The following is a 57,671-nucleotide window of genomic DNA, read 5'->3' on the forward strand; positions in this document are numbered from 1 at the left end:
CCACGACCTGGGTGTCGTGGCCGGCAGCGTCGACGACGTACTCGTCATGCGGAACGGCACCGCCGTCGAACGCGGCGCGGTGAGCGCCGTCCTGGACGACCCGCGCGAGCCCTACACGCGGGCACTGCTCGCGGCGGTGCCGCAGGTGGACGCGGCGCGGCCGGTCGTCCTCGTGAAGCAGCGGACGGGCGACGAACGGAAGGCTGCCGTGGAAGCGCCGCTTCTCGAAGCGGTCGGTCTGCGGCGGGAGTTCGGCAAGCGCCAGGACACCGTGACCGCCGTGGACGGCGTGTCGCTGACCGTCCGGCGCGGCGAGACGCTCGGCATCGTCGGGGAGAGCGGCAGCGGGAAGACCACCCTCGGCCGGATGCTGGTGCGGCTGCTCGACCCCACGGCCGGTGAACTCCGTTACGACGGCCGGGACATCGGCAAGCTCGGCGACAAGGCGCTGCGACCGCTGCGCCGCGAGCTGCAGATGGTCTTCCAGGACCCGGTCTCGTCGCTGAACCCGCGGCGCAGCATCGGCGAGTCGATCGCCGACCCGCTGCGGGCGGCGGGAGAGCTTTCGGACAAGGCGGTCGTCGAGCGGGTGCGGGAACTGCTGGAGCGGGTCGGTCTGGAACCGGACTGGTACCACCGGTACCCGCACGAGTTCAGCGGCGGCCAGCGGCAGCGGGTCGGGATCGCGCGGGCGCTGGCACCGGCCCCGAAGCTGATCGTCTGCGACGAGCCGGTCTCGGCGCTCGACGTGACGACCCAGGCCCAGGTCGTCGCGCTGCTCGGTGAACTGCAGCGTGACCTGGGGCTCTCGCTGGTCTTCATCGCGCACGACCTGGCGGTGGTGCGGCAGGTCAGCGACCGGGTCGCGGTCATGCGCGCCGGGAAGATCGTCGAGGAGGGGCCGGCGGACGCGGTGTACGACTCGCCCCAGCACGCGTACACCAAGGGCCTGCTGGCGGCCGTGCCGGTGCTCGACCCGGTCGAGTCCGCGGTGCGGCGCGCGAGCCGGAAGGGGCTCGCCGAAGTCTGAGAAACGCTTCCCGGGAGTCCGGGGAACGCTTCCTGCCGGAGCGCGGCACGGTCGCGGACAGGGTGAGTGGAGTGTGTTGTTCCGCGCACCCTAAGCGACGACAACGCGTTGTGGTGCGAGAAGTTACGACCGTTCACCCCTTCTGGTGGCGCGGCGGACAACCGTCCGTCGCGCCACTGTCGTACCGGCATACCGTCGTCGCGCCGGGCAGACGTATCCGCCCTCCCGGCCATGCATCCGGCGGACCGGCGAAGGAAGGGGGGCGTACACATGCGCATCGCGTTGCTCACCGAGGGTGGCTACCCGTACGCACGAGGTGAAGGTGGCGCCTGGTGCGACCGGCTCGTGCGCGGGCTTCCGGGCCACGAATTCGAGGTGTACGCGCTCAGCAGGTCCGAGCGGACGGAGGCCGGGGGACGGGTCGAACTGCCGTCGCAGGTACGGCGGGTGCGCAGCGAGCGCCTGTGGGGCGCGCCGCCGGAGGACGACGGCAGCCGCGGCCGGGCGGCCAGCCGGGCGCGCCGCCACCGGTTCCTGCACCACTACCGGGAGCTGGCCGCCGCGCTGGCGGGCGGCGACGAGGGATCCGCCGCGGGCCGCACCGATGACGTCATCGGCGTGTCCGGTGCGGGAGCCGACGGCTACGGAGGTGCCCGGGCGGACCGTTTCGCCTCCGGTCTGTACGGGCTGGCCGAACTCGCCCACGAGGACGGCGGACTGCCCGGGTTGCTCCGGTCCGAGCACGCGCTGCGCGCCCTGGAGGACGCCTGCCGCGCTCCCGGCGTACGACCCCTGCTGGCCACCGTCGGCGTGGCGGACCTGCTCACCGCCGCCGAACTTCTGGAACGCGCCCTGAGACCGCTGTCCGCGCCCTGGTACGAACCGGACGAGCTCGGCGCCGCCGATCTGTGCCACGCCGTCTCCGGCGGTCCCGCGACCCTTCCCGGCCTGCTGGCCAAACGGTTCTTCGGAACGCCGCTCCTGGTCACCGAGTACGGCGTCCGGCTGCGCGAGGCGCTCCTCGCGCACCGCGCCTCCGGCCTCTCCGCCGAAGTCCGCGCGCTCCTCACCGCGTTCCACCGGCTGCTCGCCGGTGAGTCCTACCGCGAGGCGGCCCTGATCACCCCGGGCAGCACCCATGCCCGCCGCTGGCAGGAACGCTGCGGCGCCGACCGCTCCCGGCTGCGGACCGTCTACCCGGGCATGGAGGCCGCCCGCTTCGCCCGCGCCGGCGAAGCCGCGGAAGCGGCCGGCGCGGACGTCCAGGGCGGGCACACCGACCCCACGCTCACCTGGGTCGGCCGCCCGGACCCGGCCAAGGACCTCATCGCGCTCCTGCACGCCTTCGACGCGATACGCACGGCGGAACCGGGCGCACGGCTCCGGATCCTGCACGTCCGCGGCGGCGTCGACTCCTACCTGGCGGGCTGCCGCACGCTGGCCGCCCAGCTCTTCCCCGACGAGGCCCAGGACGCGGTGACGGTCGGCGAGAGCCCCGTCACCTTCGAGGAGATCGGCTCACCCGGCGCACCACAGCTCGCCGACGCGTACGCCTCCGGTGACGTCGTCGTGCTGTCCAGCATCGTCGAGGGCTTCCCGCTGAGCCTCGTCGAGGCGATGTTCTGCGGCCGCGCGACGGTCTCCACCGACGTGGGCGCCGTCCGCGAGGTCATCGGCGGCACGGGGCTCGTCGTACCGCCCCGCAACCCCAAGGCGCTCGCCGACGCCTGCCTCGCGCTGCTGCGCGAGCCCGAGCGCGCCGCCCGGCTCGGCGCCGCCGCGCGCGAGCGGGCGCTCGAACTCTTCACCGTCGAGCGGTGCGTGGGCGCGTTCCGCGAGATCTATCTGGAGCTCGTCGCGCACTGTCCGGTGCGCCGCGAGCCGCTGCTCGACACCGACGGCGTGCCGCGCCCGTTCTCCGAGCCCGCCGAGGCCCATGTCCCCGGCCGCCTCACGCCCGTGCTGCCCGCCCCCACCTGGGCCCGCCGCCCGCAACCCGCGGGCTTCCCGTTCCCGGGAGGTGACCTCGCATGACCGCGACCCGAGGCTCCGCGCAGGCCGCCCTCCTCGCCCGCATCCTCTCCGACGTCCCCACCGACCCGACCCCGCCCAACGAGACCGTCCCAGGCGCCGACCTCCTCCCCCCGGCCTTCCGCCGGGCGGCCTCCGGCCCGGTGGATGATTCCGCGACCGCCGCGGAAGAGGTCCTGACCGACGGCACCGACGGCACCGACGGCACCGACGGCACCGACGGCGTCGACCGCCCGGCCGGCGGTCGGGCCGGTGACCCGGCTCCGGCCCCGGAGTCCGAGCCGGAGCGCGAACCGGAGCCGGAGCAGGAGGACGGCATCGCGACGGCCGAAGCCGCAGCCGAGGGCCTGAGCGGCTGCGTGGGTCCTTCCGACGAGGCGGATCCCGCCGCGGCCCCGGACCGCGTGAACGCGGACGACACCATCGCGTGGCCGGAACACGAAGCCGCCGCCGAAGCCGCCTCCGGGGCGGAGCCGCTCATGGAGGCGCCCAGCCGCGGACTCGACGCGGCGGGCGACATCCGTGCGCGGGTCGTGGCGGCCCTGGGCTACGGCCCGGGAACGGACGGCCGCACGCCTCTGGCGGAGCCGGCTGTGGAGGGCGGGGTGTTGTTCTCGGGGGCGCGGCCCAGCCTGGCGGAGGCGGCTGCGGACGACCGGGTGTTGCTCTCGGGGGCGCGGCCGGGGCCGGTTCTGCCGGTCGGTGGCGGTGGGGTTCCCGCCTCGGCGGCGGGTCCGAGTGGCCGGGATACCGGTGGGTCGCACGCGCCGGAGTTGCCCGTCGTTGGCGGGGGTTCGTACCGCCCGGTGGAGGCGGCTGCGGACGACCGGGTCCTGCTGTCGGAGTTGCAGCCCGAGCTGATCCTGCCGGTCGGTGAGGGCGGGGGTCTCGCCTCGGCGGCGGGTCCGGGCGCCCGGGATGGTGTCCTGCCGGATCGCGACTCCGAACCCGCCGGGAGGGCCTCGGTGGCGCGGCGGCGGGGGCCTGCTGATCCGGTGCGTGGGGTGATGCACCGGCATGAGGAGTTGTGCGCCGGGGCGGTGGATGTGCTGGAGATCGCCGCAGGGCTGGAGGCGCACGGTGTCACCGACCGGGTGGCGGGACGGTTCCGGCACCGGGACGTGTTCTCGCTCGCGGACGAGTTGTACGCCCGCGTCCCGCACGGCGCCGCGGGGGAGCGGGCCGGCGGGCAGCGGGTGGCGGCGCGGGTCGGACCGGTACGGGTCGGGCTGCTGCATGTGGTGCCCGGCGCGGGCTGCGCCGCGGCGGCCGCGTTCGTGGTGCGGTCGCCCGCCGTCGGCGCGGTGATCGCCCTGCTCGTCGCGCTGGCCACCTGGGCGGCGCTGCGACGCGGCCCGCTGCGTACCGCGAGCGCCGGCGGGGCGCTCTCGGGCGGGTGGCTGCTGGCGTTCGCGCTGTGCGGCGGTCCGCTGCTGACGAGCCTGCTCGGCGCGCCGTTCGACCCGCCCGCCGGCGGCCCGTTCGTGGCGCTGGCCCTCACCCTGGCGCCCGCCGCGTGGTGCGCCCACCGGTTCGCGCTGCGGGCGCGGGCCGAACTCACGCCGAGCCGCGGGCTCGGGGAGTTCGCCGCCCGGGTGCGCCCGCTGCTCGCCGGCACCCTCGTGCTGTATCTCGCGGTGTTGCTCGCCCTCCTGTGGGCCGCCGCCGCGCTGGCCGGTCCCGCCGGTGTCGCCGGGGCGGGCGCCCTCGGGATGCTGCTGTTCACCGCCCGGCTGCTCGCGGTGCACGGCTTCACGAGGGCGGCCGCGTGGGGGACCGGCGCGCCGGCCGCGGCCGAGGGAGCCGCGCTCGGCGCAGCCGTACTGCACCACGTGCCGGGCCTGGCCGCCGTCTCGGCCCCGGTCGAGTGGCTCGGCCCGGCGGCGATACCCGTCCTGGCCTGCGGCTGCGCCGCCACAGTCCTCGTAGTGCATGCCTTCCGCGCCCTCACCCGGGCCTCGGCGCACGGCACCGGTGCCCGCACGGGCACCCCCGCCGCCACCCACCCCCGTACGACAGACCTCCGCAACACCAACCAGGAGAAACGTTGATCACGCACCGAACGACCTCGCTCCGCCCACCGCGCGGGACAGCGCACCGGCAAGGACACCGGGTGGGGGGTGTCGGCCGATGAGAGTGCTGCTGCTTGGAGCCGATGGATTCCTGGGCCGGCACGTGGCCGAACGGCTGCTCGCCGACCCCGCCGTACAGCTGACCGCGCTGGGGCGCAGCGACGACGCCGATGTGCGGTTCGACCTGGCGAGCGGGGCGCCGGGAGCGCTGGCGCGGTTCCTGGACGCCGTGCACCCGGGCGTCGTCGTCAACTGCGCGGGCGCGACCCGCGGCGGGGCCCGGGACCTGACCCGGCACAACACGGTGGCGGTGGCGACCGTGTGCGAGGCGATGCGGCGCAGCAGCACCGGCGCGCGCCTGGTCCAGGTGGGCTGCGCCGCCGAATACGGTCCTTCGCCGGTCGGCGCGTCCACCGCCGAGGACGCGGTGCCGCGGCCGGGCGGCCCGTACGGGGTGAGCAAGCTCGCCGCGTCCGAGCTGGTGCTGGGCTCGGGTCTCGACGCGGTGGTGCTGCGGGTGTTCAGCCCGGTCGGCCCCGGCACGCCGACGAGTTCACCGCTGGGGCGGGTGGCCGAGGCGCTGCGCCGGGCGATGCAGAGCGGGGACGGCGAGCTGAAGCTCGGCGGGCTCGCCGTGCAGCGCGACTTCATCGACGTCCGTGACGTCTCGCGGGCGGTGCACGCGGCGTCGCTGTCGGCCGCGCAGGGCCTGGTGAACATCGGCTCCGGCCGGGCCGTACGGATGCGCGACATGGCGGCCGGGCTCGCGCATGTCGCGGGCTACGACGGCACCCTCCACGAGCTGGACGAGCCGCAGGTCGCGCCCGGCCCGCCCCCGTACCCCGACGGCTGCGGCATCTGGCAGCAGGCGGATGTGCGGACGGCCCGTGACCGGCTGGGCTGGCGGCCCCGCATCGGCCTCGAGGAATCGCTGGCCGACGTCTGGATGGAGGCGGCATGTCGCGTCTGACGCCGCCGCACTTCTGGGGTGCGGGGCTGCGCGACCGCTCCGGCGGGGCCGGCCCGGGAGCGGGCGGCCAGGCCCGTTCCGACCGGCTCGGCTTCGGCGTCCCGGTGAACGCGCACCCGCTGGTCGCACCGGCCGAGTGGGGTGAACTCGCCCGCCCGGGAACCCCGTTGCACTGGGTGGTGCTGAACGTGGCGCGCGGCCCCGGCACCCGGCCCGACCCGCTGTACACGGAGGCGGTGGCGCGGCTCCGGGAGAGCGGGGTGCCGGTCCTCGGTCATCTGGACGCCGGGCTCGGCGCCCGGCCGTTCGGCGCGCTCGTCTCGGACGCCTCCCACTACCTGGACTGGTACCGGGTGGACGGCTTCTACCTGGACCGCGCGCCGACGGAGCGTTCCGCGCTGAACGAGTGCCGCCGGGTGACGACGACGCTGCGGGCACTGCTGGCGGGGGACGACGGGGACAGCGCTGACAGTGATAGTGGCGACGGTGGTGACGGGCACATCGTGCTGGGGCACGGCATGCATCCGTATCCCGGGTACGCCGAGATCGCCGACCAGCTGGTGACGTTCTCCGGCCCCTGGACCCGGTACCGCTGGTCCGAGGCCCCGCAGTGGACGGCCGCGTACCCGCCGGAGCGCTTCGCGCACCTCGTCCACGGAGTGCCGCGGTCGCATCTGGTGACGGCGATGCGGATCGCCCGCTGGCAGGGCGCCGCCACCGTCTGCTTCACGGACCGCACCGACCGGGACGGCACCGACCCGTGGGAGGGGCTGGCCGGCTACTGGGACGAATCGGTGCGAACGTTACGAAAGCAGCCGCCGCCCAGTATCTGATCCCCTTCGGTCTCGCTCCTCGGACCGGGTGTCTCGGAATGAAGACCGGCGTGGCAGTGTTACGGAGAGAACCACCCGTACACCCGTATGCCTACCGATCCGGAGTCCCCGTGTCGCTGCCACCCCTGGTCGAGCCGGCTGCCGAGCTCACCGTCGACGAGGTCCGCAGGTACTCGCGCCACCTGATCATCCCCGATGTGGGGATGGACGGACAGAAGCGGCTGAAGAACGCCAAGGTGCTGTGTGTCGGCGCCGGCGGCCTCGGCTCGCCGGCCCTGATGTACCTGGCCGCCGCCGGTGTCGGCACGCTCGGCATCGTGGAGTTCGACGAGGTCGACGAGTCGAACCTGCAGCGCCAGATCATCCACAGCCAGGCGGACATCGGCCGTTCCAAGGCCCAGTCCGCGCGCGATTCCGTCCTCGGCATCAACCCGTACGTGAATGTCGTTCTCCACGAGGAGCGCCTCGAGGCCGAGAACGTCATGGAGATCTTCTCCCAGTACGACCTGATCGTCGACGGCACGGACAACTTCGCGACCCGCTACCTGGTCAACGACGCGTGCGTGCTTCTGGACAAGCCCTACGTCTGGGGCTCGATCTACCGCTTCGACGGGCAGGCGTCCGTCTTCTGGAGCGAGCACGGCCCGTGCTACCGCTGCCTCTACCCGGAGCCCCCGCCCCCCGGCATGGTCCCCTCCTGCGCCGAGGGCGGCGTGCTGGGCGTGCTCTGCGCGTCCATCGGGTCGATCCAGGTCACCGAGGCGATCAAGCTGCTCGCCGGTATCGGCGACCCGCTGGTCGGCCGTCTGATGATCTACGACGCGCTGGAGATGACCTACCGCCAGGTCAAGGTCCGCAAGGACCCGGAGTGCGCGGTCTGCGGTGAGAACCCGACCGTCACCGAGCTGATCGACTACGAGGCCTTCTGCGGCGTCGTCTCCGAGGAGGCCCAGGAGGCCGCCGCGGGTTCGACGATCACGCCGAAGCAGCTCAAGGAGTGGATCGACGACGGCGAGAACATCGAGATCATCGATGTCCGCGAGCCGAACGAGTACGAGATCGTCTCCATCCCGGGCGCCAAGCTCATCCCCAAGGGCGAGTTCCTGATGGGCACCGCCCTGCAGAACCTGCCCCAGGACAAGCGCATCGTCCTGCACTGCAAGACGGGCGTCCGCTCCGCGGAAGTCCTCGCCGTCCTGAAGTCCGCGGGCTTCTCGGACGCGGTGCACGTCGGTGGCGGCGTCATCGGCTGGGTACACACGGTCGAGCCGCACAAGCCGGTCTACTAGCGGTATCGCTGGTCGCGCATATGTTGAGGGCCCGCACACCGGAAACGGTGTGCGGGCCCTCACATGCGTGATCAGGAGCAGGTCGTGCCCTTCGCGGGGACCGTTCCCTCCAGCAGGTAGGCGTTGACGGTCTCCGTCATGCAGGTGTTGCCGCTGTTGTACGCGCCGTGGCCCTCGCCCTTGTAGGTGATCTCGATCCCGACGTCCGGGCCGAGCCCGGCTGCCATCTTCCCGGCGCCCTCGTACGGCGTGGCCGGGTCGCCGGTGTTGCCGATGACGAGCATCGGCGCCGCGCCCGGGGCGCTGACGTCAGGCGTCTGCCAGTTGCCCGGTACCGGCCAGCCGGTGCAGGCCGGGAGGCTCCAGGCCAGGAACTCGCCGAAGATGGCGGAGGCCTGACGGAACGCGGGCAGCTTCTCGCGCACCTGCTCCTGGGTGTAACGCTGCTTGGCGTCGGCGCAGTTGACCGCCGTGTTGGCCGGCATCAGGTTGTTGTACCGGCCGTTCTGGTCCCGGCCGGCGAACGAGTCGGCGAAGGCGAGCAGCAGATTGCCGCTGCCCGTCGCCTTGGCCTCCTTGAGCGCCATGGTCAGGTACTTCCAGTCGTCCTTGGAGTACAGCGTGGCGGCGATCCCGTTCGTCGCGATGGTCTGGGTGACCTTGCGGCCGTCGTCGGTCGGCAGCGGCTTCCCGTCGAGCTTCGCCAGGAACGCGGAGATCCACTGGTCGCCGGCCTGCCGGCTGCGGCCGGCCGGGCAGTTGGCGGTGTTCTTCGCGCAGTCCGTCAGGTAGTTGTCCAGCGCGAGCTGGAAGCCCTTCGCCTGGCCGATGCCGGCCTGCTCCGGGTCGAGCGTCGGGTCGACCACCCCGTCGAGGACCGCGCGGCCCACCGTGCCCGGGAACAGATGGGCGTAGACGCCGCCGAGCTCCGTGCCGTATGAGATGCCGAAGTAGTGCAACTGTTTGTCACCCAGCACCTGGCGCATCAGATCCATGTCGCGGGCGGCACTGATCGTGTCGACGTGCGGCAGCACGTCGCCCGAGTTCTGCACGCAGGCCGCGACCAGCTTCCGCAGATCTGCCTGCTGCGCCTGTACCTCGTCGGGTGTGTCCGGGGTCCCGTCGATCTGCCGCGAGACGTCCGTGGCCCGGTCGTCCAGGCACTTCACGCCCTGGCTCTCGCCGACGCCGCGCGGATCGAAGCTCACCAGGTCGTAGCGCGACCGCAGCTTCTCGTAGTCCTTCCCGAACGACGGCAGCGCGGCCACGCCCGACCCGCCGGGGCCGCCGAAGTTGAACACCAGCGACCCGATCCGGCCGCTGCCGGTGGCCTTGGCGCGGATCATCGCGAGACCGATGGTCGGCCCGTCCGGCTTCGCGTAGTCCAGCGGCGCCTTGAGCGTCGAGCACTGCCATTCGCTCCCGGGCGCCTTGCCGTCCGTGCCCTGCGCCACACTCGGCGCCGGGCACCGCCGCCAGCTCAGCTTCTGCCCGGTCAGCGACCCGGGCAGCGCGCCCGGCGCGCCGGCCGGCGGCGTGCTGCCTGTCACGGAGGCCGTAGCCGCGGGCTTGTCGTCCGCGGCCTTCGAGTCCCCGCCCCCGCACCCCGCCGCCCCCAGCGCGATGACCAACGCGACACCCACCACCGCGTCCCGCCGCACCCGTACGTTGCTCATGGATCTCCCACCCGTCGTTCCCAATGCGCGGATGATCCCATACAGGCGGATAGGTCTGCTTGCGGTTGCGGCACGGCGGTGGGTGGCGGCGGGGCGGACGATCAGCGGACGACGCTCTGGATCTCGCGGACGGTGACGGCCTTCGGCTCGTTGATGACGCCGTTGGGCAGCCCGGTCGGCACACCGCCGTCGGAGCCGACCCAACTGACCTTCCACGTCGCGGTGACATTGAGCTGGTACGCCCCGGAGTGCTCCGTCGAACGGAGATACGTGACGCCGCAGGGCGGATTGCCGGTCGCTCCCCTGGCGTACGCGGCGCCCACCTTGCCGTCCGGGGCGATCGGGCACTCACCCGAAGCGGGGAACACGGTGGCATCGGACGTACCGGGCTCGATCCGCACACTGCTCGCCTGCGCGGTGGTCTCCGCCCAGATCTCCTGGCCGCCGCCGAGGTTCACGGACGCGCGGACCTTCACCGGCGTGTACTTCTCCCGCAGCCACACCCACGTCGGCAGGTTGACCGTCTGCGTTGTCGTCGGGCTCATGGTGATGGTCACGCCCGGGAGACGCGTGCTCGCGAAGGCGAGTTTGGAGAGCATCTCCGGGGTGATGACGTGCCTCGTCGCGCCCGGCGGCCGCTCGCCGTTCGGCACCCACAGCGGATTCTGGTCGTTGCACGACATCTGGTCGAACGCGCTGGCGGCGGGGTTGGTGGACACGGCCCACCACTGGCCCTTGCCCTCCTGCTCGATGTTGAAGTCCTTGTAGCCCTTGACGCCGGGGTAGTCGTAGCCGTCCTGGTAGTGCGCGAGGTCCATGCCCATGGCGGTGGAGAAGCTGCCGTGGACGTTGGGGGACTGCTCCTTGTAGCTCTTGGTGTACTCGTCCTTGAACTGCTGGGCGCTGTACTTGGGCCCGAACCAGCAAGGCGGCGGCGTCCAGGACGTATCGACCGAGGCGATCCGCTTGCGGCCGGGGTCGGTGGCGCCGGGTGTCACGGGAACCACCGAGTATCCGGCGGCGGCGTTGAGGTTGCGGGTGTCGTTGCCACCCGACACATGTGTCTTCGGCGGAATGGGAATCGTGTCGTTGGCGTAGCTCGTTCCCGCCGCGGAAACGACGGTGACGGCAGCGAGGGCCAGCGCCCGGCGCAGCGGTATCGAGCCACCTATTGCTTGCACTGCAGGGCACTCTCCTTCACTTCGATGGATGCCGCCTGCCACAGATCGACGTTGGGCCTGAACTTGATCAGGACGATGTCGTAGAACCTGTAGCTCTCATTGTTCTCCGGGGTGACGGCGACCTTTCCGGTCGGGATCGCCTTGCTGTACAGCTTGGCCTGGTTGTTGCAGAAGGTGACCTCGGCGGAAGTCTTGTTGGCCGCGACCTTGATGACGGGACGGTAGTAGTGGTCGGTGCCGGTGAGCGTGCTCTTGGCGTCCACATGGCGCTGGACATAGCTCTTGCCGTACACGAGCGCGCTGTCCGTCGCGTAATTGGCCAGGCCGCTCTTCGTCACGCTCTGCTTCACGACTCCGTGCACCAGTGACTGCATGAAGTTCGCCGTGGCGGCCAATGCGACCGCCTGCGTGTGGTCCGACGGCCTCGGCCAGTCGAAATTCAGCTTCAGGTCGGCGGGTAGTGCCAGGCTCGGGTCGATCGTCAACGGGGCGGCGGTCGGCGCGGCAGTGGTCGCGGCGGTGGACGGTGCGGTCGTCGGGACGCCGTCGATCGTGTCGGACGTGCCGTCGGATCCGCCCCCGCCGCAGGCGGTGAGCAGCAGGGCGGTCGCCGTCGCGAGGGCGGCGGCGGTGAGCGCTGTGGGGGCTCGCATAAAAGTGAAGGGCTCCCGGTCGGTGGGTGGGCACCGTCGGGTCAGCTCGCTGTACGTCCCCGTGGTCCCCGTACGTAGGACGTACGACGTTACCCAAGTCACGCGGGGGGATCGAGGGAGGGTCTGTGCCTAATACGTCACGTTCATGTCACTGCCGGCGAGCGGGTCGCGGGGGCCCGGCCGGACGGGCCCCCGTGACCGTCACCAGTAGCGGTTCTCGATCATCGCCTCCAGGGAGGTGCGGTGCATGATCAGGTCGTCCGGGTCGCTGGGGAGGGGGCGTTCGCCGAAGTGGATCTGGCGGTAGCCGATGCGGAGCATGACGTTGGCGTGCCGGAGGGCCGCGTACAGGGTGTGGAAGTCCAGGTCGCGGGGGGTGTGGCCGGTGGCGTCGCGGTAGCGGTCGGCGATGGCGTCGCGGGTCATGAAGCCGGGGAGGCCCGGGTAGCCGGTCTGTTCCGTCAGGTCCTGGAAGAAGCGGTGGAGGTAGATCATCCAGCCGAGGTCGAGCTCACGGGGGCCGAGGGCGGCCATCTCCCAGTCGAGGACGGCGACAGGGTCGAAGCCCGCGTAGAGGATGTTGCCGATGCGGGCGTCGCCCCAGCTCAGGACGGTGGGGCCGGGGTCGTCCGGCCACAGTTCGTCGAGCCGGTCGAAGGCGCGCTCGATGAGCGGGGAGCGGGGGCGGCCGTCGACGACCCAGTGGTAGTACTCGCGTTGGGCCGTCACATGGTCGCGCAGGGCGTCGCCGGAGGGCCCGGCCAGGAACGCGACCGGTTCCACCGGGACGGTGTGCAGCTCGGCCAGGACGTCGACGGTGGAGCGCTGGAGGTGCTCGCGGTCGGCGGGTTCGGCTTCGTAGAGCCAATTGTCGCCGTAGGTGTACGGCATGACGTCGGGCGGTACGCGGCCCTCGACGCGTTCCATGACGAAGAACGGCGCGCCGAGCGGGTCCGGGTCGGTCTCCAGCCACAGCAGGGCCGGGAGCGGGGTCTTGCTGTGCTGGGCGACGGCCTGGATGGTGCGGTACTGGCGCTCCATGTCGTACACGGGGAAGGCCGCGTACGCGTCGGGGTCCGCGGCCAGCCGCAGGACGCAGGGGCGCAGCTGCTGGCGGGCGGTGCCGGCCCGGTGCGGCACCGCGAGGTCGAACAGAACGGTCTCGCTGGACATGCCGTTGGAGGACGGGACGTGGAAGGTGCGGGTGTGCGCGCCGGGTTCGCGGGCGTGCAGCCAGGCGTCGAGCCGCTGCCGGAGGAGCTGGGGATCGCGGGTGCTGGTGGTCATGTGCGGTGCGGGGGGTGGGGTCGGGCTCGACACGGGTCCTCCTTGCGGGCCTTGCCGGACAGGGCTTCGGCTACTCCCCATTCCTTGCCGGAATCGGCGGGGAGTACGCGGGGCTGCTCCAAAGGGCTACGAGCCGTGGGCTGACAGGGTTACGGCGCCACCGAGTCGAAGCCGGTGAACCCGCTCGGGTCGTGCCGCCCGAAGCTGCCGTGCTCGAAGATGCCGTAGCCGGTGGCGCCGTCCCAGGTGAAGCGGGCCGCGTGGTCGATGACGCCGTACGCCGCCAGGCCCAGGCCCGCCGGGTCCGCCAGGTCGTACGTGCGGCGGTCCAGCCAGCCGCGGCCCTTCCACTCGCCGTGCTGCCAGTCGTCGGCCGGCGGGTAGCCGGCGCCGACCGCGAGCGGGCTGCCGCCCAGCAGTTCGACGTGGATCTCGATCGGCTTGCGGTCGGCTCCGGTGAGGTGGATGACGGCCGACTCGGGGTGCCGGCTGCCGGAGCGGTACGTGATGTCGACGTGGGCGCGCCCGAGTTGCTCGTCGGGGCGGCCGGCGTCCGCGGGGTGTACGAGGACGGCGCTGTCGAGGGTGCGGTAGCCGTCGGCGTCCTCCTGGAGGATCACCATGACGAAGCGGTCCTCGAAGCGGATCGGGATCCACAGCCAGTGGAAGCCCTCGGCACGGAACTCCTCGGCGGCCCGGCCGGGCGCCTCGCCGGGGATGGGGCGGACGCCCCAGCTGCGGTCGCGGGTGGCGGTGAAGCGGCCGCGTTCCACGGTGATCTCCTGGCCGCCGGCGCGGATCACGCCGTGGCAGCTGCCGGCCTGGCAGAACCGGTTGGCTTCGAGGAAGAGCCGGTCGCCGGTGTACTGGATGTGGTGCGGCTCCTCGACGGCCGGGAAGTCCGCCTCCCAGACCAGGTCGAAGGAGAGGCTCGAAGCCTCGTCGCCGTCCGGGTCCGCGCCGTCCGGGTCCGGTTCCTGCGGTTCGCACACCAGCCGCAGCCGTTTGAGCGGTTCCTGGACCTCGATCCGCAGCGGTCCGACCTGCTGCCGCATCCGGTCCTCGCCGAGCGCGTCCGAGGCTCTGACGGCGATGAGCCGGTCGCCCTGGAGCAGCGTCGCGTAGGCGTCGGTGACGCCGAGGTTCGGGTAGACGCCGAGGCCGGTGATGAGCAGCGCCCGGCCCTCGTGGTCGAAGACCTGGAAGATCGACCGGTCGTAGGCGTTGCGGTCACCGCTGGCGACATGGCGCATGGATCGGGCGATCTGGTGCACGGGGTACTCGTCCAGCGGAACGGGGCGTTGGGGCACGGCCGTCTCCTCCTCCTCGGTCTCCTCGGTGTCGAGAATTCCCTGACGGTACGTCAGTTATGGAGGCCGGGCCTAGATCCGTGCACGTATCACTCGGATTTCGGGCCGTACGCGGCGGCGAGCGCGGCGAACGACTCCTTCGGCTCCCACGCCAGGTCCGGATGGGCCGTTCCACGGCCCGACGGCAGCATCCTGACCACGCCGTACGCGGCCGGATCGAGGTCATGGCGCGGGCCGGGGGAGGCGGCGGGGGAGAAGCCCGTGTCGTAGTTGATGCCCTTGGCGCGCAGGGGAGTTCCTTCCGGAGGCGAGAGGGGGAGCGACGTGTGTCAGGCCGCGACGGTCTCCGTCGCCATGGCACTCGCCTCCGACGCGGCGCCTTCGTCGGCCGCCTTCACCTCGCCCGCGATCATCCGCTCGATCGGGTTGGTGGCGATGCCGCCGACCACCGCGGCGAGGAGGACGGACGCGATCAGCAGGACGGTCGACAGCCAGACCATGGTGGAGACCGGGAGGATGAAGGCCAGCACGATCCGCGCGACGCACTCGCTCAGCATGGAGACGCCCCAGATCGTGCTGAACAGCAGCTCCGCCCGCCGGAAGCGGGCGCTTCCGGCCGACAGCCGGTCCCAGGCGAGGATGTTGGCGGCCTTGCCCTTCGTCATGAACGGCTTCAGGCCGACCGACATCAGCCGCTTCCCGGTGGCGGCCGCGATCAGTACGGAGATCCCCACCACGCTGCTGAGCGCCGAGTCCTTGACGATCATCAGCCGTGCGTCGCCGGTGACGAAGCTGAGGACGATTCCCACCAGGTTGACCACCAGCATGATGCCGGCGAGCCCGTTGAACGACCGGTCCCGGGCCGCCGCGACGACGGTGCGGACAGCGGGGACGATGCTGCTCAGCATGAGCGACGCGACCAGGCCGACGCCGAAGCCGTTGTGCAGCAGGTAGTACGAACCGAGCGGCACGGCGATGTCGAGGACGAGCGGCTTCAGCATCGTGACCAGCGGGTTGGACTCCTGCTCGGTCTCAGCGGCCTTGCTCTGCGTCTGCGTCCGCGTCTCCTGCTGCACCTGCTGGACCTGCGTCATGTCCGGGCTCCTCCGTGAGAACTTCTGGTAGGAAGAGCTTCGCGCGGAGGGTGGTGCGCTCGGCAGAGCTGGATCTCCAGGCTTCGGCAGTACAAATGTCCTGGCCGGATCGCGGCGATCCGGCCAGGACATCCGTTACTTCCGTGGAGACGGCCGCGCCGTCGGATGCGCGGGCCGCACCGTCACCTCAGATCGATCGAGAAGATGCCGCGGCCGTGCGTCGCCGCGTACAGGCGCCCGTCGGGGCCCGTCCTGATCTGCAGGACGGCCACGGCGGGAAGGTGCCCCACGCGCTTCCAGCCGGTGCCGCCGGGTGCCCGGTAGATGACGCCCAGGTCGGTCGCGAGTACCAGGCCGCCGCCCGGGAGGGCGACGATGGAGTCGGACGGCACGTCGGGCATGTTCGACGAGATGTCCTTCCACGTGGTGCCGCCGTCCGTGGACTCGAAGACATGGCCGACACCGGCACCGGGACCTTCGGTCCAGTGCCGGGAGAAGCCATTGACCGCGAGGTACACGTGGTCGGCGTTCCTCGGGTCGATGGCGAAGCCGGAAAGGTATCGGTTGGGTACGGTGCCGTCCGCCCCGGTCGCGGGGAGGTCGATCTGGTGCCAGCCGGTGCCGTCCGCGTTGCCGACGGCGATGCCGCGCGTGAAACCCTGGTTGTTGCAGGGGCCGCACCACGCCGCGTAGACCTTGCCGCCGGAAGCGGCCACCGCGGTGGCGGTGTGGCCCTCTCCGAGGTCGAAGGCGTTGGTCCACTCGCCGGAGCTGCGGATCGCGTAGCCGTGGCTCTGCGTCCAGACGTGCCGGCCGCCGGCCACCCAGGCGTTGCTGTTCCTGATGTCCGCCGCGAGCGGGGCGATGAAGCGGGCCTCCCCGGTGGCGTTGTCGGCCGGGGCGACGGAGTACGAGGTGGCCTTCGTCGGGTCGGTGGTCCATGAGCCGTCGTTCACGGCACAGTTCTGGGTGACCTGAACCGCCAGATAGACGTATTCCTGGGCGATGTTGCAGCCGTTGGCCGGGTCGGTGATCGTGTCGGCGCCGTCGCCGCCGAAGTTGGAGCCCATGACGGTGTCGTGCGGACGCAGAACGGACTGCCCGTTGTCCTGCAGGCCGCCGTTGACCGCCACCCCGCGGAAGGCCGGGTCCTTGCCGATGCCCACCGAGTAGTACTGCAGGGTGTCGATGGTGCCGTCATTGAGCGAGGCCCAGTCCGTGGCATGACCGGACGAGTCCTGCGCGCCGTTCACCGGGCGGCGGTAGACGCCACCGTCGTTGCCCGCGTAGAAGTACGTTCTGCCGTGGTAGCTGCCGATGGCGGCCGCGTGCTGGTCCGGGTGGACGGTCTGGCTGCAGGCGCCGGTCTGCCGGGACGGATCAATGCTCCAGCAGGGGAAGTTGAAGTTCCAGTACGGTCCGACGGCCGACCAGGTCGCACCGGCGTTCGTCGTCTCGAAGACCTCTTCCAGACCGGCGTAGAGGTGGTCCGCGTTGTGGGGGTCCACCTGCAGAAACTGGTTGTACCAGGCCTGCACGCCCGGCATGAAGCCACTGCTGTTCAGCGCCGATCCGGCGGCGCTGAGGGTCGGATAGTCCGCGATCCGGGTCCACGGACCCAGCGGAGAGCCGGACTTGGAGGTGTAGATCCCCGCCAGCGAGCTGTCCGGATTGGCGGCCTGCTGAGCGGGGGACTGGTCGATGGCGTAGTAGCGCGAACCGTCGGCCGAGCGGGCGAAGGTGACGTTGCCGACGTCGGTCGCGGCGGTCGGCAGATCGCCGAGTGACGTGACGCGTTGCCAGCTCCCGCCGGTCTTCGCGTAGAAGCCGTTGTACGTGTCGCCGCTGCGCCAGCCGACGGCGAGGACCACCCGCGAGGGATGCTTCGGGTCGATCGCGACGTCGTTGGCGATGTTCTTGTACGGCGCGGACGGGTCGTTCGCCTGCGAACCTCCGGGCAGGAAGTCCGGATTGGGGGCGAACTCCAGTTTCCAGGGGCCGCCGGTGTGGCTGACGGAGTGGCTCCACACGCCGCGGCTCGTCGACGCCCACACCGTGTCGCCGCCGAAGCGCAGGGTGTGGACGGTGGTGTTGTCCAGTTCCTTGCCGCCGACCCGGCTGTACGCCGAGAACGTGCCGTGCCGCGGATCGGACAGCAGGTACACACCGCTGCCGAGGTAGGCGTCCGCGTTGGTCGTCGCCTCGCCGGTGCCCAGCCAGAGCCTGCCCGCGCTGTCCAGCGCGAGTGCCCCGGTGGCCTGGGCGGGCAGGGCGTCGCTGATGGCCTGCCAGTTGCCGCCGCCGGTACGGGATCTCCACACCCCGCCGCCCGCACTGCCCTCGTAGACATAGCCGGCGTTGTCGGCGACCAGGGCCGCGGTGCGGCCGGTGACGTTGCCGGCGCCGCCACTGGAGTTGGAGTCGATGTCGCGGTAGCGCGGATCGTCGGCGTTGTAGACGAGACCGGTGTCGTGCCGCCAGGTCCCGCCCGTGTTCGGGAGGGCGTTGAGGGCCGCCCAGGCGGCACCGTACGCGCCGGGCTGGATGACGCCGGGGGAGGTGCGGGCCTCGGCGAACTGATCCGCACCCTCGGCTATCTCGTCGGCCTCACCGCCCTCGTCGCCGTCGGTGGCGGCCGTGGCGGCACGTGCGAGGGTGCTGGTGACGGAGTGCGGTCTGGGGCTGCCGTGGCCGGGTGCGGCTCCGGCGGGTACCGCGATGAGCGCGGCTGTCGCGGTGATGGCGCAGATCGTGAGCCATCGCCTCTTGCGGGTTGGTGCCGACATCAGTTCCTCCCCGGTGGAGCCCGGATGGGCCGGTGCGAAGGTGTGCACGCCAGACCCGACCACGGGAGGGGGAGGAAGAGATGCTGAAAGGAGGGAACTTGGGCAAATTTTGACGAGAACCTGTCAGTCGATCAAAGCTGCCCCGACCTGGAGGCGACGGGCATCGTCCGCCGGCGGCGGTCGCTCAGAGATCGCCCTTGCGGCTGAGGTAGTTGAAGGAGAGCCAGCCCGGCAGGACGGGGAGCCAGAAGGTCAGGAGCCGGAAGAGCAGCACCGCCGGCGTGGCGATCGTGCCCGGCAGGCCGGCCGCGATCAGACCACCGGTGAGGGCGAACTCGACCGCGCCGACACCGCCGGGGGTCGGCGCCGCGGAGCCGAGGGCGTTGCCCGCGAGGAAGACGACCGCGATCGTCGAGTAGCTGAGGCTGCCGCCGAAGGAGCGTACGCAGGCGTCGAGACAGATCACGAAGGTGACGGTGACCATCAGCGTGCCGCCGATGCCCGTCACCAGCTTCGCCGGGCGCTGCAGCACGTCGAGCATGCGTGGGATGACGCCCGCGAACAGCGCCCGTACCCGGGTGGAGACGAACTTGCGCAGGGTCGGGATCGCCGTCCCGACCAGCACCAGCACACCCGCGGTGAGGAGCCCGGCCATGACCGTGCGGGACGGTGACAGCGACGGCGTCTTCTCGGTGCCGGTGATGTAGCCGAAGGTCAGCAGCAGCAGGATGTGCGAGCCGAGACCGACCAGCTGGGACGCGCCGACACTCGCCACCGCGAGGCCCGGCCGTACGCCCGTCTTCTGCAGATACCGGGTGTTGAGGGCGACGCCGCCGACCGCCGCCGGGGCGACGAGCTTCACGAACGATCCGGCGATCTGCGCCATGACCGTCCTGAACAGCGACAGCCGCTCCGGGACGAAGCCGGCCAGCGCGCAGGCCGCCGCCACATAACTGAGCGCGGAGCCGACCACGGCGACGGCCGCCCAGCCGTAGTTCGCTCGGGAGATCGTGTCGGCGATCGGCACCGAGCTGATCTGCGACAGCAGGAAGTACGCGGCGAAGGCGCCCGCGATGACCGTGACGAGGGTGCGCGGCTTGATCCGCTCCAGACGGACCGGCTCCACCGGGGCCTGCGGCCGGATGAGCAGCACCTGCTGGCGGATCCTGGAGAGCAGATCCTCCTCGCGGGCCTCGTCCTGGGCCACTTCGATGGCGCGGTTCTCGGCCCGTTTCTCGGCCTTGGCCGAGCCGCGCGAGGGGGCGGCCGCGGCCGCCGCGGCCCGCGCCTCCTTGTCGGCCGCGGACGCGGCGAGCACGGCGTCCCGCTCGCGCTGCGCCCGCGCGCGGTTCAGCTGCTTGAGCTCCGCGCGGGTGGAGCGGCTCAGCGCGATCGGCTGGAGCAGCGGCAGGGAGTTCGCGACCGCGTCGGGGCCGAGGACGGCGACGGCCGACTTGACCGCCGGTTCCGGGCCGACGCGCAGCGCGACGGTGGTCAGCAGCTGGGCGATGTCCATCCGCAGCACGATGTCGCCGGCCGCGATCTCGCCGCCGCGCAGATCCGTCAGAAAGACCTTGCCGGAACGATCCACCAGAAGGGATTCGCCGACCAGCCGCCGATGGGCGATCCGCCGCGACTGGAGCGCCTTGACCTGCTGCCAGGCGTTGTACAGCAGCGCGTCGGTGAGCTCCTCGTCCGGCAGCGAGTTCAGCCGGCGGCCGCCGATGTGCTCGTAGACGAGCATGACGGCGTCCGGGCCCAGCTCGGAGGTGGCGATCAGCTTCGGCGCGTTGGCCCCGGCGGCGATGGCCGCGTACGCGAGCAGCGCCTCCTGCTCCAGGGTCTGGCGCAGCGACTGCAGGCTGCGGCGCTGGTTGATGCCGCGCAGCGAGATGCGGCGCCACACCCGGTAGAAGAAGCCGTGCGCCTGCTGCTCGCGGTCCACGACGGTGACGTCGAGCGGCGGTCCGTCCTCCAGGGTGACGAGATAGCCGCGGCCGCGTTCGGAGTCGGGGGTCTCGGGGACCTCGTCGTCCGCGCGGCGGGTGGTCAGCGGCGCGAAGCCGACGCGCCGCAGGCCGGCGAGCAGGTTCTGGCCGGTCGGCCGGACGTTCGGCGAGCCGACCGAGTACAGGGTGCCGTAGGCGACGGTCCAGCCGATGAGCACCGTCACGATGATCGAGAACGGCGTCGTGTAGCCGCCGACCAGCACCGCGAACGCGTCCAGCAGCAGCACGAACCACAGCAGCACCCGCCAGCGCGGGCGCCGGGCCATGCCGACGGCCGTCATATAGGCGATGACCGGTGCCAGATAGCCGTGCACGGGGTCGGTGATCCCGCCGCCACCCGGCGCGATCTGGGTCATCGCGGCCCTGATCGGGTCCGGTGCGGCGTTCGTCACCCACAGGTCGGTGGCCAGCGCCACGCCGTGGGCGAGGACGGCGGCGAGCACGCCGTCGGCGATCCGCAGCCCGTCCCGTTTGATCAGCCGCTCGATCGCGAAGGCGACCGGGACGATCAGTACGGCGATGCTCGCGGTGAGGCCGGCGAAGGTGCTCAGCGCGTCGGGCGAGTTGCGCGCGCCCTTGGCGATGTCCGCCTCGACACCGCTGGTGGTGGCATGGGCGAAACCGGCGATGGCCATGACCACGGCGATGCCGAGCAGACCGAGCAGGAACCGCATGAGGTCGGCGGGGCGGTGCACGCGGGCGGCGAGCAGCGGCTCGTCGCTGGAGACGTCGTCGCTGTGGACGACATCGGTCTCTTCGGCGGACTGGGCGGGCTGGTCGGACCGGGCGGGCTCGTCGGCTGCTACCGGTTCGGTCGCTTCGAGCGGTTCGGCGTTTTCAGCCGCTTTGACTGGTTCGGTCGCTTCGGTCGGTTCCGTTGCTCCGGTCGCTTCGGGTTTGTCCGAGGGGGTTTCGTTCGAGGCGGTCGAGGCCTCAGGACCGGTGCTGCCGTTGGCGCCGCTGTCGGCTCCGGGTGTCACGCTGTCGGGCGACGGCACGTCAACGGGGCGGCCGGCCGAAGTGGCCGCCGCGTCCTGGTCCTGCTGTCCCGCTGTCTCGTTTTGTTCTCGTATCACCAGTCACCCCGCGGACGATGGTGGCATGAGCAGCGCGGGGATGCGCGCTGAACCCCCCGTTGTCGGTGGCCTGAGGCAGGATGGGCCGGATGAGTGAGCGGACGAACGAGGAGACCGCGCCCTCCGAATACGCAGAGCGGGTGCTGGAAACCGCCGAGGCCATCCCGCCCGGCCGGGTGATGACGTACGGGGATGTCGCCGAGTGGCTCGACGAGGGAGGGCCGCGGCAGGTCGGCCGCGTCATGGCGCTGTACGGCGGCGCCGTGCCGTGGTGGCGCGTGGTGCGTTCCGACGGCCACCTGCTGCCCGGCCATGAGCTGCGCGCGCTGGCGCACTACCGGGAGGAGGGCACGCCGCTGCGGGAGGCGGCGCGCTCCGCCGAGGGTCATGTGCCGCGTATCGATATGCGGCGGGCCCGGTGGGACGGCGCGCCCACCGGGGAATGACGACCGGATGCTCACAGTTTCCAGCTTCGGCCATGGCGGGCCGGAATATGCGGTGGGCCGTCCGTACGGAGTACGTGAACGCGTGGGCGAACGAGGTCGTGAATGAGGTGAGGGAGTATGCGGTCGAGCACCTGACCGAGAACCCGACCGGGAACCCGACCGGGAACCCGACCGAGTACGTGACGAAGAAGTACGCGACGAAGCACGTGACCGAGTCCACGCCCGAACACCGGTGGGACCGGCTGCGGCCCGTGCGCCGGGAGGCGTAGCGTCGACAGCTGACCGCACCGGCCCCACGGTCCGGGTCACCGTCCGGACCACCGGGCGGTACGAGAAGCCCCCGCAGGACCTGCAGCACCCGAGCCACCCACAGCACCCACGGAACCGGCGAACCACGTGACCTCCTCCTCCCTCCGACCGGCGCAGCGCGCGCCGCACCGGGGGATCGACACGGGCACCGCCGCCTACCGTCTGCTGCGGACCCCGCCCGCGCGGACCGCGCCTCCTGTTCTGGACGCGTCACAGCGCGCGGTGGTTGAGCACCGGTCGGGACCGTTGCTGGTCCTCGCGGGACCGGGCACCGGCAAGACCACGACGCTCGTCGAGGCGGTCGCCGAACGGGTGCGGCTCGGCACCGCCCCCGAGCGGATCCTCGTCCTGACGTTCAGCCGCAAGGCGGCGGTCGAGCTCCGGGACCGGATGGCCGCCCGTATGGGGGGCACGGCCACCGCACAGGCGACCACGTTCCACTCCTTCTGTTATGCCCTGCTCCGCGCGCACCAGGACCCGGAGCTCTTCGCCGATCCGCTGCGGCTGCTGTCCGGGCCCGAGCAGGACGTCGTCGTCCGTGAGCTGCTGGCGGGACAGAGCGCGCTGGAGAAGGACGGGCGCGGCCGGATCCGCTGGCCCGACGACCTGCGGGCCGCACGCACCACCCGCGGCTTCGCGGACGAGGTGCGCGCCGTGCTCGCCCGCAGCCGTGAGCTGGGCCTGGGCCCGGCGGCACTGCAGGACTTCGCCCGGCGGATCGGCCGCCCGGACTGGTCGGCGGCGGCGTCCTTCCTCGCCGAGTACCTGGACGTGCTCGACCTCCAGGGCGTCCTGGACTACGCCGAGCTGCTGCACCGGGCGGTGCTGCTCGCGGAGCGCCCGGAGGTCTTCGAGGCCCTGGCCGGGCAGTACGACGCCGTCTTCGTCGACGAGTACCAGGACACCGATCCGGCGCAGGTCCGGCTGCTGCGCGCGCTGGCGGGCCAGGGCCGCACCCTCGTCGCCTTCGGTGACCCCGACCAGTCGATCTACGCCTTCCGCGGCGCCGACGTGAACGGCATCCTCGAATTCCCGGACGCCTTCCCGCGCCGTGACGGCCGACCCGCCCCCGTCCACGTCCTCACCGTCTCGCGGCGCGCCGGCGCCGCCCTGCTGGACGCCACCCGCCTCGTCACCCGCCGGATGTCGCTGCCGCGACTGCCCGCCGCGGCCGTCCGCGCCCACCGCGAACTGACCGCGGTCCGGGACGGCGGCACGGTCGTCGTCCGCACGTACCCCCTGGTGGGCGCCGAGCTCGACGGCATCGCCGACACCCTGCGCCGCGCCCATCTGGAGGACGGCATCCCGTGGCGCGACATGGCCGTCCTGGTCCGGGCAGGGGCCCGCTCCATCCCGGGCCTGCGCCGCGCGCTGACCTCCGCGGGTGTCCCCATCGAGATAGACGGTGACGATCTGCCGCTCCGGCACGAACCCGCCGTCGCCCCGCTCCTGCTGGCGCTGCGCGTCGCCGCCGCGGGCGCGCAGGGCGCACCCGTCGTACCCGCCCAGACCCGGATCGGCGAGCACGAGGAGCCGGCAGAACCCGAAGAGGCGGCAGAACCGGAGGAGAACGAGGCAGAGTCCGCGGGCGAGCCCGATCCAGAGCCCGACCCCGAGCCCGACCCCGCGTCCGTGAGCGTCGAGGACGCGATCACGCTGCTGACGTCACCCCTCGGCGGCATGGACGCCGCGGACCTGCGCCGGCTGGGGCGGGCCCTGCGGGAGGAGGAGCGGGCCGCCGGCCGTACCGTGCCGCGGCCCTCCGATCTGCTGATCGCGGAGGCGCTGGGAGAACCGGAGCGGCTGGTGGCGCACGATCCGGCGTACGCGCGCGGCGCGCAGCGGCTCGGCATGCTGCTGCGGAAGGCGCGGGAGCTGTTGGCGGGCGGCGGCACCGCGGAGCAGGCGCTGTGGGAGCTGTGGGACGGATCGCCGTGGCCGCAGCGGCTGGAGCGGTCGGCGACCCGTGGCGGCACGGCCGGGCGGAACGCGGACCGGGACCTGGACGCGGTGTGCGCGCTGTTCGAGACGGCGGCGCGCGCCGAGGAGCGGACCGGCGGCCGTGGGGCGCTGAACTTCCTGGAGGAGCTGGACGCGCAGGACATCGCCGCCGACACGCTGAGCCGCCGGGCCGTCCGTACCGACGCCGTACGCCTGATGACCGCGCACCGGTCCAAGGGGCTGGAGTGGCGGCTGGTGGTGGTCGCCGGAGTGCAGGAGGGGCTCTGGCCGGACCGGCGCCGCCGGGGGTCGCTGCTCGAAGCCGACCGGAACGGCCGCGACGGGCTCGCGGAGCCGCTCACCCCCGGCGCCCTGCTGGCCGAGGAGCGGCGGCTGTTCTACGTGGCGGCGACCCGCGCGACGGAGCGGCTCGTCGTCACCGCGGTCAAGGCGGCGGCGGACGACGGCGACCAGCCGTCCCGCTTCCTGCCCGCGCTCGGCGTCGCGCCGCAGGACGTCACGCACCGGGCGCGCCGTCCGCTGGCCGTCTCCGCGCTCGTCGCGGAGCTGCGCGCGACCACCGTCGACCCGGCCGCGTCCCCGGCGCTGCGCGAGGCCGCCGCCCTGCGGCTGGCCCGGCTCGCCTCGCTGAACGACGCCGGGCACGCGCTCGTACCGTCCGCGCACCCCGACCGCTGGTGGGGCCTGTACGAGCCGACGCGCTCGGCCGTTCCGCTGCGCGACCGCGATCAGCCGGTGGCGCTGTCGGGCAGCGCGCTCGACCAGCTCGCCAACACCTGCTCGCTGCAGTGGTTCCTGGGCCGCGAGGTGAAGGCGGAGCCGCCGTCGACCGCCGCGCAGGGCTTCGGCAACGTCGTGCACGTGCTGGCCGACGAGGTCGCCTCCGGGCGGACCCCCGCCGACCTGGACGTACTGATGGCCCGGCTGGACACCGTCTGGGACGCCCTGGCCTTCGACGCGCCGTGGAAGTCCCTCCAGGAGAAGCGGAACGCGCGGGACGCGCTGGAACGCTTCCTGCACTGGCACGTGATGGAGCGCGGCCGGGCGTCCGTCGCCACCGAGCACGGCTTCGACGTCGTCATCGAAGCCGGCGAGGTGCAGGTCCGGATCCGCGGCAGCATGGACCGGGTCGAGGCGGACGCGGACGGCAACGCCTATGTCGTCGACTTCAAGACCGGCAAGTCCAAGCCGACGGCGAAGGAGGTCGAGCGCCACCCGCAGCTCGCCGTCTACCAGCTCGCGGTCCGGGAGGGCGCGGTCGACGAGCTGTTCGGCAGCGACCGTCCGCTGCCGGGTGGCGCCGAACTCGTGCAACTGCGCCTCGGCGCGGCGAAGAAGGACGGCGGCGACACCGTGCCGGCCGTCCAGCGCCAGCAGCCGCTCGCGGAGAAGCGGGCGGAGGCGGCGGAGGCCGGCGGCGAGGGGGAGTGGGTGGTGGAGGACCTGCTGGCCGACGCGGCCGGCCGGGTCCTGGACGAGCGCTTCACCCCTGCCACCGGCCAGCACTGCACGCACTGCGCGTTCCGTGCGGCCTGCAGCGCGCAGCCGGAGGGCCGGCACGTCGTGGAGTAGGCCGCGAAGCACCCCGTGCCGCCGCCGCGTGACCTGTGCCTCGATCGTGCAACCCTTTCGGCCGTTCGTGCGTCCGTTCGACGTAAGGGCAAGTGTGGGTATGCGGGTGGGTTGAAGGAAAGTGGCCGTCGTGGCGTTGAGGCGCAGTGTTGTCGCAGTCGTAGTGGTCTGCGGTATGGCCATGGGGGCGCTGTCCGGCTGCCAGGGCACGGCGGACCGCGGGCGGGCGGTCCACGCGGCGTCCAAGCCGGCGACCGCGACCGGCACCCCGTCGGACGGCTCGCTGGAGGGACTGACGGCGCCGGAGATCTCCCGCCGGATGTCGTTGGCGATGAATCTCGTCACCTCCATGACCATGGAGTTCTCCGGAGTCCTGCAGAGCAAGCAGGTCCAGGTGAAGATCGCGGCGACCACGGACGGCGTTTGCGCGGCCGCGGCGCGGCTGAACAGCGGGACGATGCAGATCATCAGAACCGCCGACCGGACCGCGTACATCAAGGGCGATGCCAGGTACTGGACGTCACTGAGCCCCAAGGGCAAGTCGTTCGGGGCGCTGGCGGCCAACCGGTGGATCAGGTTCCCCTTCACCTCCGCCCCCGGCAAGCGGCTGTCCCAGAGCTGCGAGGTGGCGAACGTCCTGAAGACCCTGCAGCTGGCGCACGAATCGGCCACGAAGGGTGCCCCGGCGACGGTCGACGGAAAGCCGGTGGTCACCATCAAGAAGAAGGACCGGCAGGGGGCCGTCACCTATTACGTGGCGGCGCACGGCCCTTCGTACCTGCTGAAGCTCACGGACCAGACCGGGGGGACCATGACCTTCGGATCCTTCGGCAAGCCGGTCAACGTCGAGGCCCCGCCCGCGAACCAGACGATCGACTTCAGTCTGCTCGGCGGGGACTCCGGCCTGGGCCTCAACGCCTGAGAGGGCCGGGTCAAACCCGTTGCGCCCGCATGTTTATCTTGTGCTTATCAGCATGATGCGTGTGGGTGGAGGAGAAATCCGGTGGCAGTACAGCGGAACGTCGTGGCGGCCTCACTGGTCTGTGCGGCCCTGGTGGGCGGAGTGACCGGCTGCGGGGGCGACAAGTCCGACGACGCGGTGATCGGCTCCAAGCCGAAGCCGTCCGTCTCGGCGAGCACCACCGCGGCGACGGGGCTCGACGCCCTGACCGCGCGGCAGATCTCGGACAAGGCCGAGGCCGCGCTCAAGTCCCTCACCTCGGTGAAGGTGGACTTCGCGATGATGGACACCGGAAAGCCCATGCAGTTCAAGGCTTCCATGTCCAAGGCGGGCGAGTGCGCCGGTGCGATGAGCCAGGGCAAGTCGACGATGCAGTTCATCGGCACGCACCACACCAGCTACATGAAGGCCAACGACACCTTCTGGCGCGAAGCGGGCGGCAAGGAGGACGGCGACGCCACGGTCGAGCTGCTGCACGGCAAGTGGGTGAAGGTGCCCGGCGACGCCGCCAAGGACAAGGACCTGGCGTCCTTCTGCGACCTGGACTCGTTCCTCGACAACATGTCGTCGGACGACAAGGACGGCACCTTCAGCAAGGGCGCCCCGACCACCATCGACGGACAGCCGGTCGTCACGATCATCCAGAAGAAGGCCGGCGACTCGGAGAAGACCACCATCTACGTGGCGGCCCAGGGCGAGCCGTACCCGTTGAAGATCGTCAACGAGGGCGGCAAGGAGCCGGGCCACGCCACCTTCGGCGACTTCAACAAGCCGGTCAAGGCGGTGGCCCCGCCGGCCTCCCAGACGGTGGACATCAGCAAGTTCCAGGACGACGGCGGCAAGAACGTCTGACGGAGGCGGGGCACGGGCACCTGGGCACGGGCACCTGGGCACCTGGGCACGGGCCACCTGGGCACCTGGGCACGGGCCACCAGGGCACGGGCCACCTGGGCACCTGGGCACGGGCCACCAGGGCACGGGCCACCAGGGCACGGTCGCCGCGAGGTGCACACCGCGGGGTGAACGCCCGGCGGCAGGCGTCCGTGCCCAGGTGGCAGCCGGTTGTCGGTGGGGCCGGATAGCCTCACTGGGGTGGCAGCACGCATCACGGACCCCGAGCAGCTCAAGGCGCTCCTCGGCATCCCTTTCACCCCGGAGCAGATGGAGTGCGTCACCGCACCTCTCGCCCCGAACGTGATCGTGGCGGGTGCGGGCTCCGGCAAGACGACGGTGATGGCCGCCCGGGTGGTCTGGCTGGTCGGGACGGGGCAGGTCGCCCCGGAGGAAGTGCTCGGCCTGACGTTCACCAACAAGGCCGCCGGTGAGCTCGCCGAGCGGGTCCGCAGGGCGCTCGTCCAGGCCGGGATCACCGACCCGGATCCGATCGGCCCGCCCGGTTCCGGGGAAGCACCCGGCGAGGGCGCGACCGGCGAGCCGCAGATCTCCACGTATCACGCGTTCGCCGGCCAGCTCCTCAAGGAACACGGGCTGCGCATCGGGCTCGAGCCCACCGCCCGGCTGCTCGCCGACGCCACCCGCTACCAGCTCGCCGCGAAGGTGCTGCGGGCCGCGCCCGGCCCGTACCCGGCGCTGACCAAGAGCCTGCCCTCCCTGGTCAGCGACCTGCTGGCGCTGGAGGGCGAGCTCAATGAACACCTCGTTCCGCCCGACCGGCTGCGCGCCCACGACACCGGCTGGCTCGACACCCTGGGCCCCGTCAAACTCACCAACGCGGACCTGCGCAAGCTGCCGGAGACCGCGCAGGCCCGGCAGGACCTCACCGGGCTCGCCACCGCCTACCGCGAGCAGAAGCAGCGCCGCGACCTGCTGGACTTCGGCGACCAGATCGCCCTGTCGGCGACCGTGGCCCGGACCCGCCCGGAGGTCGGCAGGATCCTGCGCGAGCAGTACAAGGTGGTGCTGCTCGACGAGTACCAGGACACCTCCGTCGCCCAGCGGCTGCTGCTCGCAGGGCTGTTCGGCGGCGAGGGCACCGGCCACCCGGTCACCGCCGTCGGCGACCCCTGCCAGGCGATCTACGGCTGGCGCGGCGCCTCCGTCGCCAACCTCGACGACTTCCCCGCGCACTTCCCGAACGCCGACGGCACCCCCGCCCGCCGCTTCTCGCTCAGCGAGAACCGCCGCAGCGGCGGCCGCCTCCTGGACCTCGCCAACGGCCTCGCCACCGAACTGCGCGCCCGGCACGAAGGCGTCGAGGCGCTGCGCCCGGCGCCCGGCGCCGAGCGCGACGGACTGGTGCGCTGCGCGCTGCTGTCCAGCCAGGCCGAGGAGATCGAGTGGCTGGCGGACTCCCTCGCGCACCTGGTGCGCACCGGCACCGAGCCCGGCGAGATCGCCGTCCTGTGCCGTACGACGGGCCACTTCGCCGACATCCATGCCGCACTCGTCGCCCGTGACATCCCGGTCGAGGTGGTGGGCCTGTCCGGGCTGCTGCATCTGCCCGAGGTCGCCGACCTGGTCGCCGTCTGCGAGGTCCTGCACGACCCGACGGCGAACGCGTCGCTGGTCCGGCTGCTCACCGGTCCCCGCTGGCGGATCGGCGCCCGGGACCTGGCGCTGCTCGGCCGCCGGGCCCGGGTCCTCGTCCGGTTCGGCGCGGGCGGCGCGGAGGACGACCCCGAGCGGCGGCTGGCGGCGGCCGTCGAAGGCGTCGACCCGGCCGAGGTGGTCTCGCTCGCCGACGCCCTGGAGACGTTCCTCGACGCCGACCCGGGCGACGAGCTGCCGTTCTCACCCGAGGCGCGGGTCCGGTTCGCCCGGCTGGCGGCCGAGATACGGGATCTGCGGCGCGCGCTGGCCGACCCGCTGATGGACGTCCTGCACCGGGTGCTCGCGGTCACCGGCCTGGAGGTCGAGCTGTCCGCGTCCCCGCACGCGCTGGCCGCCCGCCGCAAGGAGACGCTGAACGCCTTCCTGGACATCGCCGCCAACTTCGCCTCCCTCGACGGTGAGGCGACCCTCCTGGCGTTCCTCGGCTTCCTGCGCACCGCCGCCCAGTACGAGAAGGGCCTGGACAGCTCGCTCCCCGGCGGCGAGAACACCGTGAAGGTGCTCACCGCGCACAAGTCGAAGGGCTTGGAATGGGACGTCGTGGCCGTCCCGGGGCTGGTGAAGAAGGGCTTTCCGAACGAGCGCGGCCGTGAGCTGTGGACCGCCAACGCCAAGGTGCTCCCGCACACCCTGCGCGGCGACGCGGCGACCCTCCCCGATGTCGACGAATGGTCGAAGGCGGGCCTCGACCAGTTCCGTGACGCGATGAAGGAGCACAACCGGATCGAGGAACTCCGCCTCGGCTATGTCACCTTCACCCGGCCGCGCTCACTGCTGCTCGGCTCCGGCTACTGGTGGGGGCCCACCCAGAAGACCCCGTACGGCCCGTCCGCGTTCCTGGACGCGCTGCGCGTGCACTGCGAGGCGGGCCACGGCGAGATCGAGCACTGGACGGAGCCCCCCGCGGAGGACGCCGTCAATCCGGCGCTGCAGACCTCCGTCGAGCACGCCTGGCCGCTCCCGCTCGACCCCACCGCCCTCGACCGCCGCCGCCAGGCGGCCAGGACGGTCCTCGCGTACCTGGACGCGCCGGAGGAGCACGCGTTCGCGGACGCGGAAGCGGGCACGTTCGCGGACGCGGAAGGGGAGATGGAGGACGAGCCCGCCTGGGCGGACGAGGAGGAGTGGGAGGACGCCGACTGGGACGAGCTCTCGGCGGAGCGTCCCGCGGGCCTCGAGCATCCCGAGAGCCCCGATGCCGATCCCGATCCCGATCCGGTGCCGGTGGCGGAGCCGGTGCCGGAGCGTCCCGTCGACCCCGACCACGCGGTTCCCGACCCCAGGGTTGCTGAGACCGCCGTTGCCGGAGCTCCCGCACGGGCGCACCTGCTCCCCGAGGAGTCCCGTCTCGTCGCCTCCTGGGACCGGGACCTCGACGCCCTCGCCGGGGAGCTGCGGCGCGCCCGGGCGACCGTCCGGGACGTGCCGGTGCCTCCCGTTCTCACCGCCTCGCAGCTGATGCGGCTGGCCGCCGACCCGGACGGGTTCGCGCGCGAGCTCGCCCGCCCCATGCCCCGTGCCCCGCAGCCCGCGGCGCGCCGCGGCACCCGTTTCCACGCCTGGGTCGAGTCCCGCTTCGACGAACGGCCGCTCTTCGCCCCGGAGGACCTGCCCGGAGTCGAGGGCGGTGACGAGATCGACGACGAGCGCGACCTCGCCGCCCTCAAGGAGGCGTTCCTCGGCACCCCGTACGCCGACCGCTCGCCCTACCGCGTCGAGGCGCCCTTCCAACTGGCGCTGGCCGGCCGCATGATCCGCGGCCGGATCGACGCCGTCTACCGCACCGAAGGCACCACGGACACCACAGGCACCACAGGAACCACAGGCGCCACGGACACCGAAGGTGCGGACGGGGACGCCGGCGCGGGCGCCACCTACGAGATCGTCGACTGGAAGACCAACCGCTCCCGGTCCGCCGACCCGCTCCAGCTGGCCCTCTACCGGCTCGCCTGGGCCGAGCAGCACCAACTGCCGCTGCACCGGGTGACCGCCGCGTTCCTCTACGTCCGCACCGGTGAGGTCGTCCGGCCCGCGTCCCTGCCGGACCGTGCCGCCCTGGAGCGGCTGCTGCTCGACGAGCCGGGCTGAGAGCCGGGCTGATGCCGCCACCTCCGGGCGGAGGGGTCCGGCGCGCCGGTTAGGCTCGACGTCATGAGTACCGCCCCGGACAGCGCAGTCCACGCCTACATCGACGCCCACCGTTCCGCGTTCCTCGCCGACCTCGTCGAGTGGCTGCGGATCCCGTCCGTCTCCGCGGACCCCGACCGCGCGGACGATGTGCTGGGCAGTGCGCGATGGCTGGCGGCGAAGCTGGCGGAGACCGGCTTCCCGACCGCCGAGGTCTGGGAGAGCGACGGGCTGCCGGCGGTCTTCGCCGAGTGGCCGTCCGGCGATCCGCAGGCGCCGACGGTGCTGGTCTACGGCCACCATGACGTGCAGCCCGCCGCCCGCGAGGACGGCTGGGACACCGACCCGTTCGAGCCGCACACCGCCGACGGCCGGATCTACGCCCGGGGCGCGGCCGACGACAAGGGCCAGGTCCTCTTCCACACGCTGGGCCTGCGCGCCCACCTCGCCGCGACCGGCAGGACCGCGCCGGCCGTGAACCTCAAGCTGCTGATCGAGGGCGAGGAGGAGTCCGGTTCGCCGAACTTCCTCACCCTGATCCGGAAGCACGCCGACCGGCTGGCCTGCGACGCGGTGATCGTCTCCGACACCGGGATGTGGTCGGAGGACACCCCGACCGTCTGCACCGGCATGCGCGGTCTGGCCGACTGCCAGGTCGATCTGTACGGGCCCGACCAGGACATCCACTCGGGTTCGTTCGGCGGCGCGGTGCCCAACCCCGCCACCGAGGCCGCCCGGCTGGTCGCCGCGCTGCACGACGACGACCGGCGGGTGGCGATCCCGGGGTTCTACGACGGTGCCGTCGAGCTGACCGCCCGTGAGCGGGAGCTCTTCGCGGCGCTGCCGTTCGAGGAGTCGCGCTGGCTGAGCACCGCCAAGTCCCACGGGGCGCTCGGCGAGGCGGACCACACCACCCTGGAGCGCATCTGGGCCCGGCCGACCGCCGAGGTCAACGGCATCTACGGCGGCTACCAGGGCCCCGGCGGCAAGACCATCGTCCCGGCCTCCGCCCACCTCAAGCTGTCCTTCCGGCTGGTCGCGGGACAGGACGCGGGCGCGGTGCAGCAGCTCGTCACCGACTGGGTCGCCGCCCGGCTCCCGGACGGCATCCGCCACGAGGTCACCTTCTGGGGCACCACCCGCCCCTGCCTGACCCCGCTGGACCACCCGGCACTGCAGTCGGTCGTCCGGTCGATGGGCCGGGCCTTCCAGCAGGAGATCCTCTTCACCCGTGAGGGCGGTTCAGGACCGGCCGCGGATCTGCAGGACGTGCTGGGTGTGCCGGTGCTGTTCCTGGGCATCTCCGTACCGTCCGACGGCTGGCACTCGGTGAACGAGAAGGTCGAGCTCGACCTGCTGTTCAAGGGTGTGGAGACCGCCGCCTACCTGTGGGGCGACCTCGCCGAGAACTGGCGTCCGGCCTCCGCCGACGTCACCGGGTGACACCGCCGGCGCCACCGGCGCGCCCCACCGACACCAGTCACTGACAACGACAGCCGCGCTACCGCGTACCGCAGGTACGCACGGGGAGTTGGAAGCAGCCTTGTCCGAGATCGACCTGTCAACCCAGCCGCTGACCCTCGCCCAGACGGGCGTGGACCGCGCCGCCCACCACCGGCTCGACGAGGCCTGGCTGGCCGCCGCCTGGAGCCATCCGACGACCCGGGTCTTCGTGGTCTCCGGCGGCCAGGTCCTGGTCGAGGAGAAGGACGGCACCACCGAACTCGTCATGGTCCCGGCCTTCGACGCGCCCGAGACCGAGATCCACCGCTACTTCCTCGGCATCGGCGAGGACGGCGTGCGGTACTTCGCGCTGCAGAAGGACGCGCTGCCGGGACGGATGGACGACGTGGCACGGGCGGCCGGGCTGCGCGAGGTGGCCGGGCTGCTCTCCCCGCTGGAGGCCGGCCTGATGGCGCACGCCGTCGCGCTGGAGAACTGGCAGCGGATGCACCGCTTCTGCTCCCGCTGCGGCGAGCGCACCGTCATCGCCGCCGCCGGCCACATCCGGCGCTGCCAGGCGTGCGGTGCCGAGCACTACCCGCGCACCGACCCCGCCGTGATCATGCTGGTGACGGACGACCAGGACCGTGCACTGCTGGGCCGCCAGGCGCACTGGCCGGAAGGGCGCTTCTCGACGCTCGCGGGCTTCGTGGAGCCGGGCGAGTCACTGGAGCAGGCCGTGGTCCGCGAGACGGCGGAGGAGGCGGGGGTGGCGGTCGGCGACGTGACATATGTCGCGAGCCAGCCGTGGCCGTTCCCGTCGAGTCTGATGCTCGGCTTCATGGCCCGCGCCACTTCACCGGACATCCAGGTCGACGGCGAGGAGATCCACGAGGCCCGCTGGTTCTCCCGCGAGGACCTGCGCAAGGGCATCGAGTCCGGGGAGATCCTGCCGCCGGGCGGCATCTCGATCGCCGCCCGCCTGATGGAGCTCTGGTACGGCAGCCCGTTCCCGGCCGCCGGCTAGCAGCACCCCGGACAGCACTCCGCCGGGGCGCGGTCGCGCCCCGGCGGATGCGGGTGGGATCAGGCGTCGAGCTGGGGAATCAGACGCCGAGCTTCTGCTTGACCTGCGCCAGCGACGGGTTCGGGAGCGCCGAGCCGTCCGGGAAGAGGACGGTGGGGACCAGCTGGTTGCCGCCGTTGACCTTCTCGACGAACGCCGCGGACTCCGGGTCGTTCTCGATGTTGATCTCCGTGTAGCCGATGCCCTCGCGGTCCATCTGGCCCTTGAGCCGACGGCAGTAGCCGCACCAGGTGGTGCTGTACATCGTCACAGTGCCCGACATGGGTGTCCGCTCCTCACAAGCAGGTGGAATCGTCGATCGGGAGAACGCTGACCCTGCTCCGGGCATTCCTGGACTCCCCGATCTCACCCCTGCACCACCGCTCGCGGTCCGACAATCGCACCTCGGCTGTGGATAACTTTCCCGACCGCCTCCGCGGACCTGGCAGCATGGCGGGGTGACCGCACCAACGCACACCTCGCTCTTCCCCGCAGTACCGGATTCCCCCGACGCCGTGCTCGACGGGCTCGACCCCGAACAGCGCGAGGTCGCCACCGCCCTGCACGGGCCGGTCTGCGTGCTGGCCGGCGCCGGCACGGGCAAGACCCGGGCGATCACCCACCGGATCGCCTACGGGGTGCGGGCGGGGATACTGCAGCCCGGCAGTGTGCTCGCGGTCACCTTCACCGCCCGCGCGGCGGGGGAGATGCGTGGCCGGCTGCGCCAGCTCGGCGCGGGCGGCGTCCAGGCGCGTACGTTCCACTCCGCCGCGCTGCGCCAGCTCCAGTACTTCTGGCCGCGCGCCATCGGCGGTGAGATGCCGCGGCTCGTCGAGCGCAAGGTCCAGCTCGTCGCCGAGGCCGGCGCCCGCTGCCGGATCCGGCTGGACCGCAGCGAGCTGCGGGACGTGACGGGCGAGATCGAATGGTGCAAGGTCACCCAGACCGTTCCCGAGGACTACCCGGCGGCCGCCGCGAAGTCCGGCCGTGAGGTCCCCCGGGACCCGGCCGAGATCGCCAAGATCTACACGGCGTACGAGCAGCTCAAGCGGGACCGCGGCGTCATCGACTTCGAGGACGTGCTGCTGCTCACCGTGGGCGTCCTGCAGGAGCGCCCGGACGTCGCGGACACCATCCGCTCCCAGTACCAGCACTTCGTCGTCGACGAGTACCAGGACGTCAGCCCGCTCCAGCAGCGGCTGCTGGACCTGTGGCTCGGCGGCCGGGACACCATCTGCGTGGTCGGGGACGCCTCCCAGACCATCTACTCCTTCACCGGCGCCACCCCTGACTACCTGCTCGGCTTCCGCTCCCGGCACCCGGAAGCCACCGTCGTGAAGCTCGTCCGCGACTACCGCTCCACCCCTCAGGTGGTGCAGCTGGCCAACGGGCTGCTCTCCCAGGCCAGGGGCCAGGCGGCCCAGCACCGGCTGGAACTGGTCTCGCAGCGCGAGCCGGGCCCCGAGCCCGGCTACACCGAGTACGTGGACGAGCCCACCGAGGCCGAGGGCACCGCCCGCCGGATCAAGGAGCTCATCGCCGGCGGGGTGCGCCCCAGCGAGATCGCCATCCTGTACCGCATCAACGCCCAGTCCGAGGTCTACGAGCAGGCGCTCGCCGACGCCGGGGTGCCGTACCAGCTGCGCGGGGCGGAGCGGTTCTTCGACCGCCCCGAGGTCCGCGAGGCCGGGCTGCTGCTGCGCGGCGCCGCCCGGGCCGGGGCAGGTTCCGATCCGGGGATGGCCGGTACGGAAGTGCCCGAGCACGTCAGGGCCGTCCTCAGCTCCCGCGGCTGGACGGCCGAGGCCCCCGCCGGATCGGGCGCGGTCCGGGACCGCTGGGAATCGCTGGCCGCGTTGGTCCGGCTCGCCGACGACTTCGCGCTGGCCCGCCCCGAGGCCACCTTGTCGGATCTTGTCGCGGAGCTGGACGAGCGGGCGAGCGCCCAGCACGCCCCGACGGTCGAGGGCGTCACCCTCGCCTCGCTGCACGCCGCCAAGGGCCTGGAGTGGGACGCGGTGTTCCTCGTCGGGCTGACCGAGGGCATGATGCCGATCACGTACGCCAAGACCGACGAGCAGGTCGAGGAGGAGCGCCGGCTGCTGTACGTCGGCGTCACCCGGGCCCGGCTCCATCTGTTCCTGTCCTGGGCGCTCTCCCGCTCGCCCGGCGGACGCGCCACCCGCAAGCCCTCACGCTTCCTGGACGGCCTGCGGCCCGGTTCCGCGACTCGCGGCACCGGAAACCGCTTCGCGGCCGGTACGGGCGGCATCGAGCGCGGAGTGGCCGCCGCCAAGCGCAAGCGTGGCCCGGTGCGCTGCCGGGTCTGCGGCCGCACCCTGTCGGAGGCCGGCGAGATCAAGCTGATGCGCTGCGAGGACTGCCCGTCCGATCTGGACGAGGGGCTGTACGAGCGGCTGCGCGACTGGCGCATGGAGCAGGCCAGGGAGCTGGGCCAGCCCGCGTACTGTGTCTTCACCGACAAGACGCTGCTGGCCATCGCCGAGGTCCGGCCAGCAGGACCGGCCGAGCTCTCCGCGATCGCCGGAGTCGGCAGCCGAAAGCTGGACAAGTACGGCGCCGAGGTCCTGGCGCTGTGCACCGGCGGGGATGCCGGCCCCGTAGCCGGTGACGAAGCTGTTGCAGAAGAACCAGAAAAATAGTTTGCGCCCGGCGAGGAAGTCCCCATAGCCTTCCGGAGCACGGTCACTGCGGCTCTTCCAAGAGCCGGGGAGATCGTGATGTACTGACCAAGCACCACAGGCCCTACGAGACGCCGAGAGGAGGCGAAGACCCGTGACCATCAACTTCGAGAACGTGAAAATGACCGATCGTCCGGTCGTCGTCGCCACCTGCCCGCTCGGCTCCCCGCTGCCTGGCACCGGTATGTCCGGTGCCCCGGCTCTGCGCCTGGCTTCCATCGCGGAACTCTCGATCCGCGAGCGCAGCGAGCGAGCGACCAAGGCACCGGCAGTACTGGAGACGAAGGCCCCGGCCTATGTCTTTACGCCCGGCGGTGCCGGTCACAGCACAAATGGACAGAAGCAGCAGCACCTCTCGATGTGGGCCTTCCGCGGGCTCGAACCCTGGAGCGATCCAGTCTGATCGACGATCAGACCGGCACCTTCCAGGGCCGCGGAATCCCAGACCGGGATCCGCGGCCCTTTTGTTTTCTCCAGCCGAACCACCGGCCCACCGGCCGGACCAGACAGACGAGGAACACCAAGACCGTGCATGCCACCCCGCACGCCCCGTCCGTATCGCCCACAGACCAGCTCCCCCCGCCCGCGGTCCACTCGGAGGTCCCGTTGCTGCCCCTGACCGAGCTCGATGACGAAATCGAGCGCCTCGGTGTACCCGTCCCCTGCCGGACCTACGACCCGGAGGTCTTCTTCGCGGAGTCCCCGGCCGACGTCGAGTACGCCAAGTCGCTGTGCCAGACCTGTCCCGTCCGCGAGGCCTGCCTCGCCGGTGCGAAGGACCGCCGTGAGCCTTGGGGCGTCTGGGGTGGAGAGCTCTTCATCCAGGGCGTCGTCGTAGCCCGCAAGCGGCCCCGTGGCCGTCCGCGCAAGAACGCAGTAGCGGTGTGAACACCAGCGCCGTAGGAACAGTCGACCGACCCCTGACGCACGACCCGAAGAAGCAGGTCCCCATGAACCCCTCCACAGAAGTGGCGCACGCCACCGAAGCCTCCCGACACACTTCCGGCGCGTACAGCGCCCGCCAGAACAGGAACCTCGAAATGCAACTCATGCCAGAAGCCTTGGCACGTGCCCATATGCAACAACGCCTCTACGAGGCCGAGCACGAACGTCAGGCCCTTCGAGTGGTGTCGGCCCGCCGACTCCAGCGCCGGGCCGAACGAGTCTCGCTGCGCGCCCGCCGTGCGCTGGCGATGGCCGTCATGCAGTAACAGCGGCCACCACGCTCCAACGGCCGCACACCAGCGGCTGAGCAACACCACTCCGTGCCACAGCGAACACCGCGGGGCCGGTCCGAAAGGACCGGCCCCGCGGTGCGTTACGGCGTATTAACGGGCACTGGGAGAGGTATCGTCGCCAAGTGGACCAGAAGACTCAGCACAACCGGGTCGGGACTGCCCAGACAACGACGTGCGCGCGCTGCGGTGCCGTCGAGGAGGGTCTGCCGATCACCTGGACCTGCTCCGTGGAGAACAGCCGGCGCGTCTATTTCTGTGACCGGTGCGGCCGGGAGAACCTCCGCAGTATCGAAGGTCGTCTCGACTCCTCCTGGTGGTAGCTGCCCGCCGCGTGGTTACGCCGACTCCGCCGCCCCATCGGCGTCGAAGCCCGGCAGCCACTCCAGCAGTTCATCGCGCAGCCGCACCGTCGCGCCCAGCTGGCACAGGACGCCGATGGTGCTCAAGGTCACGCGGTGGATCAGCAGATACGACGGCGGCAGGTTCAGCTGCTTGCCCAACTGATGGGCGGGCGAGCGCGGATCGGCGATCCGTGCCGCCTGGGCGCGCATCCAGCTGCGGACGAAGGTGAACTCCTCGGACCCGGCCGGCTCGATGATCGGCCGCAGATAGTCCAGCACCGCGTCCGGGCGCAGCTTGATCGACGGCCGGACGAAGCCCTCCTGACGGAGCATCGCGTGCACCGATTCGGCGTCGCCCTCCAGCGCCAGCCGCAGCGCGGTGCCGATCGGCAGCGGCAGCCCGTCGGGCAGCCGGTCCACCGTCCCGAAGTCCAGCACGCCCAGCCGCCAGCCCTCGGCGGGGCCGTCGTCCACCAGCAGCCGGAAGTTTCCCGGGTGCGGGTCGGCGTGCAGCAGCCCGGTACGCGCCGGGCCCGCGAACAGGAAGCGCGCCAGCAGCTGGCCGGCCCGGTCCCGCTGCTCCTGGGTGCCCTTGGCGATCACCTCGGCCATGGGCACGCCGTCCATCCACTCGGTGACCAGGACCTGATCGGCCTGGTGCACCACATCGGGCACCGAGACATCGGGGTCGCCGGCGAACTCCGCGGCGTGGGCGTGCTGTGCCTGGGCCTCCAACTCGTAGTCCAGCTCCTCCGAGACCCGGTCGCGCAGCTCGGCGATGAGCGGCTTGATGTCCATCCCGGGGATCAGCGGGCCGAACAGCCGGGCCACCCGGCCCAGTTGGGACAGGTCCGAGAGAAGGGCCGCCCCGGCGCCCGGGTACTGCACCTTCACCGCCACCGTCCGGCCGTCGTGCCACACCGCGCGGTGCACCTGGCCGATCGAGGCGGCCGCGGCCGGAGTCTCGTCGAATTCGGTGAACAGCTCCCGCCAGTCCGCGCCCAGCCGCTCGGTGAGCACCTTGCGCACGGTGCTTGCGGGCATCGGCGGCGCGGAGTCCTGCAGTTTGGTGAGCGCGGCCCGGTACGGACCCGCCACATCCTCGGGCAGCGCGGCCTCGAACACCGACAGCGCCTGGCCGAACTTCATGGCCCCGCCCTTGAGCTCTCCGAGCACCTTGAACAACTGCTCGGCCGTGCGTTCCTGCAGTTCGCTCGCGACGACCTCGGCAGGACGACCGCCCAGCCGCTTGCCCAGCCCGAGTGTGGCGCGGCCCGCGAACCCCAAGGGGAGCGCGGCCAGTTTCGCGGTGCGAGTCACCGCCTTACGAGGAAGATCAGACATGCGCTCCTCATTCCCGTCGGTCACCCGGCCATTGTGCCTCTCCGCACTCGCGGCGCGGCGGGCAGCACCGCCCTCGGGTCATTTCCCGCACCACAACCGCATCTGATGTCACCCGGAACCGGTCGTACTTCCATGGACAGCCGGGCCAGCGCGATCTCCACCCGGGCCCCGGAACTCGGCGGACTTCCGCCGTCGAGGAAGGCCAGCGCATGGGCGGCGGCGAGCCCCGCGACCGTCGTCGCCAGGGCGATGTCGCAGGCCGGAACCGCGGGCGCCCGGCCCGATCGGAGCTGGGCGAGCATCCGCGGCCACGCGGGATCCGCGTCCGCGAGCCGCAGCGCCAGACAGCCCGCGCAGCCGGTACGCCCCGGAACGACGAGCGGGCCGACCACTCCCATGCCTTCGACGACGCCCGTATAGAGGTGCGGGATGCCCGCCGCGAGCAGCCGTTCCGCCTCCCGGGGCTCCGGAGCGTAGGCCGCCAGCCCGTCGCGCGGGGCCACCACGACCAGCGAGAGCCGGGAATCCTCCGGCTCCTGTCCGGGCCCGCGCCCGGCCCGGGGTCCCCGGCGGCCGAGCGCCGCCGCGCGCGGATCGGGCGCGGCCCGGCGCACCGCCCCGCGGGCGGCCGCGTCCCGCCGGTCACCGATGTGCTCGGCCGGGATGCCGCCCGGGCTCACGTCCCACGGCTCGACCCGTCCGCCGTCCAGCACCTCCACCCGGCCGACGCCGGCCGCCGACAGCAGCGCGGCGACGGCCGCCCCGACCCGGCCCGCGCCGCGGACCCGCACCCGCGCCGCCCGCCGGTCCCGCATCCGGCCGGCCGCGCCGCCGGGACCCGCGTGCACGACGGACAGCGCGGCAAGGTCGGGCCGCAGCCGGTCGATCGCCGCCGTCCGGTGCCGGACCGCCTCGGACAGCCGGGCATGCGCCGCCGCATCGTCCAGCACACCGCCCTCGGCGAGCAGCCCCAGCAACTGCCGGACCTGCTGCGCTCCCAGCCCCAGCGCCTCGGCGTCCCGGGTCAGCAGGGCCGCCCCGCGGGTGCCGTCCAGCAGATCCAGGAATCCCGCCGCCGCGCCGTCGACCGAGTCCAGGACGACCGCGTGCGCCGGATCAATTCCGAACTGCACGCTCTCGCGGTTGCGCCAACTGCGCCGCATGGCGGTTTTGAGCATGGGACGCATGGCCACCCCCGGTGGATCACCGCGAATCCATTCAAGATCCGCACCAGTTTCCGCATCGCTGTAATGCGGCAGTCACAGAATGCACGCGGACGCCGACGGTGACGAAAAGTTATCCACAGGTTGTGAGGGATAGTCGTTCAATATGCGCACGAAGCGAGGTGATTCCCTCGCCGACCGGCCTGGGGACGGGACTTCGCGGACCCCCACCCGGTAACGTCGGAGCGTGTCCGCCGACCCCGCGCATGACCTCTCCAGCCAGCAGTCCCTCACCTCCCGGACGAGTGAGGTCGAAGTGCGCCGCAGCGCCCGAAGGCGCCGGACGGTCTCGGCCTACCGCGAGGGGGACCGCACCGTCGTCCTCATTCCGGCCCGGATGTCGGTCGCCGAGGAGCAACGCTGGGTGACGGTGATGCTCGAGAAACTCGCGGCGCAGGAGAGCAAGCGGATGCTCGGCGACGACGAGCTCTTCACCCGCGCCGCCCAGCTCTCCGAGCAGTATCTGGACGCCCGAGCGGAACCGGACACCGTCCGCTGGGTCACCAACCAGAACTCCCGCTGGGGGTCCTGCACCCCCTCCGAGGGCAGCATCCGTCTCTCCCACCGGCTGCAGGGCATGCCCGAGTACGTCATCGACTACGTTCTGCTGCACGAACTCGCGCATCTGCTGGTACCGGGCCACGGCCCGAGCTTCTGGAAGCTGCTGGAGTCGTATCCGCGGACCGAACGGGCCCGCGGATATCTCGAGGGGGTCGTGGCGGCCGGCCGGCTGCCGGAGCTGCCCACCGCCCGCGAGGAATAGCCGCTGTCGGGGCCAGGGGCTAGCCTGTCGCAACGCACATGCATTTACGGGATGGGGGACGGTCGTTCGTATGGCCAGGGAATTCCAGCGTGGCCACAAGGCCAAGATCAGTGATCTCACGGCGGGGACGGATCTGTACATCGGTGTGCAGATCGCCGGACCCGGCCTGTCGTTCGACATCAGCTGCTTCGGGCTCGACGAGAAGGAGCAGCTGTCCGACGACAGTTACTTCATCTTCTTCAACCAGCCCAAGTCGCCCGAGGAATCCATCCAGCAGCTCGGCGCGCAGGCGGGGGACAGCGAGTCCTTCCGTGTGACGCTCGACCGGATTCCCCCCAAGATCCGCAAGCTCTCCTTCACCGCGACCATCGACGGCAACGGCCAGATGTCGCAGGTCGGACCCGGGTACATCCGTATCGTCGCCGGCGGTGAGGAAGTCGCGCGCTACACCTTCACCGGCGCCGAGTTCAGCACCGAGCGCGCGGTGATGCTCGCCGATGTGTACCTCAAGGACGTCTGGCGCTTCGCCGCCGTCGGCCAGGGCTTCGACGGCGGACTGGACGCGCTGCTGCGCAACTTCGGCGGCGAGGTCGCCGAAGAGGCGCCGGCCGCCGCGCCTCCGCAGCAGGCCGGGGCCCCGGGCTTCGCACCGCCGCCCGGCGGTGCCGCGCCCGCCCCCTCGTTCGGCGCTCCCGCCGCCGGGCAGGGGTTCACGCCGCCCCCGGGCAACCCGTCCATCCACCAGCAGCAGACCATGATCGCGCCGCTGGTCACTCCGCCGCAGGCGCCCGGCCAGCCGCAGTTCGGCCAGGTCCCGCCGCCGCAGCCGCCCCCCGGACAGGTGCCCGGCCAGCAGTTCGGCCAGCCGCCCGGCCCGCCGCAGTACGGGCAGCCGCAGTTCGGCCAGCCGCCGGGCCAGCCGCAGTTCGGCCAGGTACCGGGCCAGCCGGCACCGTACGGCCAGCCGCAGGCGGGCCAGCCGGCCGGCGGGATCTCCGGCGCCATGCAGAAGTTCCGTGAGACGCCCACCGGCCAGCGGTGGACGCAGCAGAACAACAAGATGATGCGGGCCGACCTCTCGCAGGCCGGCGGCCAGCCGGTGCTCGCCCGCCAGGGCAGCATGGTTCTGTACCAGGGCAAGGTCGAATACAGCTACAAGGGTGCCGGGTTCGCCGGCCGGATCGTCGGCGGCGCCACCGGCCAGGAGATGCAGCTGATGCGCTGCACCGGCCAGGGCCAGGTCTTCTTCGCGGAGAACGGCGCCCACCTGCACCCGATCGAACTCCAGGGCGATGCCATCTGCGTCTCCTCGGAGAACGTGCTCGCCTTCGACGAGAGCCTGCAGTACGAGGTGCGCAGGATCGAGGGCCACGGCATCCCCGGCGGCGCGCTGTTCACGATGCAGTTCCAGGGCACCGGAACGATCATCGTCAAGACCCATGGCACCCCCGTGGTGCTGCCCGTCACCCCGACCACGTACGCGGACTGCAATGCGATCGTCGCCTGGTCGGCGGCCTCCCAGGTGATCATCTCCAGCCAGGTCCGGCTGCGGAGGAACGCCTACCCCGGCCACAGCGGAGAGACCGTGAACCTCCAGTTCCGCGGCGCTCCCGGCAACTTCATCGTCGTCCAGCCCTACGAGGTGTGACCCGCAATGGACCAGCAGATGATCGCGGGCTACGCACCGACCCCGGTGTCGGCCCGGATGGAGACCCACGGCTCGGCGATGCTCAAGGTCGCCATGCAGACCGGCCAGGACCTGTTCGCCCGTACCGGCTCGATGGTCGCGTACGAGGGCTTCGTCCAGTACGAGCCCAATCCGCCGGCCGTCCGGCAGATGGCCTCGCAGTGGCTCACCGGTGAGGGCGCCCCGTTGATGAAGTGCACCGGCGACGGCCTGCTCTATCTGGCCGACTACGGCGCCGACGTGGTGTGCGTCAACCTCAACAACGAGTCCCTGTCGGTCAACGGCACCAACCTGCTCGCCTTCGACGCGCACCTCCAGTGGGGCGTCGAGCGGGTCAAGGGGCTCGCCAAGTTCGCCGGCCAGGGCCTGTTCAACGTGGGGGTGAAGGGCACCGGCTGGGTCGCCATCACCTCCCGCGGCACACCGATCGTCGTCGACTGCGGAAGCGGCGCCGACGAGACCTACGTCGACCCGGACGCACTCGTCGCCTGGTCGTCGGGGCTCAAGATGAAGGCCAAGCGCAGCTTCAAGGCGTCCTCCCTGATCGGGCGGGGCAGCGGCGAGGCGTTCCAGATCGCGTTCTCCGGCCAGGGCTTCGTGGTGGTACAGCCCAGCGAGGACAGCACAGACCGCCTCCGGGCACGGGGCTGAGGGGGAGCGACCGATATGCAGAGCCCGCTTTTCGCGAACACCGAGGTCCAGTCGAACGACCTCTACGCACTCCAGAATCCGTACCTGTTGCGGGTCAAGCTGGAGGGCAACTCCGGCCGTGACTGTCTCGCCCGCAAGGGCGCGATGGTCGCCTACCAGGGCATGATCGAATTCGACGGCGAGTACCAGTCACGCAACCAGGGCGGCGCGCGCATGGCCACCGGCGAGGGCCTGGACCTGATGCGCTGCTCCGGGCAGGGCACGGTCTACCTCGCCAACCTGGCCCAGCACATCCACGTCGTGGACGTCGACCATGACGGCCTCACCGTGGACAGCGCCTATGTGCTCGCCCTCGACTCCGGGCTGCACTGGGACGTGATCGCCGTGGACAGCCAGTTCGGCCTGTCCGGCACCGGCGCCTACAACCTGAACATCTCGGGCCAGGGCAAGGTCGCGCTGATGACCTCGGGCAAGCCGCTGCTGATGCCGGTGACCCCGGACAAGTACGTCTCCTGCGACGCCGACGCGGTGGTCGCCTGGTCCTCCTCGCTGCGGGTCCAGATGCAGGCGCAGACCAGCAGTTCCTCGGTCTACCGCCGGCGCGGCAACACCGGAGAGGGCTGGGAGCTCAACTTCGTGGGCCAGGGATACGTCCTGGTGCAGCCCAGCGAGCTGATGCCGCCGCAGAACGCGGAGATCGGCCAGGGCCTGCGGGCCCAGTTCGGGGTGGGCCAGGCGGGCGCCCACGCCCAGAACCTGGGCAACATCTGGACCAACAACCGCTGATCCTGCCGTACGTACGGGCCGTGCCCGCGCGCCGCCTCAGAGCAGCGCGCGGGTACGGGCCAGCAGTGTCTCCACCGAACCGTCGGCGACCGAGCCGACCTCGTCGTAGCCGTACCAGCGCAGGTCCAGCGACTCCTCGCTGATCGCCTCGACCGCGCCGGCCGGCGCGACCGCCGCGTACTGCACATCCAGATGCCAGGCGCAGGGCGTGGAGTGCCGGTCCAGGTTCACCGGCTCAGGACGCAGCAGCGTCAGCCCGGGAATGCCGGACTCCTCGGTGGCCTCACGCAGCGCGGCGGCCGCCAGAGTGGCGTCCTCCGGCTCGCAGTGGCCGCCCATCTGGAGCCACATCTTCAGCTTCTTGTGCAGCGTCAGCAGCACCCGCCCGGTCACCGGGTCCACCACCAGCGCGCTGGCGGTGATGTGCCCCGGCTGCGAGGCCTTCCACATGCCGTCGGGACTGCTGTCGAGATGGTCGAGGTACTCCAGCCGCAGCTGTTCCTGACCGGCGTCCGGCGCGTCCCAGTCCTTCAGGACGCGCACCGCGTCCGCGTGCAGACTCACTTGCCCTCGTCGTCCTTGGTCTCGTCGGAAGCGCTGGGACCGTCGTCCGACTTCTTCGGCTCGTCCTTGGTCAGCCGCTTCTCGGCGGCCTCGCCGAGCATCTTGTCGAGCTCGGAGAAGTCGGCGGACTCGCGGTGCACGAAGCCGTCCGGGTCGTCCAGGTCCTCCGCGGTGGGCAGCATGTCCGGGTGCTCCCACAGGCCGTCGCGGCCGTCGACACCGCGGGCGTCGGTCAGCGAGGCCCACAGCCGGGAGGCGTCCCGCAGCCGGCGCGGGCGCAGCTCCAGACCGATGAGCGTCGCGAACGTCTGCTCGGCGGGGCCACCGGTCGCCCGGCGGCGGCGCAGCGTCTCGCGCAGCGCGGCGGCGGACGGCAGATGCGGCGCGGCGGCCGCGTGCACGACCGCGTCCACCCAGCCCTCGACGAGCGCGAGCGCCGTTTCCAGCCGGGCCAGGGCGGCCTTCTGCTCGGGGGTGTCCTCGGGCTGGAACATGCCCTGCGCCAGCGCTTCCTGCATGGCCTCGGGGTTCGACGGGTCGAGCTGGCCGACCGCGTCCTCCAGCTTCGCCGTGTCGACCTTGATGCCCCGTGCGTAACCCTCGACGGCGCCGAACAGATGCGCCCGCAGCCACGGCACATGGGCGAAGAGCCGCTGATGGGCGGCCTCGCGCAGCGCCAGGTACAGCCGCACCTCCTCCTGCGGGACGCCGAGGCCCTCACCGAAGGCCGCGATGTTCGCGGGGAGCAGCGCGGCCTTGCCGGCCGGGCCGAGCGGGAGGCTGACGTCGGTGGAGCCGACCACCTCGCCCGCCAGGGTGCCCAGCGCCTGGCCGATCTGGCTGCCGAACATCGCTCCGCCCATGGAGCGCATCATGCCGAGCAGCGGCCCGGACATGGCCTGCATCTCCTCGGGGAGCACATCGCCCATGGCGGCGCCGACCCGCTCCGCGACCGGGTCCACCAGTTCCTTCCACGCCGGCAGGGTCGCCTCGACCCATTCGGCGCGGCTCCACGCCACAGCGCTGCCCGAGCCGGAGGGCAGCGACGTCGCCCCGTCCAGCCACAGGTCGGCCAGCCGGATGGCCTCGGAGACCCAGGAGCGCTCGGCCGGGCCGACGCTCGCGTCCTTGACGCCGTCCGCGGTGCCCTGCGCGACGGTCTGGCGTGCGATGTCCTTGGCCATGTCCCAGTTCACCGGGCCGCCCTCGTACGAGAGCATCTGGCCGAGCTGCTGGAAGGCGGCACCGAGATCGTTGGGGTTCAGGGAGCCGAACATCGCGGCGAACGGGTTGTCCCCGCCGGCGCCACCGAACGGGTTCACGCCACCGAAACCGAAGGGATTGTCGGCAGGCCCCTGCCCCGGCCGGTCGCCGCGCTGGTTCTTGCCCTCGTCCCCGTCCTCGGGCTCCTCGGGAGGGACGCCGAATCCGAATGGGTGGTCGCTCACGGGTTTCCTCGGCTCTATGTGTTGGGGCTGTGTCTTGTGGGCTGTACCTCCAGCCTAGACACCAGTCAGGCAGGATGGCTGCGTACCAAGTGCGCACCTCGTACCAGAAACAACCGTGGGAGACACCCGGTGAGTTCCCCAGAAGCACACGTTCGCCCAGAGCGGAGCCCGTCCAAGGCCCCCGCGGGCCCTGTGGTGGCGATCACCGGTGCGGCGTCCGGCCTCGGCCGTCTGCTCGCGCTGCGTCTCGTCGAGTCCGACGAGGTCAAGAAGGTCGTCGCGATCGACGAACGCCGCGGGGACGTGCCCGGAGCGACCTGGCGGGTGCTCGACGTACGCGACCCCGCCATCGCCGAGAAACTGCGCGGCGTCGACGTCGTCGTCCATCTCGGTCTCGACCTCGATCTGGAGTCCGACCCCAAGGCGCGTACCGCCTTCAACGTGCGGGGCACCCAGACGGTGCTCACCGCGGCGGCCGCCGCCGGGGTGCGCCGTGCGGTGCTGTGCACCTCGGCGATGGTCTACGGCGCCCAGGCCGACAACGACGTGCCGCTCGCGGAGGACGCCCCGCTGCGCGCCACCGCCGAGGCCAGCTTCGTCGACGACCTGCTGGAGATCGAACGGCTGGGCCGCCGCGCGCCGCGTGCCCACCCTGGGCTGAACGTCACGATCCTGCGCCCCGCCGTGCTGGTCGGTGGCACGGACACCGCGCTGACCAGGTATTTCGAGTCGCCCCGGCTCCTGGTGGTGGCGGGCAGCCGGCCCTGCTGGCAGTTCTGCCACGTCGAGGACCTGGTGTCGGCACTGGAGTACGCGGTGCTGGAGAAGGTCGACGGGGAGATGGCCGTCGGCTGTGACGGCTGGCTGGAGCAGGAGGAGGTCGAGGAGCTGTCGGGCATCCGCCGGATGGAGTTGCCGCCGGCCATCGCCTTCGGTGCCGCCTCCCGCCTGCACCGCCTCGGCCTCACCCCGTCCCCGGCCGGCGACCTGGCGTACACGATGCACCCGTGGGTGGTCAGCGGCAGCCGGCTGCACGAGGCGGGCTGGCGCCCCCAGTGGACCAACGAGGAGGTGCTGGCCCAGCTCCTGGAGGAGGTCGCGGGCCGGAACTCCGTCGCGGGCCGCCGGCTGGGCCGCAAGGACGCCACCACCCTGGGCGCGGCAGGCGCGACGGTCGCCCTGGTGGGCACGGCCGCGCTGGTGCGCCGGGCCCGCAAGCGGCGCGGAATCTAGGTCGTACACGGCTCCGGTAGGGCTCCCGCTACGGCTCCGGGAAGCGCCGCCACCCCCGGCGGACCAACCACCGGAATCGAACTTCCGCATCGCGGGCGGATGAGGCAGCATGTGCCGCATGGCACCGACGCACGCTGACGCGCAGAACCCGATCCGGCTCCTGGAGATCCGCGACACGCCCCTGTCCGTGGACGAGGTCTTCGCGGCCGTCGGGCACGAGGCCGCGGGGGGTACGGCGCTGTTCGTCGGGACCGTACGGGACCACGACGGCGGTTCCGGCGCCGAGGTGACGGGTCTCGGCTACTCGTCGCACCCCACCGCGGAAGCGGAGATGCGGCGGATCGCGGAGAAGATCGCGGCGGAGTTCCCGGTCCGGGCGCTCGCCGCGGTACACCGTGTGGGTGACCTCCAAGTGGGCGATTTGGCGGTCGTCGTGGCAGTCTCGTGTCCGCACCGCGGCGAGGCGTTCGAGGCCTGCCGGCGGCTGATCGACGAGCTCAAGGCCGAAGTGCCGATCTGGAAGCACCAGACCTTCGCCGACGGCCAAGAAGAGTGGGTGGGCGCGTAGCGCCGTACCGGCAGCCTCTCCGGTTGCGTAACTCCCCACCCGCCCCGACCGTTGTCCTACTGGGTAGCTAATCTGCTCATAGGTCCATAATTGGCGTACGCGGGGTCGGGAGTCCTTCATGGCAGCGCTCGCTTGGTTGCTCATTCCGCTTGTCGCCGTGCTCGTTGCCACCGTCTGGGGCAGCTGGGCCGCGCGCACCCGGGCAACCGGGGACGGCTCCTCGCTGGCGGACTACGAGCGCTTCCGCGAGGCGATGCAGAAGTCGCATTCCGGTTAACCGGGCCGCGGACGCCCCCGCCGCTACGGACCGGCCCAGCGGGCCGTTTGTCGGACCGGTCCCGTACATTCGTGGCATGCCACGCCGCACCGCGACGCTGATCGCCTCGACCCTGACGCTGATAGCGCTGCTGTGCGTCGCCCTGCTGACGCCGGCGCCGTACGCCGAGATGTCTCCCGGGCCGACCGTCAACACCCTCGGCGACCACGGGGGTGAACCGGTTCTGCAGATTTCCGGGCACCAGACCTATCCGACGACCGGTCATCTCAACATGACCACCGTCAGGGTGACCGGCGCCGACTACCGGATGAACCTGGTGGAGGCCGTGGTCGGCTGGATCGGCCATGACGAGAAGGTCGTCGAGCACGACACCCTCTACCCGCAGGGCCAGACCGCCGAGCAGGCCGATCAGCAGAACGCCGAGGAGTTCACCCAGTCCCAGGACAGTGCCAAGGTCTCGGCGCTCAAGAAGCTGAACATCGCGGTCTCCTCCCGCGTCATCGTGGGCGCGGTCGTCAAGGACAGCGCCTCCGAGGGCAAGCTGCACGCCGGCGACGTGATCAAGGCCGTGGACGGCACCGAGGTGAAGGAGCCGGGCGATGTCGCCAAGCTCGTCACCAAGCACCAGCCGGGCGAGAACGTCGTCTTCACCGTCATCCCGGAGGAAGCGGCCAAGAAGAAGGACGGCGCGACCAAGGAGGTCGTGGTCACCACCCGGAAGTCGGCCGACGACGGCAAGGCGCGGGCGGTCGTCGGTATCCAGGCCGGTGTCGAGCACCTCTTCCCGTTCACGATCGACATCAAGCTCGCCGATGTCGGCGGCCCGAGCGCGGGCCTGATGTTCGCCCTCGGCATCGTCGACAAGCTCACCCCGGGCGACATGACCGGCGGGAAGTTCGTGGCCGGCACCGGCACGATCGACGACAACGGCAAGGTGGGCCCGATCGGCGGTATCGGCCTCAAGACGATCGGGGCCCGCGGGCAGGGCGCGCAGTACTTCCTGACCCCGGCCGACAACTGTGCCGAGGCCGCCAAGGACATCCCCTCCGGCCTCACCCTCGTCAAGGTGAGCACGATCGACGACGCCATGTCGGCCCTGGAGAACATCAAGGCCGACAAGACGGACGCCCTGCCGAGCTGCTCGAAGAACTGACCCGCTGGGGCCTGCCCGGCCTTCGTGACCGGCCGGACAGGTCCTGGCCGGGCGGGCCCGTCACGGACCTGCCCGGCTGCGCGCCCGTTCTCAGCTCTCGAAGGTGGCGGCCAGTGCCTCGGCCAGGCCCGGTACCAGGTCGGAGCCGGTCAGGACCTCGGTGGCGGTGTCCTTGGACCGGAGCCTGATGGCGGACTCGCGGGCACCGTTGCGCAGCACGGCCACCGTCATCCGCACCTCCTGGCGCTCCGGGTGCTCGGCGACCCACTTCGCCAGCTTGGCGTCGTTCAGCCCCTCGGGGATCGCCGCCTCCGCGGACGGCGGCAGCATCAGCCGCTCCACCGTCATGGCGCAGCCGGCGATGACGTCCGGCCAGGCGATGGTGGCGAGGAACTCGTCCAGCGCCTTGCCTTCGGGCAGCTCGTCCTGCTCGACCGGGGTCAGCGCCCCGGCGTTCTTCTCCGCGAGCCCCAGCTGATCGGCCAGGCCCGGTTCCTGTGTACGCAGGCGTGCGGTGTCGACCAGGGCGAACAGCCGCGCGGGCCGGTCCCAGCCGAGACCGGACGCATATTCGTCGATCTCCAGTACGGCACGGGTCAGCGGGCTCGCCGCGAGAGGTGCTCCATCGGTCGCAATGTTGGACATGGTCAATATCCTGCCTGTTCCCAGGCCAAAATCGGGAACCGAGTAAAGCGTGAGTAAGTTGCACCAGTGGGGGTCCGACCCGGGACGCCCGTAGACACCGAACTTTCGAGGTGCGCACCTTGGTATTCCAGATGCCGGATCGCGGCGGAGGTCCGACGGGGCCGCGGATCAGACTCGGCCGTCCGTCCCGGCGTACGCGGACGCTACTGATGACGCTTGGCGCGCTGATCGTGCTCGCCATCGCGTTCGTCATGTTCGCGGGCTTCTGGACGGACTGGCTCTGGTACCGCTCGGTCCATTATTCGTCGGTCTTCACCACCACCCTGTGGACGAAGATCGGCCTGTTCTTCACCTTCGGCCTGCTGATGGCCGCGGCCGTCGGCGTCAACATCTATCTGGCCCACCGGCTCCGGCCGCCGCTCAGCGCGATGTCGCTGGAGCAGCAGAGCCTGGACCGATACCGGATGGGTATCGCGCCCTACAAGAAGTGGGTGCTGCTCGCGGTCTGCGCCATGGTCGGCCTCATCGCGGGCGGCTCGGCGTCCGGCCAGTGGCGCACGTGGCTGCTGTACACGAACGCCACGCAGTTCGGCACGAAGGATCCGCAGTTCCACAAGGACGTGGCGTTCTACGCCTTCGACCTGCCCTGGTACCGCTTCCTGCTGAGCTTCGGCTTCGCGGCCGTGGTGCTCGGCCTGGTGGCGGCCGCGCTGGTGCACTACCTGTACGGCGGTCTGCGGATCACCTCGCCCGGCGGGCGGGCCACGGCAGCGGCCACCGGCCACCTGTCGGTGCTGCTGGGCATCTTCGTGTCGCTCAAGGCCGTCGCGTACTGGCTGGACCGGTACGGGCTCGCGGTGAAGTCGAGCGACTTCAAGGCCACCACCAGCTGGACCGGTCTGCGCTATGTGGACGCGAACGCGTATCTGCCGGCGAAGAACATCCTCTTCGCCATCGCGATCATCTGCGCGCTGCTGTTCTTCGCGACGCTGTGGCGGCGCACCTGGTCGCTGCCGATGATCGGTTTCGGTCTGATGGTGCTCTCCGCGATCCTGATCGGCGGGCTCTACCCGGCGATCGTGCAGAAGTTCCAGGTGCAGCCGAACGAGGCCGCCAAGGAAGCGCCGTACATCCAGAAGAACATCGACGCGACCCGCGAGGCCTACGGGATCGGCGGGAGCAAGGTCAGCCCGTATCCGGGGACCCCCACCACGCCGAACAAGGACATCCTGCGGGCCGACGCCAACACCACGGCGAGTGTGCGTCTGCTGGACCCGAACGTGGTCTCGCCGACCTTCCAGCAGCTGCAGCAGACCCGCGGCTACTACGCCTTCCCGTCCACGCTCGACGTCGACCGGTACACGACCGACAAGAAGGAGCAGGACACGGTCGTCGGCCTGCGCGAGCTGAACGTCAACGGCATCCCCGAGAACAACTGGATCAACGACCACTTCAAGTACACCCACGGGTACGGAATGGTCGCGGCCAAGGGGACGAACGCGCTGCCGGACGGCTCGCCGGACTTCACCGAGAAGGACCTGCCGGCCACCGGCAACCTCCCCGAGTACCAGCAGCGGATCTACTACGGCGAGCAGACCAAGCAGTACTCGATCGTCGGCGGCCCGACGAAGGAGATCGACTACACCGACAACAGCGGTGAGAAGGCCTACACCTACACCGGCAAGAGCGGCGTCGGGCTCGACAACCCGATCACGCGGGCCGCGTACGCGGTGAGCTTCGGTGAGCCGCAGATCCTGTACTCGGGGGCGATCGGCAAGGGCTCCAAGGTGCTCTACAACCGGACGCCCAAGGAGCGGGTCGAGGCCGTCGCGCCGTGGCTCACCATCGACGGCGACCCGTACCCGTCGGTCGTCGACGGCCATGTGAAGTGGATCGTGGACGCCTACACGACCACCAACGGCTATCCGTACGCCTCCCGCACCACGCTGGGTGACACCACGGCCGACTCGCTGACCGACGGCCAGCGCACGGTGCTCGCGCAGCAGAACCAGGTCAACTACATCCGCAACTCGGTCAAGGCGACCGTGGACGCGTACGACGGCACGGTCACCCTGTACCAGTGGGACGCCAAGGACCCGGTGCTGAAGACCTGGATGAAGGCCTTCCCCGGCACGGTCAAGGACAAGAGCGAGATCAGTCCTGACCTGATGGCGCACCTGCGGTACCCGCAGGACCTGTTCAAGGTGCAGCGGCAGCTGCTGACCCGCTACCACGTGACCCTCGCGTCGACGTTCTACAGCGGCAGCGAGGTGTGGCAGGTCCCGGACGACCCGGCGGCGAAGACCGGCAAGGCGGTTCCGCCGTACTACCTGAGCCTGAAGATGCCGGACCAGAACTCGCAGGCGTTCTCGCTGACGACCACGTTCACGCCCAACGGGCGCGACAACCTCAGCGCGTTCATGGCGGTCGACGCCGATGCGACGAGCAAGGACTACGGCGCGATCAGACTGCTCCAGCTGCCACCGAACACCACGGTGGACGGGCCGAAACAGGTGCAGAGCAAGCTCAACTCCGACAACAAGGTCGCGCCACAGATCAACCTGCTCAAACGCGGGGGCGATTCGACGGTCGAGTACGGCAACCTGCTCACGGTGCCGCTGAACGGCGGCCTGCTGTACGTGGAGCCGGTCTACGTCAGGGGCGCGGGCACCAACTACCCGCTCCTCAGGAAGGTTCTGGTGACCTACGGGAATCAGATCGGCTTCCAGGACACCCTTGAGGCGGCGCTGAACGAGGTGTTCAGCAGCGAAGGGACCACCCAGCCACCACCGAGTACCGGGCAGCCCACGAAACCGACACCCGATCCGACGGTCGCCGCGGCGCTCGCGGACGCGCAGAAGGCGTTCGACGCGGGCCAGGCGGCGCTGAAGGCCGGCGACTGGGCCAAGTACGGCCAGACGCAGAAGGATCTGGCCGCCGCACTCCAGAGGGCGGCGGAAGCGGAGCAGAAGACGGCAAAGAAGGGCTGATCAGACACACCGCGCGCCGTGGTACGGTTGGGACACAACGGCGCGGGGTGGAGCAGCTCGGTAGCTCGCTGGGCTCATAACCCAGAGGTCGCAGGTTCAAATCCTGTCCCCGCTACTGCAGAAGAGGCTCGGAGTCAACAGACTCCGGGCCTCTTCACTTATTTGGGGGACGCACAGAGCTTTGCGTTTGGTAAGGCGTCAAGTCGGGAAGTCGACAAAACGCTGAAGTGACCTATTGGGTTGCGGTATACCAGGTGTACGGCGGTAACGGGTGGTGCGACGATGGACCTTATGGGGGATGGTGCAAGACTGCTGAATACTCGTCAGATCCATGATCGAGGGTCGACGGGTGACACGTCGACGTCTGCTTCCAGGCTCGTGCCGGCTGTCACCAGTCTCCTGCCGGCGCCGCGCGCCGCCGATTCGCTTCCCGTTGCCAGGACCGACAGGACCGAGCTCTCCGACCTGCCCGAGGCCTCCGAGGCCGCCGAACTCGCCGACGAGGAAAGCCTCGCGGTCCGCGAGGAGGCCGAGATCGAGGTCCGGCACCGCCGGGCCGCCGACCACGGCGACCCCGCCGCCATGAGCGCGCTGGGCACCCTGCTGCTGCGCCGCGGCGACCTGGACGGGGCCGAGCCGTATCTGCGTGCCGCGACCGCGAACGGCGACCGCGCGGCCGCCAACAACCTTGCCCTGCTGCTGCATCAGCGCGGCTACCCGGAGGAGGCGGCCAACTGGTGGCGGATCGCCGCCGTCGCGGGTTCCGCCCCGGCCGCGCACGCGCTGGGCCGGCACTACCGCGAGCGCGGCGACGAGCCCGGTGCCGAGTACTGGCTGCGCCAGGCAGCCGAGTCGGGCCACACGCTGGGCGCGTACGCCCTGGCCGATCTGCTCGACCACCGGCGGGACGTCGGCGCCGAGCGCTGGTTCCGGGTCGCCGCCGAGCACGGCCACCGCGAGGCCTCGTACCGCATCGCGCGGATCTGCGCCGAGCGCGGCGAGGAGCGCGAGGCCGAGCAGTGGTACCGGCAGGCAGCCGCGCGCCGGCACCGCCGCGCCGCGCTGCGCCTCGGCACGCTCCTGGAGGAGCGCGGCGAGACCAAGGAAGCCGGCCACTGGTACCTGACCGCGGCCCGCGACGGTGAGGCGCGCGCCGCCTGCGCGCTCGCCTTCCTGCTGCGCGACGCCGGCGATGTGGACTCCGCGGCCACCTGGTGGCGGCGCGCCGCCCAGGCGGGCGACGGCAACGCCGCCAACGCGCTCGGAGCGCTGCACGCCGAGGAGGGCGAGACGCAGACCGCCGAGCGCTGGTACCGCAGCGCCCTGGCGGCGGGCGACATCAACGGGGCGTTCAACCTCGGCCTGCTCTGCGCCGGCCAGGGCCGCACCGCGCAGGCCGAGCAGTGGTACCGCAAGGCCGCGTACGCCGGCCACCGCGAGGCCGCCAACGCGCTCGCCGTCCTGCTGCTGCAGCGCGGAGACGCGGCCGGCGCCGAACCGTGGTTCTCCAAGGCGGCCGAGGCCGGCAGCGTCGACGCCGCCTTCAACCTCGGCATCCTGCACACCAACCGGGGCGACGAGGCCGCCGCCCGTGGCTGGTACGAGCGGGCCGCCGCGGCCGGCCACACCGAGGCCGCGCTCCAGGTCGCCATCGTGCTGCTGCGCGAGGGCGACAGCCACGGCGCCGAGCGCCATCTGCGGTGCGCCGCGGGCGGCGGCAGCCCCGAGGCCGCCTTCCGGCTCGGCGCGCTGCTGGACCGGGCGGACACCGACGAGGCCGAGGTGGAGGCCGAGGAGTGGTACGGCCGCGCCGCCCGGCAGGGGCACCGGCGTGCCCAGGTGCGGCTCGGCATGTGCGCCGCCAAGCGCGGCGACGTGGTGGACGCGGCGCACTGGTACCGCGAGGCCGCCGAGGCGGGCAGCCGCAACGGCGCGTTCAACCTCGGACTGCTGCTGGCCCGCGAGGGCAGCGAGCCCGAGGCCGCCCTGTGGTGGACCCGTGCCGCCGACGCCGGCCACGGCCGCGCGGCGCTGCGGATGGCGCTGCTCGCCGCCCGGCACGGCGAGCTGGCCGAGGCCCAGGGCTGGTGCGCGCGGGCGGTCGAGTGCGGTCCTGCCGAGGTCGCCGAGCGCGCCGCACGGCTCACCGACGCCGTGAAGCACGAGCTCACGGCGTAGGTCGCGGCGTCGCAGGGCCGCCCCGGCCGGGCTCCGGCCCGGTCGCTGCCCGCGCTCCTTGCCCGCAAGGGAACTGATTTGCACTGCTCAGCGCATCTGGTCTACATTGAGGACACAACGGCGCGGGGTGGAGCAGCTCGGTAGCTCGCTGGGCTCATAACCCAGAGGTCGCAGGTTCAAATCCTGTCCCCGCTACTTCAGTACCAAGGCCCGGTTCCTGAGAAATCAGGAACCGGGCCTTCGTCGTTCCCCTTGCTGCGCGGTCCTGGTACGCAGCCCTGGTACGCGGCCCTGGAGCGTCCCGGAGTAGTGCCTCGGACATCGTTCGGGCAAAAGCGCGCAAACATCCTTGGAAGCCTTCCCTGCCGGCGCGATCCTGGTCTTCTACGCGGTGCGAGGAGGCGGGGTTGCTGCGCGGACGGTTTGGGCGGACCGTGCTGCGACGGCGTGACGGGCCGGCGCCGGCCACGGTGCTCGACGCGGAACGCTGGAGCGGGTTGTGCCGGGCGGCCGTGACCGGTCGGCCGGAGACCGTCGAGGCACTGCTGGACGCCCTGCGGGCCGCGGTGGACGGCGGCCTCCCCTACGACCGTGCCGCGGCGCTCGACGCGCTGCTGCGGTCTCCTCCGGAGCTGCTGCCCCATCTGGACCGCGGCGCCCGCGCCCGGGGCGCCCCGTCGGTGCCGCTCCGCCCTGGCGGCGCCGATCCGCTGCGCTTGCTGCTGGCCTCGCTGGACCGCGACGGTCACGTCCGGCAGGCCGCGGTGGAGGCGCTGACCGGGGTCGGCGGGCCGCTGGCCGCGGCGGCGCTGGCCCTGCGCACGGTCGACTGGGTGCCCGCCGTACGGGAGCGCGCCGTGGCGGCGCTGCCCGCGCGGACCGCGCCCGACGAAGTCGCCGCCGCCCTGCGGCTGTTGCTGCGGCTGGGCGGCAGGCGCCGGGCGGGCGGTCAGCCGGCCGGGTACCGCGCGGTGCTCGCGGAGCCGGCGTACCGGCGTGCGGTCCGCGCGCTGGCCGCCGACGGTGATCCGCGGACCCGCCGCTTCGGGATGGAACTGGCCCTGGAACTGGGGGAGTACGTACGCGGCGACCTGCTGCGGACCGCGCTGCGCGACCGGGACCAGGTGTGCCGGCGGCTGTGCGCGGAACGGCTGCTGGAGATCGATCCGGATCAGGCGGGACGGCTGATGTGGGCGCGCAGCGCGGCGGTGCGGGAGCTCGCTGTGGCGGCGCTGCCCGTCGACGTGCCGGCCGCGCGCCTGGTGAGCGTGCTCGCCGATCCGGCCCGGATGGTGCGGGCGCAGGCGCGGTGGCAGCTGTACCGGCGCGGTGAGCCGCCGGCCCGGGTCTACCGCAGACAGCTCGGCCGGTGCGGGCCCGGCGGTCCGGCGGGGCTGGTGGCCGGTCTGCTGGCGGGCCTGGGGGAGTGCGGCGACGCGACGGACGTACCGGTGCTGTTGCGCTTCACCGGGCCGGGAGCAGGGCCGGGAGCAGGGCCGGGACCCGAGCCGGGAGCCGGGCCTGGGCCGGTCGCCCGGCCGGCGCGGGTACGGCGCTGTGCCGTGCGGGCGCTGGGGCGGCTCGCGCCCGCGGACGATCTGGTGCGGTTGCTGGCGCCACTGGTGCTCGACCCCGATCCGGGGGTGGCCAGGGAGGTGTTCGAGGCGCTGGCGCGGGTGGCCGCGCAGGTGCCCGCCGAAACGGTCTGGGTGGGCAGGACCCGTACCGAGCCGGCCGTGCGCAGGGCGGCCGAGCGGCTGGCGCCGGACGCGGGAGCCGCGCCCGTCAGGAGCAGTCGGGGCACAGACCGCGGTAGGTGACCTCGACGTCGGCGATGGTGAAGCCGAAGCGCTCGGTCGCGGGGAGGCTCGCGAGCGGGTCGCCGGCGGGGTGGACATCGCGGATCGTGCCGCAGCGCGAGCAGATCAGGTGCTGGTGCGGGTGGTGCGCGTTCGGGTCGTACCGCTTGGCGCGGCCGTCCGTCGCGACCTCGATGACCTCACCGAGGGTCACCATCTCACCGAGGGTGTTGTAGACGGTCGCCCGGGAGATCTCCGGCAACCGGGATGTGGCGCGGGCGTGCACCTCGTCGGCGGTCAGGTGCACGTGGTCGCCGTCGAGGACCT

At 71.7% G+C, this 57,671-nt stretch carries 45 protein-coding genes and 2 tRNA genes (1 of these 47 running past the window's edge); 32 read left to right on the forward strand and 15 right to left on the reverse strand.

What is annotated here, in order from left to right:
• From O3W51_RS05770 to moeZ, 6 genes are all read left to right on the forward strand, one after another.
• On the forward strand, window positions 1–1,030 hold a 1,030-nt coding region (locus O3W51_RS05770), incomplete at its 5' end, for an ATP-binding cassette domain-containing protein (protein WP_269284274.1).
• A 270-nt stretch (window positions 1,031–1,300) separates the two neighbouring features.
• Window positions 1,301–3,064: a DUF3492 domain-containing protein gene (locus O3W51_RS05775; protein WP_198357003.1), complete on the forward strand. Its 1,764-nt coding sequence runs from the start codon at window positions 1,301–1,303 to the stop codon at window positions 3,062–3,064.
• Complete coding sequence (locus O3W51_RS05780) at window positions 3,061–5,112, forward strand: hypothetical protein (protein ID WP_269284277.1); 2,052 nt, start codon at window positions 3,061–3,063, stop codon at window positions 5,110–5,112. Before O3W51_RS05775 ends, O3W51_RS05780 begins: the two co-directional genes overlap by 4 nt.
• Before the next feature lie 79 nt (window positions 5,113–5,191).
• A complete protein-coding gene (locus O3W51_RS05785) occupies window positions 5,192–6,103 on the forward strand; it encodes an NAD-dependent epimerase/dehydratase family protein (RefSeq protein WP_138350974.1) in 912 nt (303 codons plus the stop codon).
• Window positions 6,091–6,936: a spherulation-specific family 4 protein gene (locus O3W51_RS05790; protein WP_138350973.1), complete on the forward strand. Its 846-nt coding sequence runs from the start codon at window positions 6,091–6,093 to the stop codon at window positions 6,934–6,936. The genes O3W51_RS05785 and O3W51_RS05790 overlap by 13 nt, the downstream gene beginning before the upstream one ends.
• 110 nt (window positions 6,937–7,046) lie before the next feature.
• Entirely contained in the window at window positions 7,047–8,225 is a 1,179-nt protein-coding gene (gene moeZ / locus O3W51_RS05795) for an adenylyltransferase/sulfurtransferase MoeZ (RefSeq protein WP_138350972.1), read from the forward strand.
• A 71-nt stretch (window positions 8,226–8,296) separates the two neighbouring features.
• Here moeZ and O3W51_RS05800 read toward each other — a convergent pair whose 3' ends face one another.
• From O3W51_RS05800 to O3W51_RS05835, 8 genes are all read right to left on the reverse strand, one after another.
• Window positions 8,297–9,901 (reverse strand): alpha/beta hydrolase, encoded by a 1,605-nt coding sequence (locus O3W51_RS05800; RefSeq protein WP_138350971.1) that lies wholly within the window; start codon window positions 9,899–9,901, stop codon window positions 8,297–8,299.
• A 101-nt stretch (window positions 9,902–10,002) separates the two neighbouring features.
• The gene (locus O3W51_RS05805; protein WP_138350970.1) at window positions 10,003–11,082 is read right to left on the reverse strand and encodes a hypothetical protein; all 1,080 of its coding nucleotides are present in this window, start codon (window positions 11,080–11,082) and stop codon (window positions 10,003–10,005) included.
• The gene (locus O3W51_RS05810) at window positions 11,070–11,735 is read right to left on the reverse strand and encodes a hypothetical protein (RefSeq protein ID WP_138350969.1); all 666 of its coding nucleotides are present in this window, start codon (window positions 11,733–11,735) and stop codon (window positions 11,070–11,072) included. Before O3W51_RS05810 ends, O3W51_RS05805 begins: the two co-directional genes overlap by 13 nt.
• Window positions 11,736–11,936: 201 nt before the next feature.
• Window positions 11,937–13,022, reverse strand: coding sequence for a phosphotransferase family protein (locus O3W51_RS05815; RefSeq protein ID WP_138351084.1), 1,086 nt, complete (start codon window positions 13,020–13,022; stop codon window positions 11,937–11,939).
• 149 nt (window positions 13,023–13,171) lie between these two features.
• On the reverse strand, window positions 13,172–14,332 hold the full coding sequence (locus tag O3W51_RS05820; RefSeq protein ID WP_138350968.1) for a hypothetical protein: 1,161 nt from the start codon (window positions 14,330–14,332) through the stop codon (window positions 13,172–13,174).
• A 329-nt stretch (window positions 14,333–14,661) separates the two neighbouring features.
• On the reverse strand, window positions 14,662–15,426 hold the full coding sequence (locus tag O3W51_RS05825; protein WP_232484653.1) for a VC0807 family protein: 765 nt from the start codon (window positions 15,424–15,426) through the stop codon (window positions 14,662–14,664).
• Between the two features lie 182 nt (window positions 15,427–15,608).
• The gene (locus tag O3W51_RS05830) at window positions 15,609–18,212 is read right to left on the reverse strand and encodes a glycosyl hydrolase (RefSeq protein ID WP_198357001.1); all 2,604 of its coding nucleotides are present in this window, start codon (window positions 18,210–18,212) and stop codon (window positions 15,609–15,611) included.
• 184 nt (window positions 18,213–18,396) lie between these two features.
• Window positions 18,397–21,297, reverse strand: a complete 2,901-nt coding sequence (locus O3W51_RS05835; RefSeq protein WP_269284292.1) for a flippase-like domain-containing protein — start codon at window positions 21,295–21,297, stop codon at window positions 18,397–18,399.
• Window positions 21,298–21,377: 80 nt separating this feature from the next.
• Between O3W51_RS05835 and O3W51_RS05840 the strand changes: the two genes are divergently transcribed.
• The 8 genes from O3W51_RS05840 (at window position 21,378) to nudC (ending at window position 33,715) form a co-directional block, all read left to right on the forward strand.
• A complete protein-coding gene (locus O3W51_RS05840) occupies window positions 21,378–21,743 on the forward strand; it encodes an MGMT family protein (protein WP_138350965.1) in 366 nt (121 codons plus the stop codon).
• Window positions 21,744–21,775: 32 nt separating this feature from the next.
• Entirely contained in the window at window positions 21,776–22,012 is a 237-nt protein-coding gene (locus tag O3W51_RS05845) for a hypothetical protein (RefSeq protein WP_269284297.1), read from the forward strand.
• A gap of 175 nt (window positions 22,013–22,187) precedes the next feature.
• Window positions 22,188–25,586, forward strand: a complete 3,399-nt coding sequence (locus O3W51_RS05850) for an ATP-dependent helicase (protein ID WP_443048244.1) — start codon at window positions 22,188–22,190, stop codon at window positions 25,584–25,586.
• A gap of 130 nt (window positions 25,587–25,716) precedes the next feature.
• Window positions 25,717–26,508 carry a hypothetical protein gene (locus O3W51_RS05855; protein ID WP_198356999.1) on the forward strand — a complete coding sequence of 264 codons (792 nt, stop codon included), beginning with the start codon at window positions 25,717–25,719 and terminating at the stop codon, window positions 26,506–26,508.
• Between the two features lie 81 nt (window positions 26,509–26,589).
• On the forward strand, window positions 26,590–27,399 hold the full coding sequence (locus tag O3W51_RS05860; protein WP_138350962.1) for a hypothetical protein: 810 nt from the start codon (window positions 26,590–26,592) through the stop codon (window positions 27,397–27,399).
• Window positions 27,400–27,639: 240 nt separating this feature from the next.
• Complete coding sequence (locus O3W51_RS05865) at window positions 27,640–31,206, forward strand: ATP-dependent helicase (RefSeq protein WP_138350961.1); 3,567 nt, start codon at window positions 27,640–27,642, stop codon at window positions 31,204–31,206.
• A 63-nt stretch (window positions 31,207–31,269) separates the two neighbouring features.
• Window positions 31,270–32,688: a M20/M25/M40 family metallo-hydrolase gene (locus O3W51_RS05870; RefSeq protein ID WP_138350960.1), complete on the forward strand. Its 1,419-nt coding sequence runs from the start codon at window positions 31,270–31,272 to the stop codon at window positions 32,686–32,688.
• An 88-nt stretch (window positions 32,689–32,776) separates the two neighbouring features.
• Complete coding sequence (nudC, locus tag O3W51_RS05875) at window positions 32,777–33,715, forward strand: NAD(+) diphosphatase (protein WP_269284303.1); 939 nt, start codon at window positions 32,777–32,779, stop codon at window positions 33,713–33,715.
• Between the two features lie 79 nt (window positions 33,716–33,794).
• Here the strand turns inward: nudC and O3W51_RS05880 are convergent, their stop codons facing one another.
• On the reverse strand, window positions 33,795–34,037 hold the full coding sequence (locus O3W51_RS05880; protein ID WP_138350959.1) for a mycoredoxin: 243 nt from the start codon (window positions 34,035–34,037) through the stop codon (window positions 33,795–33,797).
• A 175-nt stretch (window positions 34,038–34,212) separates the two neighbouring features.
• Between O3W51_RS05880 and O3W51_RS05885 the strand changes: the two genes are divergently transcribed.
• The 5 genes from O3W51_RS05885 (at window position 34,213) to O3W51_RS05905 (ending at window position 38,014) form a co-directional block, all read left to right on the forward strand.
• Window positions 34,213–36,417 carry an ATP-dependent DNA helicase UvrD2 gene (locus O3W51_RS05885; protein WP_138350958.1) on the forward strand — a complete coding sequence of 735 codons (2,205 nt, stop codon included), beginning with the start codon at window positions 34,213–34,215 and terminating at the stop codon, window positions 36,415–36,417.
• Between the two features lie 160 nt (window positions 36,418–36,577).
• Complete coding sequence (locus O3W51_RS05890) at window positions 36,578–36,859, forward strand: hypothetical protein (RefSeq protein ID WP_164298489.1); 282 nt, start codon at window positions 36,578–36,580, stop codon at window positions 36,857–36,859.
• 125 nt (window positions 36,860–36,984) lie between these two features.
• On the forward strand, window positions 36,985–37,344 hold the full coding sequence (locus tag O3W51_RS05895; protein WP_138350957.1) for a WhiB family transcriptional regulator: 360 nt from the start codon (window positions 36,985–36,987) through the stop codon (window positions 37,342–37,344).
• Window positions 37,345–37,406: 62 nt separating this feature from the next.
• Entirely contained in the window at window positions 37,407–37,667 is a 261-nt protein-coding gene (locus O3W51_RS05900) for a hypothetical protein (protein ID WP_232484649.1), read from the forward strand.
• A 149-nt stretch (window positions 37,668–37,816) separates the two neighbouring features.
• Window positions 37,817–38,014, forward strand: a complete 198-nt coding sequence (locus O3W51_RS05905) for a hypothetical protein (RefSeq protein ID WP_138350955.1) — start codon at window positions 37,817–37,819, stop codon at window positions 38,012–38,014.
• Between the two features lie 15 nt (window positions 38,015–38,029).
• On the opposite strand, the gene O3W51_RS05910 is transcribed toward O3W51_RS05905, so the two are convergent.
• The gene (locus O3W51_RS05910; RefSeq protein ID WP_138350954.1) at window positions 38,030–39,379 is read right to left on the reverse strand and encodes an ABC1 kinase family protein; all 1,350 of its coding nucleotides are present in this window, start codon (window positions 39,377–39,379) and stop codon (window positions 38,030–38,032) included.
• A 20-nt stretch (window positions 39,380–39,399) separates the two neighbouring features.
• Window positions 39,400–40,566, reverse strand: coding sequence for a TOMM precursor leader peptide-binding protein (locus tag O3W51_RS05915; RefSeq protein ID WP_269284311.1), 1,167 nt, complete (start codon window positions 40,564–40,566; stop codon window positions 39,400–39,402).
• A gap of 223 nt (window positions 40,567–40,789) precedes the next feature.
• Here O3W51_RS05915 and O3W51_RS05920 point away from each other — a divergent pair, with 223 nt between their 5' ends.
• The 4 genes from O3W51_RS05920 (at window position 40,790) to O3W51_RS05935 (ending at window position 44,489) form a co-directional block, all read left to right on the forward strand.
• A complete protein-coding gene (locus O3W51_RS05920; protein ID WP_138350952.1) occupies window positions 40,790–41,365 on the forward strand; it encodes a M48 metallopeptidase family protein in 576 nt (191 codons plus the stop codon).
• A gap of 70 nt (window positions 41,366–41,435) precedes the next feature.
• Window positions 41,436–43,013: a TerD family protein gene (locus tag O3W51_RS05925; protein WP_198356996.1), complete on the forward strand. Its 1,578-nt coding sequence runs from the start codon at window positions 41,436–41,438 to the stop codon at window positions 43,011–43,013.
• 6 nt (window positions 43,014–43,019) lie between these two features.
• Entirely contained in the window at window positions 43,020–43,703 is a 684-nt protein-coding gene (locus tag O3W51_RS05930) for an AIM24 family protein (protein WP_138350950.1), read from the forward strand.
• A gap of 15 nt (window positions 43,704–43,718) precedes the next feature.
• Window positions 43,719–44,489: an AIM24 family protein gene (locus tag O3W51_RS05935; RefSeq protein WP_138350949.1), complete on the forward strand. Its 771-nt coding sequence runs from the start codon at window positions 43,719–43,721 to the stop codon at window positions 44,487–44,489.
• 36 nt (window positions 44,490–44,525) lie between these two features.
• Here O3W51_RS05935 and O3W51_RS05940 read toward each other — a convergent pair whose 3' ends face one another.
• Together O3W51_RS05940 and O3W51_RS05945 are read right to left on the reverse strand one after the other, a co-directional pair.
• Window positions 44,526–45,053 carry an NUDIX hydrolase gene (locus O3W51_RS05940; protein WP_138350948.1) on the reverse strand — a complete coding sequence of 176 codons (528 nt, stop codon included), beginning with the start codon at window positions 45,051–45,053 and terminating at the stop codon, window positions 44,526–44,528.
• Window positions 45,050–46,501: a zinc-dependent metalloprotease gene (locus tag O3W51_RS05945; protein ID WP_138350947.1), complete on the reverse strand. Its 1,452-nt coding sequence runs from the start codon at window positions 46,499–46,501 to the stop codon at window positions 45,050–45,052. Before O3W51_RS05945 ends, O3W51_RS05940 begins: the two co-directional genes overlap by 4 nt.
• A 129-nt stretch (window positions 46,502–46,630) precedes the next feature.
• On the opposite strand from O3W51_RS05945, the gene O3W51_RS05950 reads away from it, so the two are divergent.
• The 4 genes from O3W51_RS05950 to O3W51_RS05965 all read left to right on the forward strand — a co-directional run bounded on the left by O3W51_RS05950 (window position 46,631) and on the right by O3W51_RS05965 (window position 49,732).
• Window positions 46,631–47,734, forward strand: a complete 1,104-nt coding sequence (locus O3W51_RS05950; protein ID WP_138350946.1) for an NAD-dependent epimerase/dehydratase family protein — start codon at window positions 46,631–46,633, stop codon at window positions 47,732–47,734.
• A 109-nt stretch (window positions 47,735–47,843) separates the two neighbouring features.
• Window positions 47,844–48,302, forward strand: coding sequence for a molybdenum cofactor biosynthesis protein MoaE (locus tag O3W51_RS05955; protein ID WP_138350945.1), 459 nt, complete (start codon window positions 47,844–47,846; stop codon window positions 48,300–48,302).
• A gap of 118 nt (window positions 48,303–48,420) precedes the next feature.
• On the forward strand, window positions 48,421–48,579 hold the full coding sequence (locus tag O3W51_RS05960) for a hypothetical protein (protein WP_187145007.1): 159 nt from the start codon (window positions 48,421–48,423) through the stop codon (window positions 48,577–48,579).
• Between the two features lie 76 nt (window positions 48,580–48,655).
• Window positions 48,656–49,732 (forward strand): YlbL family protein, encoded by a 1,077-nt coding sequence (locus O3W51_RS05965; RefSeq protein WP_138350944.1) that lies wholly within the window; start codon window positions 48,656–48,658, stop codon window positions 49,730–49,732.
• A gap of 90 nt (window positions 49,733–49,822) precedes the next feature.
• Here the strand turns inward: O3W51_RS05965 and O3W51_RS05970 are convergent, their stop codons facing one another.
• Entirely contained in the window at window positions 49,823–50,377 is a 555-nt protein-coding gene (locus O3W51_RS05970; protein WP_203675294.1) for a PPA1309 family protein, read from the reverse strand.
• Window positions 50,378–50,508: 131 nt separating this feature from the next.
• Between O3W51_RS05970 and O3W51_RS05975 the strand changes: the two genes are divergently transcribed.
• The 5 genes from O3W51_RS05975 to O3W51_RS05995 all read left to right on the forward strand — a co-directional run bounded on the left by O3W51_RS05975 (window position 50,509) and on the right by O3W51_RS05995 (window position 57,365).
• Window positions 50,509–53,367 (forward strand): UPF0182 family membrane protein, encoded by a 2,859-nt coding sequence (locus O3W51_RS05975; RefSeq protein ID WP_164299437.1) that lies wholly within the window; start codon window positions 50,509–50,511, stop codon window positions 53,365–53,367.
• Window positions 53,368–53,408: 41 nt separating this feature from the next.
• Window positions 53,409–53,482 (forward strand) — tRNA-Met (locus O3W51_RS05980).
• 167 nt (window positions 53,483–53,649) lie between these two features.
• Complete coding sequence (locus tag O3W51_RS05985) at window positions 53,650–55,545, forward strand: tetratricopeptide repeat protein (RefSeq protein WP_138350942.1); 1,896 nt, start codon at window positions 53,650–53,652, stop codon at window positions 55,543–55,545.
• 121 nt (window positions 55,546–55,666) lie between these two features.
• A tRNA-Met gene (locus O3W51_RS05990) sits at window positions 55,667–55,740 on the forward strand.
• Window positions 55,741–55,952: 212 nt separating this feature from the next.
• A complete protein-coding gene (locus O3W51_RS05995; RefSeq protein WP_269284323.1) occupies window positions 55,953–57,365 on the forward strand; it encodes a hypothetical protein in 1,413 nt (470 codons plus the stop codon).
• On the opposite strand, the gene O3W51_RS06000 is transcribed toward O3W51_RS05995, so the two are convergent.
• On the reverse strand, window positions 57,331–57,671 hold the 3' portion of the coding sequence (locus O3W51_RS06000) for a Fur family transcriptional regulator (protein WP_138350940.1). The gene runs 70 nt beyond the window's last position; only the last 341 of its 411 coding nucleotides appear in the window; its start codon lies beyond the right edge, outside the window; the stop codon is at window positions 57,331–57,333. The genes O3W51_RS05995 and O3W51_RS06000 overlap by 35 nt on opposite strands.

Origin of the sequence: Streptomyces sp. H39-C1 (genome assembly GCF_027158125.1) — a bacterium.
In the GTDB taxonomy this organism is placed as follows: Bacteria; Actinomycetota; Actinomycetes; order Streptomycetales; family Streptomycetaceae; genus Actinacidiphila; species Actinacidiphila fildesensis.

Coding starts and splice junctions, on each gene's coding strand:
- O3W51_RS05775 (WP_198357003.1), top strand. CDS start 1,301: ATGCGCATCGCGTTGCTCACCGAGGGTGGCTACCCGTACGCACGAGGT.
- O3W51_RS05780 (WP_269284277.1), top strand. CDS start 3,061: ATGACCGCGACCCGAGGCTCCGCGCAGGCCGCCCTCCTCGCCCGCATC.
- O3W51_RS05785 (WP_138350974.1), top strand. CDS start 5,192: ATGAGAGTGCTGCTGCTTGGAGCCGATGGATTCCTGGGCCGGCACGTG.
- O3W51_RS05790 (WP_138350973.1), top strand. CDS start 6,091: ATGTCGCGTCTGACGCCGCCGCACTTCTGGGGTGCGGGGCTGCGCGAC.
- O3W51_RS05800 (WP_138350971.1), bottom strand. CDS start 9,901: ATGAGCAACGTACGGGTGCGGCGGGACGCGGTGGTGGGTGTCGCGTTG.
- O3W51_RS05810 (WP_138350969.1), bottom strand. CDS start 11,735: ATGCGAGCCCCCACAGCGCTCACCGCCGCCGCCCTCGCGACGGCGACC.
- O3W51_RS05815 (WP_138351084.1), bottom strand. CDS start 13,022: ATGACCACCAGCACCCGCGATCCCCAGCTCCTCCGGCAGCGGCTCGAC.
- O3W51_RS05825 (WP_232484653.1), bottom strand. CDS start 15,426: ATGACGCAGGTCCAGCAGGTGCAGCAGGAGACGCGGACGCAGACGCAG.
- O3W51_RS05830 (WP_198357001.1), bottom strand. CDS start 18,212: ATGTCGGCACCAACCCGCAAGAGGCGATGGCTCACGATCTGCGCCATC.
- O3W51_RS05840 (WP_138350965.1), top strand. CDS start 21,378: ATGGGCCGGATGAGTGAGCGGACGAACGAGGAGACCGCGCCCTCCGAA.
- O3W51_RS05845 (WP_269284297.1), top strand. CDS start 21,776: ATGGCGGGCCGGAATATGCGGTGGGCCGTCCGTACGGAGTACGTGAAC.
- O3W51_RS05870 (WP_138350960.1), top strand. CDS start 31,270: ATGAGTACCGCCCCGGACAGCGCAGTCCACGCCTACATCGACGCCCAC.
- O3W51_RS05880 (WP_138350959.1), bottom strand. CDS start 34,037: ATGTCGGGCACTGTGACGATGTACAGCACCACCTGGTGCGGCTACTGC.
- O3W51_RS05890 (WP_164298489.1), top strand. CDS start 36,578: ATGACCGATCGTCCGGTCGTCGTCGCCACCTGCCCGCTCGGCTCCCCG.
- O3W51_RS05900 (WP_232484649.1), top strand. CDS start 37,407: ATGAACCCCTCCACAGAAGTGGCGCACGCCACCGAAGCCTCCCGACAC.
- O3W51_RS05910 (WP_138350954.1), bottom strand. CDS start 39,379: ATGTCTGATCTTCCTCGTAAGGCGGTGACTCGCACCGCGAAACTGGCC.
- O3W51_RS05915 (WP_269284311.1), bottom strand. CDS start 40,566: ATGCGTCCCATGCTCAAAACCGCCATGCGGCGCAGTTGGCGCAACCGC.
- O3W51_RS05925 (WP_198356996.1), top strand. CDS start 41,436: ATGGCCAGGGAATTCCAGCGTGGCCACAAGGCCAAGATCAGTGATCTC.
- O3W51_RS05930 (WP_138350950.1), top strand. CDS start 43,020: ATGGACCAGCAGATGATCGCGGGCTACGCACCGACCCCGGTGTCGGCC.
- O3W51_RS05935 (WP_138350949.1), top strand. CDS start 43,719: ATGCAGAGCCCGCTTTTCGCGAACACCGAGGTCCAGTCGAACGACCTC.
- O3W51_RS05955 (WP_138350945.1), top strand. CDS start 47,844: ATGTGCCGCATGGCACCGACGCACGCTGACGCGCAGAACCCGATCCGG.
- O3W51_RS05960 (WP_187145007.1), top strand. CDS start 48,421: ATGGCAGCGCTCGCTTGGTTGCTCATTCCGCTTGTCGCCGTGCTCGTT.
- O3W51_RS05965 (WP_138350944.1), top strand. CDS start 48,656: ATGCCACGCCGCACCGCGACGCTGATCGCCTCGACCCTGACGCTGATA.
- O3W51_RS05970 (WP_203675294.1), bottom strand. CDS start 50,377: ATGTCCAACATTGCGACCGATGGAGCACCTCTCGCGGCGAGCCCGCTG.
- O3W51_RS05975 (WP_164299437.1), top strand. CDS start 50,509: ATGCCGGATCGCGGCGGAGGTCCGACGGGGCCGCGGATCAGACTCGGC.
- O3W51_RS05985 (WP_138350942.1), top strand. CDS start 53,650: ATGGACCTTATGGGGGATGGTGCAAGACTGCTGAATACTCGTCAGATC.